The sequence below is a fragment of the Scandinavium sp. UTDF21-P1B genome, assembly GCF_040750395.1.
Classification (GTDB): Bacteria; Pseudomonadota; Gammaproteobacteria; order Enterobacterales; family Enterobacteriaceae; genus Scandinavium.
Map to the genome: position 1 here is coordinate 168,989 of NZ_JBFLVD010000013.1, position 57,671 is coordinate 226,659.

The window sequence follows — 57,671 nt, forward strand, 5'->3', positions numbered from 1 at the left end:
AGTGTGCGCAGTGCCCCAGGCCGCTCTGCTGCTCCAGCGCGCCATGACAAACCGGACAATTCAGCACCATTGTGACCTCCTGATAGTTTGCGATTATTTTACCACAACGGTTAATGCGTGCCGCGCAGTTGCTGCTGTAGCTGCAGAAGGGCAGTAACTTCAGCAATGCGCCGCTGAGTGAAGTGGCTAACCTGCTCGGGAGCACGCACAAACAGGCTGTTTTCACCCAGGATGCAGCGTGCCAGGCAACGCTCATAAACAGCGCCGTTAAGCGTCCAGCGATGAACGTTTTCACCTTGCAAGATTTCCAGCACTTCACCCGCACCGAGCCGATCCTGGCTCAAAACGGTGCCGTCACGCAGATACAGGCGAATACCTTTTTGCCCGCCGGCGGGCCCAGCATATTTGTTCAGCCATATTTCCAGAGGAATACCGCTAAGTTGCCCTCGCAGATGGGCGCTCCCTTCGGCAGTCGCAAAGTCTCCTTTCGCAATCGGATGACCCAGGCGGTCTTTGGCCTCAACTAAAGTAAGCGCTAACTGATTATCTGCACCGAGTACTGCCAGCGTCTCATGCATCATCGCCAGCACATGAGTGCCAATATCGACTATAACGCCGTCCGGGTGTTTGAGCGTGCGCGTGTCCGGCTCGCCGGTGGCGAAATTCAGCGCAACGGGTTCGCCTTTATCGTTAAATCCGCTGGGCTCCAGTAAGTAGCCCTCGATTTTAACAATATCGGCAAGCGAGGCGATTAATGGTGAAACCAATGCAGCACCCGCTTCTGGCTGCCAGTCATTTTCAATTTCGCCGCGCACAAGTTGTGCCACGCCGTCTCGCGCCATCCAGTGATCAAGTGCAAGAATACGCGTGGCATTTTCGGGCTCAGCCAGTAGCGCCTGAAGGTGAGCGAGCTGCTCCAGCGTCGCCGCGACGGGTTTCTCTACCACAATACGCGGCACCTCAGAGCGGAGCACCTGCTCCAGCACGGGCAAATGCCACAGAGAAGACGTTGTGATAAGCACCATTTCAGGCTTCATCGCCAGTAGAGCATCCAGCGATTCACAACGCTGAATCCCCGCCGGCGCGCGGAACGCATCCACATCGAAGCCGTAACAATGTTCGGGCGGTACATGAAGCCGCTTCAGTGCAGGAAGATAGGCGGTTTCGATCACCGCCCCAAGACCAATAAATCCAAATTTCATCATCAACCTCGAAAACAAAAAACCCGCCATAAGGCGGGTTAGTGCAGGTACCTCGCCAGTACAGAACCGGCGATTACTTGCTTTTCTTGATGTGCTTGATCAGGCGCTTACGCTTACGCATCTGGTTCGGCGTCAGGGTATTGCGCTTGTTCGCAAACGGGTTATCCCCTTCCTTGAACTGGATACGGATAGGCGTGCCCATCACGTCCAGCGATTTGCGGAAGTAGTTCATCAGGTAGCGCTTGTAGGAATCCGGCAGGTCTTTCACCTGGTTGCCGTGAATCACCACAATCGGCGGGTTATAGCCACCGGCGTGCGCATACTTCAGCTTCACGCGACGGCCGCGAACCAGCGGCGGCTGGTGATCGTCCTGCGCCATATTCATGATACGGGTTAACATCGCAGTGCTCTGACGCCTGGTTGAGCTGTCATACGCTTCACGTACAGATTCGAACAGGTTGCCAACGCCGCTGCCGTGCAGAGCGGAAATGAAGTGCACACGCGCAAAATCGATAAAGCCCAGACGGAAATCGAGGGTCTCTTTAACCTGCTCTCTGACGTCGTTGCTCAGACCATCCCACTTGTTGACCACGATAACCAGTGAGCGCCCACTATTGAGGATAAAGCCAAGCAGCGAGAGATCCTGATCGGAAATGCCTTCACGGGCATCAATAACCAGCATCACCACGTTGGCGTCTTCGATAGCCTGCAACGTTTTGATTACCGAGAATTTCTCAACGGTATCGGTGATTTTACCGCGTTTGCGCACACCGGCGGTGTCGATGAGCACGTATTCGCGCTCATCGCGCTCCATCGGGATATAGATGCTGTCGCGCGTGGTGCCAGGCATGTCGTAGACCACGACGCGGTCTTCGCCAAGGATACGGTTAGTTAGCGTTGACTTACCCACGTTCGGGCGGCCAACGATAGCCAGCTTAATCGGCAGATCCTGCGGATTGAAAGCCTCTTCAGGCTCCTCAGCTTCCTCGCCGTTTTCATTTGCTTCAAACTGCGCCCAGTACTCGGCGTCTTCGTCCACTTCTTCAGCGGGGGAGATTTCGTCCATGTACGGCAGCAGCGCGAGTTCCAGCAGGCTGGTCACACCGCGGCCATGAGAAGCGGCAATCGGATGAATATCACCGAGGCCTAAAGACCAGAAATCGGCCATCGCCTGATCCGGGTCGATGCCGTCCGTTTTGTTAGCAACGAGGAAGGTGGCTTTATCACGCGAGCGCAGATGCTTAGCAATAGCCACATCCGCAGGCATCAGCCCGGCGCGCGCATCAACCATAAACAGCACCACGTCAGCTTCTTCAATCGCCAGCAGCGACTGTTCCGCCATACGCGTTTCCACGCCCTCTTCCGTGCCGTCGATACCGCCGGTATCGATACAGATAAACTCGCGGCCTTCCACTTCAGCACGACCGTACTTACGGTCACGAGTCAGACCCGGGAAATCCGCGACCAGCGCATCTCGCGTGCGCGTCAGACGGTTAAACAGCGTGGATTTTCCAACGTTAGGGCGCCCGACAAGCGCGACCACAGGTACCATGATAAATGCCTCTTAAAATCTAAAAACAGTAAAACGGCCCCTGCTTAAACAGGAGCCGTTTGCAATGCAGACTGCGAACAGACTTAACGCGTAATGGAGTACAGCGTACCGTCTTTCGCCTGAATCAGCAGTTGGCCTTCGGCCACCACAGGATCGGTCAGGAATCCGGAACTGTCCACTTTTTGCTGGGCAACGAAGCGGCCATCCTGCGGGTTCATCCAGTGCATATACCCTTCGCTATCGCCAACGACCAGGCTGCCATTGTACAGCACGGGCGAAGTCAGCAGACGGTGCAGCAGATCGCTCTGCGTCCACAGCGTCACGCCGCCATCGGTGCTTAACGCCAGCACGCGATCGTTCTGATCAACCAGATAGATACGGTTGCCGTCGACCACAAAATCGTTCACCGAGCCAAGTTCACGCTTCCACATGATCTGGCCACTGCGCAGATCCAGCGCGGTCAGGTTGCCGTTGTACGCCAGGGCATACACGACGCCGTTAACAATCACCGGAGTGGTGTCAACGTCGCTCAGGCGATCGATTTCCGTCGGCCCGGTGGCCTGAGAAATACGCTGCTGCCAGATGAGCTGACCCTGCTGCATCAGCACGGCGTTCACGCGACCGTTGTCGCCGCCAACGATGGCTGCGCCAAACGCGGTTGCGGGTGCAGATTCACCGCGCAGGGAAAGTGCTGGCATATCGAGGTTAACGGTCCATTTGATGGCGCCATCGCTTTCGTTCAGCGCCTGCAGCTGACCGTTGCTGGTGTGAATCAATACCATGCCGTCGCTGACAACCGGGCGAGACAGAGCCTCACCGGCCACGCGGGTCTGCCATGCCACGGTACCATCGCTGGTATTCAGGGCATAAACCTGCGCTTTTTCAGAGCCAACATAAACGTGGCCGCCGCTCACCGTCAGACCGCCGGACAGCAGCGCCGGAGCACGGGAGAACCAGCCATCTTTCTCTGCCAGATTGACAGACCAGACTTCTTTCCCGCTTTCCGCATGCAGCGCCTTCACGGTGCCTTTACGGTCCGCTGCGTACACCACGCTGTCGGCCATCGCCGGGTGCAGGTTGGAATAGAAATCACCAATACCGTCACCTACGGAAGTGCTCCAGGAGGTAGACGGGGTAAACTGATTTTCAACCGTTGGCAGCGGGGACATTTTGACAACGTCTTCTTCGCTGTTAAACAGTGAACAACCGCTCAATAACGTAACAGACAGCAGTCCTGGCAAAAGTAATTTACGCAATTGCATCGGGTCCCTCTCAGATGGACAAATTATTCATTTTCATGCGCATCATTTCGCTGAGCGCTGGTGAAGCATCACTTTTTACGCCTGCTTCCCAGGCGGCGCGAGCCCCTTGCTTATCGCCTTTGCTCAACAGGATCTCACCGCGCAAGTCGGCAACGATCGCTGTCCAGCCTTCCCCTTTGATACCTTCGAGGGTTTTCAGTGCGGCATCAGGCTGTTTCATTTGCAGCTGAACGCGGGCCAGACGCATGTTGATAACCGATTTCAGGTTGTCATCAGAGGCTGCCGCCAGGCCCAGCTGCAGCTGTTTTTCGGCTTTGTCGAGTTCGTTGGCATCAACAAACTGCTGAGCCAGCTCAAGTGCCGCAAAAGCGCCGTAGGCGTTCTTTTCATTGGCCGCGATTTTTTCTGCCGCAGCATAGGTTTCAGGCTTGCCTGCTTTCAGGCTGGTCACCGCATTTTGATAAGCCTGTGAGCTTTCACGCGAGGTGTCTTCCTGATGGGACGTCCAGTAGCGCCAGCCTACCAGCGCACCAATCCCAAGGATGACGCCGACCGCCAGCGCTTTGCCGTTTTCAGCAAAGAAACTTTTGAGTGCGTCGACCTGATCGTTTTCGTTACTGTAGACTTCCACGCAGTTCTTCTCCTGAATAATAATCCTGGGCGATTAGCCCAGCAGTGTGCGCAAATGCGCGGCAACGCTGTCCTGCGTTACAGTCGTCTGCTCACCAGAGCGCAAATCTTTCACCACCACATTGCGGTCAGCCACTTCTGACTCACCCAGCACCAGCGCGACGCGAGCGCCCCACTTATCGGCACGGGCAAACTGTTTCTTGAAGTTACCGCCGCCGTGGTTGGTCATCAGTTTGATGGCCGGCAGTTGGTCACGCAGTGCTTCAGCCAGACGCAGCGCGGCGGACTGAGTACCGGCGCCTGAAGCGACCAGGTATATATCGACAACAGGATCGGCTTTAAATTCCGGATTAACGGCCTGAACCAGTAAAACTAAACGCTCAAGCCCCATCGCGAAGCCGACGGAAGGCGTTGGACGCCCACCAAGCTGTTCGACTAAGCCATCGTAACGGCCGCCCGCACAAACGGTGCCCTGAGAGCCGAGGCTGCTGGTCACCCATTCGAAAACGGTACGATTATAGTAGTCAAGGCCGCGCACCAGGCGCTGGTTGACCGTGTAGGCAATTCCGGCGTCGTCCAGCAGGGCGCACAGACCAGAGAAATGCTCGCGAGATTCCTCGTCAAGATAGTCACCGAGGGCGGGTGCGTTATCGAGCAGCGCCTGCACGTCCGGATTTTTAGAATCCAGCACGCGCAGCGGGTTGGTGTACATGCGGCGCTTACAGTCTTCGTCGAGCTTATCTTTGAACTGCTCAAGATATGCCACCAGCGCTTCACGATAGTTAGCGCGGGCTTCCAGCGAGCCGATGGAGTTCAGCTCAAGGCGAACGTGTTCGGAAATGCCCAGCGCACGCCACCAGCGCGCGGTCAGCAGAATGAGTTCGGCGTCGATGTCCGGCCCCTGCAGGCCAAAGACTTCACAACCGAGCTGATGGAACTGGCGATAGCGCCCTTTCTGCGGACGCTCGTGACGGAACATCGGGCCGATGTACCACAAACGCTGTTCCTGATTGTACAGCAGACCATGCTCAATGCCGGCGCGTACGCAGCCCGCAGTGCCTTCAGGACGCAGCGTCAGGCTGTCGCCGTTACGGTCCTCAAAGGTATACATCTCTTTTTCAACGACGTCGGTCACTTCGCCGATCGCGCGTTTAAATAACGGGGTCTGCTCTACAATCGGCAAACGGATTTCGCTGTAACCGTAGCTGCCGAGCACCTGCTTCAGCGTGCCTTCAATGCGCTGCCACAGAGCGGTTTCGCCCGGCAGGTAATCGTTCATGCCGCGGATGGCTTGAATGTTTTTTGCCACGTTTTTTCTCTTTATAGATACAAAAATGAACCCAGACGCTTAGGTAGCGCCGCGGGTTCAATCATACACGGGAAGCGGGCTGCTTCCCAAGTCGTTATTTTGCGTCCACTTCCTGAACGTCAATCCGACGCGCTTCATCCAGAATGCTGGCCTTGGCGCGAATGCGCGCTTCGAGCTGGCTAATCATGTCGTCGTTGTCGAGGCGGTCTTTACGCACGCCGTCTTCGTACAGGCCGCTTTTCTTGTTGCCACCGGTCACGCCGAGCGTGGACACCAGCGCTTCACCCGGACCGTTCACCACGCAGCCAATGATGGAAACATCCATTGGGGTGATGATATCTTCGAGACGCTGCTCCAGCGCATTCACCGTACCGATCACGTCAAATTCCTGACGCGAACAGGTCGGGCAGGCAATGAAGTTGATCCCACGGGAACGAATACGCAGCGACTTGAGAATATCGAAGCCCACTTTGATCTCTTCCACAGGATCCGCCGCCAGCGAAATACGCAGCGTATCGCCGATCCCTTCGGAAAGCAGCAGGCCGAGGCCGATCGCCGATTTAACCGATCCCGCACGAGCGCCGCCCGCTTCGGTGATCCCCAGATGCAGGGGTTGATCGATCTGCTTCGCCAGCAGGCGATAGGATTCAACGGCAAGGAACACGTCAGACGCTTTCACGCTGACTTTAAACTGATCGAAGTTCAGACGATCGAGATGATCGACATGACGCATGGCGGATTCGAGCAGCGCCTGTGGCGTTGGCTCACCGTACTTTTCCTGCAGATCTTTTTCCAGCGAGCCGGCGTTCACGCCGATGCGGATGGGGATGTTTTTGTCGCGGGCGCAATCGACAACAGTGCGAATACGCTCTTCGTTACCGATGTTGCCCGGATTGATGCGCAGACAGTCCACGCCATACTCGGCGACTTTCAACGCGATGCGGTAATCGAAGTGGATGTCAGCCACCAGCGGCACGCTGACCTGCTGCTTGATGAGCTTAAAGGCTTCGGCAGCGTCCATGGTGGGTACCGATACGCGGACGATATCCGCGCCGACGCGCTCAAGAGCTTTGATCTGATTGACCGTGGCTTCCACATCGGTGGTGCGCGTATTGGTCATCGACTGAACGGCGATAGGAGCCCCATCGCCGATTGGCACGTTCCCAACGTAAATACGCGTGGATTTTCTACGTTGAATCGGAGCCTGGTTATGCATGAAAAATCTCCCGCGTTACGCGTCTGTTACTGAGCCTGGGCCGGTGATTGTTCGGCATTCAGGGTCAGACGCGCAACCTGGTTTGTTCTGATAAAACGGCTGAGGTCGACAGGTTTACCCTGGAACTGAATCTGGACAGCAGACGGAGCACCAATTTTCAGCTTGTACGGCGCCTGGCCTTCTAAATTGAGGGAGCCATCTTTACGCTGCAGTCCGCTGAACAGCTTTTTGCCGGTTGAATCAGTGACTTCCAGCCAGCAATCTGCGTTGAAGTTCATCACCAGCGCGTTCGGATTGGCCGAAGGGGTGACGCCTGCCTGATCGGTTGGCAGCGGGGCCGCAGGCGTTGCTGCTGCAGTGGCGTTATTGTCGACGTTTGCCTGAGAAGGCGAAACAACGGCATTGTTTTGTGCGTCTGGTGCGGTAGCCGGAGCCGTTTGCGCTGGGGCTGTCTGGGCCGTTGCGGCTGGCACGTTCGCATCTGCCGCCGGAGCAGATGATGAATTATCCGCCGTTGCATCCGGAGACTGGCTCTGTGAGCTGCTTGTATCCAGCGGAACAGACTGACTGTTGCTGCTGTCGTTGGCATTCAGCTCGGCGCTGGACTGATCCGCCATCGTCGTGATCTCTTCCTGCTGCGCTTTGTGGTTCTGCCACCACCATGCGCCCGTCAGGCCAATCACCACAAACAGAACCAACCAGGTAAAACTCATCAGCCAGCCGTCACGCTTCTTACGACGTTTGCCCAAAGACATGTTCTGGCCCATTGTCACCTTCGCGGCGCGAACCGGCACTTCTTTGGCAAGAATAGGTAAAAGCTCTTCTTCAGGAATATGAACAAGGCGGGCGTAGGAACGGATATAGCCACGCAGGAACGTTGAAGCAAGATCGGCAGGCGCCTTATCGTCTTCAATATCACGAACCGTGGAAACCTTCAGGCATAAGCGTTCAGCGACGGCTTGCTGGCTGAGTCCGAGTTGTTCACGGGCATAACGCAGACGCGCTCCCGTGCTTTGTGCTGTTTGTGGATCTTGGGTGGCTTCAGTATTCATTCGCTACAGCTTGCTGGTACGTAAATTTAAGGTTCTGGTGGCGGTAGATACCGCACCGCGAAACATCCGATTGCCCATCAACAGACGAGCACTGTAAACACGCCCGGCTAACCTTTTTAGTCCCCAAGGCTAACCCGTTGTTGCCCCGCTACATACTGCCTCAATCCGGGCGGAAACGCACCGTAATTATTAACTGGATCAGTGCGTTTCGGTTATTCACTGTACATTTTAGACGCCACGCCGAAAAACGCGCGCGACGTCTGGTCTGTCAGACAGCTTTCACCGCGATCGGTTCACCCTGCATGCGTTTACGCATCGTACGTTTTGTACGATCGATAACGTCGCCCGCAAGCTGGCCGCAGGCGGCATCGATGTCGTCGCCACGGGTTTTACGCACGATAGTGGTAAAACCATAGCCCATCAGCACTTTGGAGAAACGGTCAATACGGCTATTGGAGCTGCGACCATACGGTGCCCCAGGGAACGGGTTCCACGGGATCAGGTTTATCTTACATGGCGTGTCTTTCAGCAGCTCAGCCAGCTGATGCGCATGCTCGGTACCGTCGTTAATGTGGTCGAGCATCACATACTCGATGGTCACACGGCCCTGATTGGCGTTAGATTTTTCCAGATAGCGACGCACGGCGGCGAGGAACGTTTCGATATTGTACTTTTTGTTGATCGGCACAATTTCGTCACGGATTTCATCGTTTGGCGCATGCAGGGAGATGGCCAGCGCAACGTCAATCACGTCGCCAAGCTTGTCCAGCGCAGGCACAACGCCAGACGTGGAAAGGGTCACGCGGCGTTTGGACAGGCCGAAACCGAAATCGTCGAGCATAATTTCCATCGCCGGAACAACGTTGGTCAGGTTAAGCAGCGGCTCACCCATACCCATCATCACCACGTTGGTGATCGGGCGCACGCCGGTCTTTTTCTGTGCGCCGATGATTTTCGCCGCACGCCAGACCTGGCCAATAATTTCTGAAACGCGCAGGTTACGGTTAAAGCCCTGCTGCGCCGTAGAGCAGAATTTACACTCCAGCGCACAACCAACCTGGGAAGATACGCACAGCGTGGCGCGATCGTCTTCCGGGATATACACGGTTTCGACGCGCTGATCGCCCACGGCAATAGCCCACTTGATGGTGCCGTCCGAAGAACGCTGCTCTTCCACCACTTCCGGTGCGCGGATTTCAGCCACTTGTTTGAGCTTCGTGCGCAGGACTTTATTGATGTCCGTCATCTCATCAAAGTCATCGCAGCAATAGTGATACAGCCATTTCATCACCTGGTCTGCGCGGAACGGCTTTTCGCCCATGTCTTTAAAGAATTCGCGCATTTGCTGACGGTTCAGATCCAGCAGGTTAATTTTGCCATTTTTATTCGGCACGACAGGCGTGATGACTTCAGTGGTGTTAACTAATTCAGACATAATATTTTCCGGCCTCGTTATTACACGTTATGGCCCCTGGAGGGTTGAAAAAAGAAACGCCCCGGCGAGCGGTCTGCTCTTCCGGGGGCGTTGCATTGTACAAATTCTGGCGCACGGATGCCACGTTTGCACGCGACATCAGCGAAATAAAGTGTAATGCCCGATTAACGGGTACGCGCGCAAACTTCGCCTTCTGCGAAGAAGTAAGCGATTTCACGCTTAGCGGACTCAACGGAGTCGGAGCCATGAGTGCCGTTTTCGGTGAAGCTGTCCGCGTAGTCAGCACGCAGAGTGCCAGCCAGTGCGTTCGCCGGGTTAGTTGCGCCCAGCAGATCGCGGTGACGCTGTACCGCATTTTCGCTTTCCAGCACGGAAACGACGATTGGGCCGGAGGTCATGAACTCAACCAGACCGTCGAAGAAAGGCTTGCCGTCGTGTTCCGCATAGAAACCGCGAGCCTGCTCAACGGTCAGGTGCAGCATTTTGGTACCGACAATTTTGAACCCTGCTGCTTCAAAGCGCGCAAAGATGCTGCCAATAACGTTTTTTGCCACCGCGTTTGGCTTGATGATGGAAAAAGTACGTTCAATAGCCATGATAACCTCTGTTTTGTTCTGTTGTTGTGCATACGACTGTATGACCTGGCGCGCATTATAATGAGCAATAATGCCCCTGCATATGGATGAAGGTAACATTTTGTTAAAATAAGACGACTTTTAGCAACACGCGTTGCTAAGCCACTGAAAATGCATTATTGCAGGGTAAAGCTTGCCGCTACGGCCTGTCCAGCCTCATCCATCACCACCAGCTGATATTCCCCTGCGTGCTCCAGCATAAGCGTGGCATTCGGCCCGCTATTGTTCGTTGGCTCGCCGTTCACAAACCACCAGCGCCGCCCTTCTCCGCCCTGGGTTTGCAGGGCCAGCGAGGCCTGCTTTTCACCCGGTAAGCGCTTGATGATTGTCCCTTCCCGCACGCCAGTTAACGTCAGCGGGATCAGATCCTGCTGATGCATTGGCGGACAGGTTTTTGATGCCACCGGCAAGCGGGCTGCGCGGCGTTCACCTGGCGGCAGCCAGGGTTCAAGCGGCAGCGGCCAGACATCCAGCGTTGTCTGGCTCGCCCCCGGACAATCTGCCGCCACGCGTTGCCCCTGCGCATCCAGCCACACAGGGAAGCGAATGCCGCGCAAACCATCCTGATCGGGCAACAGCAGCGTCGGCGGCTGGCTGTTGTCGAGTAGCCAGGTCGACAAGCGACGACGGCAGTTGCTGTCACCCGCAGCTAAAAATTGTCCGCCCGGCCAGCAAATCGAGCCCGCACTGACCGAAGCCGGGCGCGGATCGGCAGGCAATCCATTTTTAGCCTGGCTGACGCGAGAAAGCAGCATATTGCTGACCTGGTTCAGCAGCGGAACGGCGCTGATAAAGCCAAACTGCCCCACCACCGGTGTACCGTCCGGCCTCCCCGTCCAGATGCCAATGACGTAACGTGCATTAATGCCCACGGCCCAGGCATCACGATAGCCGTAGCTGGTGCCCGTTTTCCATGCCAGCGGCACCACCGCAGGCAATGAGCCATCTGGCAACGGCTGATCTTCTCCGGCCAGAATCCGACGAATAATCCACGCCGAACCCGGAGAAAGCAGTGGTCGCTCAATCAGCGGATCGCTCGCCAGCAAACGCAGGCGTCCGGCCTGCCCGTGGCGTGCAAACGCGCTGTACGCGGCGGCAATATCCGCCAGGCGAGCGCCTGCCCCGCCGAGGATCAGCGATAAATTAGGCTCTGCACCTCTCGGGAGAATAAGCGGTAGCCCGGCGTTGCGCAGGCGGGCGGCAAACTGCTTCGGCCCGTAGGCTTCCAGCACCTGTACGGCGGGTAAATTAAGGGAGCGCACCAGCGCATCGCTCATGCTGACCGGGCCGTGGAAACCGCTATCGAAGTTTCCCGGCCGATAATCGCTGAAGCGACGTGGAACATCCTGTAACAGCGAAGCAGGATGGATCAGACCATCATCCATCGCCAGGCCATAGATAAACGGTTTCAGCACCGAGCCAGGCGATCGCACTGCGCTGACCATATCGACATGACCAAAGCGGCTGTCGTCGCTGATATCGGCCGAACCAACCCAGCCGCGTACCTTCATATTGGTGTGATCGACGACGATCATCGCCAGAGAGCTTCGTGGCGGAAGACGAGATTTCCAGTTCAGGGCCAGCTCTTCCAGCTGCCGCTGCAGCGACGCATCAAGCGTGGTGACGACTTTTTCGCTGCGGCTGCTCGCCAGCACGCGGCGTGAGAACAGCGGAGCCAGCTGCGGCATCTGCCGTGGAAAAAGCCATACCGGCTCCTGACGGGCTTCCTTCACCACTTCTGCTGACCAGACCTTCTGCGTCAGCATTCGCGTAAGCACTTTGTCGCGCGCGGCCTGGGCTCGTTCGGGCCAGCGATCCGGGCGCAAACGGCTCGGAGCCTGAGGCAAAACGGCTAACAGAGCGGCTTCTGAATAACTGAGCTGCTGCGGCGGTTTGCCAAGATAGGCCCAACTGGCTGCACCAATGCCCTGTAACGTGCCACCAAACGGCGCGCGGTTGAGATAGAGCGTCAGAATCTGCCGCTTATCGAGATGCCATTCAAGCTGAATTGCCCGCCAGAGCTGGCGGATTTTACCGCCAAACGTACGGGGATGAGGATCCAGCAAACGTGCCACCTGCATAGTGAGCGTGCTGCCGCCGGAGATCACACGCCCGGCGCGAAGATCCTGCAAGGCGGCACGCATTACCGACAGCGGATTGACGCCGGGATGATCCCAGAACCAGCGATCTTCGTACTGAATCAGCGCCTGTAAATAGCGAGGGGAAACGTCTTCAATGGTGACGGGATAGCGCCAGATCCCTTCGGCATCAGCAAAACGCCACAGCGGGGTACCGTCTTCGGCAACCACGACGCAGGCAGGCGTGACTTCCTTAAGCGGCAGAGGCCAGAGGCGATCGGCGGCAAGTAGCGCCAGCCAGGCTAAAACAAGAAATCCCGCAAGCCAAAGCCCGCGGGATTTTTTCAGACGGGTCAATGTCATGTTATGGCGTGATAATCAGCGGTCCGTCGGTTGTGCCGGTGGCGCGCCATTGTGGAACGTACATAGATTCCACCTGCGACACCGGTACATCGTACGTACCCGGCGTCACCGCGCGCGCCAGATACACCAGCGTGACCGGCTGTCCTTCATTCACCGCCACCGCCGCGACAAAGCGATCGTCGCGGAATTCGATGTGCTGAATATCGGCCTGCTGCATCTGGTTGAGCAGGTTCTGCACCTCGCCACCGTTGTCCTGCAGGCTGGCGCTGCTGTTAGCCAGATTCTGGTTCTCCAGCTCCAGACCCGCAGGCAACAGATCGACCACCAGCGCATCCGGCACGTTTTGCGTTGCCTTGATTTGCAGATGCACAAGCACCAGATCGCCGCTGCGCAGGGAAGAGAGCGACTTCAGCTGCCCGTCCGTGCCCAGGAACTGACGCTCAATCTGCAACACGTTGCTGGAAGGCTGCGGCGCATATTCCGGGTATCCGCTGCTGACCAGACGCAGCCACAGCGGCTGGGTGCCGGTATTTTTCACGCTTAACGCGCTCAGTTGGTCAGTCGTCAGGTTGCGTGACAGCGCTTTATCGCTACTCAGCGGTTCTGCCTGCAGCGAAGTTTGCGCCTGCCAGCTGCCCGGCAGATCCTGCAAGCCTTTCGCCGCGAGGAACAGCGCATTCATCTCCTGCGTCGAGAGCCAGCGCTCGCCAAATGCCTGTTGGGAAAGTTCGTTCAGCAGCGTGTTCTGCACGTCCGGCAGCAGTTTGTTTTCTTCGAGCAGGCTCAGCATCAGGGCGTTATCGCGAAGCGCGCTGCCGTAATCGGCCATCCAGCTGTTTTTATCCTGACGTGGCGTATTTTGCGCCAGCGCGATAGCTTCATCCCCGCGTGCCGCATCGCCCATTGCTTTCAGCGCCAGGCCCAGCTGCATCAGCGGCAGACCCGCTTTCGCCTGAGCGTGACGCTCCCAGATTTCGCGCAATGCCCCCAGAGGCGCTTTTTGCTGGCGAGCCAGCACCAGTGCGGCATAGGACTGCACGGCGAAACGACTTGCCTGGCTGTCATCCGTGTAGCGAATAGTCATCAGGCCCGGCTCCTGCAGGTAGCGCAGCAGGCGATTGTTGCCCCGAGTTAACGCATCGGCAGGCACGCTATAGCCCTGCTCGCTGGCGCGGGTCAGGAAGTCCATCACGTAGGCCGTGAGCCAGTACTCTTCCGCGCCTTCTTTATCCCAAAGCGCAAAGCCGCCGTCGTCACGCTGCATTTGCAGCAGGCGGGCAATACCCAGATCGACCGCTGCGCGGCGCTTATCATCGCTGTCGCCCGCAATGCCCAGCGTCTTCAGCTGCACTGCATTTGTGTAGAGCTGCGGGAACAGGCCGCTGGTTGTCTGCTCGAGGCAGCCGTACGGATAGGCCTTCAGTTCGCGGATATAGCGCGCCAGGTTTAGCGGCGGCTTGCCGCTGAACAGCAGCTGGCTTTGCAGCGTTTGCGGGATAAAGCCCTGAAGATGAGAAGCGGGTGCACTCCAGCTCTCGCCGGGTTGCAGAGCAATGCCCGAGTTAACGGTCTGCGCCGGGAAGGCCGGACGCACGCCAATCTTCCATGCTTTTTGCAGAGGGGCGAAGGTTTCCCCCGGCAGCGTCAGGCCGCTGACGGTCGCCTGAACCGCCCCCTCGCCGAAGCCATCCTGCGCGCTGACAGGAATAAATAAGGTCATGCGCGCACCGGGTTCAAGATTGATCGGCTGCGGCTGCGCGCCCTGGAGCTGCAGCAGGCCGCTGGCAGCAAACTGCACGTTCAAAGTCTGTGGTTTGTCGGTCAGGTTCGTCACGTCGAATGTCAGGCGACTGCTGTCACCGCTCGCGAGGAAGCGTGGGGTGTTGAGTTCCGCAATCACCGGCGCGGCAACGACCACTTTGCTGTCGCTGCTGCCGAAGTCGTCCGCGGTCCAGGCCTGAGCCATAACGCGCAGTTCACCATTGAAATCACCGATCGGTAGCGAGACGGTGCCTTCGCCGTTATCGTCTAGCGCGACCGGCTGAGCCTGCTGCGCAACGATAGTCACGTGATTAACCGGCGGTTTTCCGCCGCGCTTCAGCTCGTCACCGTCGCCACCGAAGCGAAGGTTTGCCAGACGCCCCTGCCCTTCGATCACCTGACCATAGATATCGTAGATATCTGCACCATAGCGTTTCTGGCCGAAGAAGGCGTTCCACGGATCCGGCGTGGCGTAATCGGTAATGTTCAGCACGCCGCTGTCGACGGCCGACACCAGTACGTTTACCTGTTTTGGTACCACACCGTCTTTCGCCGTAGCTTTAATTTTCACCTGTAGAGGCTGATTCGGACGCATTTTCTGCGGCGTGTCCAGCGCCAGCGTCAGCCGACGATTTTCATCACCAAGCGGTAAATGCAGCAGACCGACAGCCCGTTTTGGCGTGGCAGATTTGGATTTATCACCGGGGCGAACTACTAGCGTGCTGAGATAGAGATCGTGACGATTCCATTTCTGTTCGACTGGAATCGAAAGATCCATGCCGTCGGCCGGAACGTCAATTTCCTGCCACCACAGCGGCCCTTCGCTGGATTCGACCATCGCATAGCCTTTGCCTGCGGCTGGTGCGGAGATGTGCAGTTTGATGGTGTCGCCGGGTTTGTAAGCCGGTTTGTCGAGCTTCATGGTCACACGATCCGGACGCGCTGCGCCCGTGCCGTCGCTATTGTCCTGCCAGCTGTAGCCCGCCCAGAAGCGCACGCTGCTGACGGTGTTATCCGGCGCTTTGACTTCCAGACGATAGGAGCCCCAGTCCACCGGGAAGCTCACTTTGCCGGTTTCATCCGCTTTCAGATCGAGCGATTGCTCGCCTTCTACCAGATCTTTTTGATCGAACTGCGACTGCCAGCCTTCGCTGTCTGACCAGTTCCAGTAATAGTCGCGGCGCTCGCGAATCAGGCGCACCTGCAAACCAGACACGGCTTTTTTCTCACCCTGGGCATTGGCATAAACGATATCAAACCCGGCATTACTGTTTTCATCCACCATCGGCTGATTGGTAGTGGTGTCCGTCCGGTAATCGTAAACGGCTTTGCTGGCAAATTCCGGGCGGATCCCCGGCAGCGTATCGGCAGGCCAGATGGCCTGCTCAGCCCGACGCGTCACCGGACGACCGCCCGACTCCAGCAGGCTTGCCTGCAAAATCACCTGTAGCGGCGAATGCGTTTCCTGCCACTGGGTGTCCGTGGAGACCTCTCCACGCCCCTGCGCATCGAGTTTAATCTGCACTTCATCCAGGGTGCGGGAAAGATTATCTTCGGCGATATCACCAAACTCAAAGCCAGGCAGGGCAGCCACCGCATCGCGGAGCGGGCGCAGGAACAGCTTGCCCTGTAGCGCATTGCCGTTCGCCGGTGCACCGTACAGATAGTATCCCGTTACGCCAAAGCTGACGTTTTCATCGGCGGCAATTGGCGCTTTTTGCGGCGTCAGGTTCAGCGCCATACGCTCTGGCATAAAGTCTTCAACGTGGAAATCCCACTCGCGCTTCTGGTTATCACCTGCGCTGGCGCGGATATGCCACATGCCGGTGGCGGCGCCAGCATCCAGCGCCCAGCTGAACTGATACAGGCCATTCACCGCTTTGCTCATCACCGTACGGACAACCTGGCCGTCCGGCTGAACCACTTCGAGCTTAACGGGCTGATCCGGCAGCGGCTTGCCGTCGCTGTCGCGCAGCAGGCCGTTCACTATCACCGTTTCACCCGGACGATAGAGATCGCGTGGGCCAAACATAAAGAACTGCTTGCTGTAGCCCGGCGCGCCAGCGATGTCGAATTCAGCTAAATCCAGCGCCGGAAGCTTAAGGTCCAGCAGCGTGGTTTGCCCGTCTTTACGCGCCAGCAGCAGAGCGGCCTCTTTATCCGTCTGCAATGTGACATGCCCCTGCGCATCGCTGTTCGCCTGGGCGAGCGTCTGGCCTTTATCATTCAGCAACTGCACATCAATGCCGCTTTGCGCAGCGCCATTTTCCAGGCTCTGGGTAAAGACATCGAGACGATTGTGGTAGCGGTGTGCCGACACCCCGATGTCGCTCAGGGTAAACAATGTGGCCGCATTGCTGTAGGTGTAATGCCCGGCCTGATTCATCACCGCCACGTACACGCCCGCCTGCTGTAGCGGTTTGATATCGCTTAACGGCAGGAGCAGTTTTTCACGCGTATTGCGCTCCGGATTGAGGTCAAAGCGCCCGGTGTAGACCAGATCCGCCATTTTCAGCAGCTCGTCGGATTCCCAGTTGCTCAGCGAACTGCGGTACTCCCACTGGCTGACAAACGAGGCCAACGACTCAGGCTTAATGCGGAAGAAGTTCACGTCGACGTTGCTCACGTTCAGCGCCATCACCGGCAGACCGGCGACCACTTTCCCCGGCAGCAGAGAACCGCGGCTGGCGAAGCCGACGCTTGGCGCGATGTCTCGGGTATCTATTTTCTGTTCGTAGGTTTTATCGAAGGTGGCTTTGTTGACCGCCATCAAATCCGGATCGACCGTCAAAATAAGATTGCGCTTCGGCTCCAGATGGCGCATCCGCAGCTCTTTCAGATTGGGTGCCAGCTCCCAGGCCCCGTCCACTTTGCCGCTTTTCTTGTCGACAAGATGCACGTGGCTGGAGAAGTCCTGGGCCGGGTTTAGCGGTACGGAGAAAGTCAACACCAGCGTGGCGGCACCGTCGAGCTGCACTTCCGAAGCGTCAATCAGGGTCAGAGGCTTGCCCTTGCTTTGCGCAGCCAGCTTATCAAGCGTGGCCTCATCAGGGGCAACAGGCGCGGGTTTGGCCTGCGTGCTGTCAGCGGAAGCGGCGGGCTTTACGGTTTGCGCTTTATCATTATTATCGCAGCCCGCCAGCGAAAGTGCGGTCATCAGCGCCAGCGTCAGCGCAGCAATTCGATACGGTTTCATCCATTAACCCCTGGCCCAAAAGCCTCAAATTTTCGTCAACACAGTATTATGCTTAAACTGACCTTTTACCAACAGCATATAAATTCTTATATTTTGCGTCTTTTCTGAGACGCGCTCGCTTGTCGGCCCCGGCGAAACAGCCGACAATTTCCCCTTCCCGGTAGAATGGAGAACGCCATGACCACCTCTTATTTTGTTGCCGCCGACTGGCTGGCAGAGCACATCAACGATCCGCAGATTCAGCTTATTGATGCCCGCATGGCCCCTCCGGGTCAGGAGCATCGCGATCTTGCCGCCGAGTATCGCGCAGGGCATTTACCCGGCGCGGTGTTTTTCGATATTGAAGCCCTGTCCGATCACAGCAGCCCCCTGCCCCACATGATGCCGCGTCCGGAAGCTTTCGCCGTTGCCATGCGTGAACTGGGCGTCGACAGCGACAAGCATCTGGTGGTGTATGACGAGGGCAATTTGTTCTCCGCCCCGCGGGCCTGGTGGATGCTGCGCACCTTCGGTGTGGAAAACGTGTCGATTCTGGCGGGCGGCCTGGCAGGCTGGCAGCGCGACGAACTGCTGCTGGAAACAGGCGACGTGAAGCTGCCGGAGGGCGATTTCGAAGTGAAGTTTGCACCTGAAAAAATCAAACGTCTGACCGACGTGCTGGTCGCAAGCCACGAAGGCTCCGTGCAGCTGGTTGACGCCCGCCCGGCACCGCGCTTTCAGGCCCAGGTCGATGAGCCCCGTCCGGGCCTGAAGCGGGGCCATATTCCCGGCGCGAAAAACGTGCCGTGGGGCGAGCTGGTGATTAACGGTGAGCTAAAAACCACGGACGAGCTGGAGGATATTTTCAAGCGCCAGGGCGTGGACATCAACAAGCCCATTATCGCCAGTTGCGGATCCGGCGTGACGGCCGCGGTCGTTATGCTTGCTTTGGCAACGCTGGATGCGCCGGATGTAACGCTGTACGACGGTTCCTGGAGCGAATGGGGTGCGCGGGATGATTTGCCGGTAGAACCAAGGTAAACAGCAAAACGGCATTGCCCGATGCGCTGCGCTTATCGTGCCTACAAAACCGTAGGCCGGGTAAGCGTCAGCGCCACCCGGCAATCACACCAAAGTCAGATAATCCGGTTCTGCTTAAAGTCGCGCAGGAAGCTGCCCCAGCGTTTCTCATAGAACGGCGTGATGTGCGCCAGCATAAAGTGGCTGATGCCCTTCTCGCCTTCCATCACCTGACAAATATCAATCGGCTCGTCGCCCGGTAGCGTATCGGTCGCCACGCTGCCTGCCGCCTGGATGATGCTCTCAATGTCCCCTTCCGCTTCAATACCGATCAGCAGATTAGGCTGCTCGTCTGCACCTTCCTTAATGGAGCACAGAAATGCGCGCTTGACGGTTTTGAGGGTTTTGAACAGCGTGGTCAGCGAATCCACCATCTGCGCCGGCGGCTCGGTCACTTCGGAAAGCAGCAGCGACGCGCCCCCCTCCAGCACCGTTTGCGCGCTGAGCGGGTTGCCTTCCTCGCCAATCAGATGGCTGATTTCACGCGGTGTGAACTCTTTTCCGGTTGGCAGTTTGGCGTTCAGAAAAAGCGTTTCACCGAGCGTCATTTCAAACAGCGTGCGCACCGGCATTGCGACGAACGCCTGTTCATCCTCAACGGCCTGCTGTAAAGCTTCCGGGGAGGTAAAGAACGGGATCACCGAAGTGCCATCATCTTTCTCCCAGTGTTGTAAATCCAGCGCGCTGTCTTCGACAACCTGCTCACCTTCCGCCGCCGTGCCCGGCACCCATACCGTCGCATCAAGCAGCGCACGGAAGAAAGCCGGACGGTGAGCGGGTTCGGTTGCCGCCTGTTCCAGTAAAGTTTCGAGTTCGTTTTTGGTTTCGGACATAGATATCACAAGATGAGAGTATTCGTGTAGGGCGGGCAAGCGAAGCGCCCCCGCCATTCATTTGCCGGATGGCGCTGCGCTTATCCGGCCTACGCCGTCAACAGATTAGCGATAGTGCGCACGCCCAGGCCGGTCGCGCCTGCTGCCCACTGCTCAACGGCGGATTTGCGGTAGGTTGCGGAGCAGTCAATGTGCAGCCATCCTTCGTGATAATTCTCCACAAAGTGAGACAGGAAACCTGCCGCAGTGCTGGCACCCGCCGGGTACGCGGCGCTGGCGGTGTTGTTCAGCTCAGCAAAGTTAGACGGCAGCTGATTGCGGTGGAATTCCGCCAGCGGCAGACGCCAGAACGGCTCGTTTTCTTCCGCCGCGCTCGCCATCAGGCGGGCCGCCAGTTTGTCGTCGAAGCTGAACAGCGCGTGGTAATCATTGCCCAGCGCCGTTTTCGCCGCTCCGGTCAGCGTCGCCGCATCGATAATCAGCTCAGGCTTCTGCGCGCAGGCGTCAATCAGGCCATCGGCCAGCACCAGACGGCCTTCAGCATCGGTGTTCATCACTTCTACGTTTTTGCCGTTGCGGTAGCGAATGATATCGCCCAGCTTGAAGGCATTGCCGCTGACCATATTATCCGCGCAGCACAGATAGAGCTTCACGCGCTTGTTCAGGCCGCGGGTAATGGCAAACGCCAGCGCACCGGTAACCAGCGCCGCACCGCCCATGTCGGACTTCATCGAGTCCATGAACGCGCTCTGCTTGATGCTGTAGCCGCCGGAATCAAAGGTGATGCCTTTACCCACGAGGCAAGCATACACCGGAGCGTTTTCATCGCCCGTTGGGTTGTAGTCCAGCGCCAGCAGTACCGGCGGACGTTCGGAGCCACGGCCTACGGTGTGAAGCCCCATGTAGTTTTGCTCGCGCAGATCTTCGCCTTTGGTGATGCGGTAATGCACGTTGTCGCAGCCAAAGCGGCACAGCAGATCGACCGCACGTGCGGCGAGCTGTTCCGGACCGAGCTCTTCGGCCGAGGCGTTGATGGTGTCACGCACCCAGTCGATAATCGCCAGGCGGTTTTTCAGCTCTTCATCTTCGCCAGCCCATTCAACCTGACGGCTGCCCTTCGGCCCTTTGTAGCCCGCCCAGAAAGACCAGCTGCGATCGGTGTTCCAGCCGTCACCCGCCAGCGCAACATGCTTAATGCCCATGCCGTCAATTTTACGCGCCGCGCGCTGGATCAGGCCCAGATCGTCCTTGCCGTTCAGATGCAGGGTAATGCCATCGTTGTTAATGCTGTAGGTGGCCTTCTCACCCCAGCGCGCATCGGCAGGCTGAGTGGAAAGCGTAATCTTCATCGCTTCAGTCATGGTCTTTATCCTTATTGAGCAAACGGGCCGCCAGAGGCAGCCCGTTAAGTTAACTATTCTGCTTCGTCCAGCCAGACTAACAGAATCGCCTCGAGAATTTTTTCATTGGATGCGTTGGGATCATCCTCAAAATCCTCCAGTTCGCAAATCCACTGATGCATATCTGTGAAGCGAACCGTCTTCGGATCGGTGTCCGGGAAGGCATCGTATAAAGCTTCGCCGATTTCACGGCTGTCGGTCCATTTCAGCGCCATATCAGTGCTCGCGTGCGTGGTTGATGGTGTAACGCGGCATTTCGACGACCAGATCTTCGTCGGCAACGCGCGCCTGGCAGCTCAGGCGACTTTCCGGCTCCAGACCCCAGGCTTTGTCGAGCATGTCGTCTTCGTCTTCGGTACTCTCCTGTAAGGAGTCGAACCCTTCGCGCACGACGCAGTGGCAGGTGGTGCAGGCGCAGGATTTCTCACAGGCGTGTTCAATCTCGATGCCGTTGCGCAGGGCAACGTCAAGAATGGTTTCACCGCTCTTCGCTTCCAGAACTGCGCCATCGGGACAGAGATCCTGATGTGGCAGAAAAACAATCTTTGGCATATTAAACCTCGTCCACGGACTGGCCTTTCAGCGCTTTACGGACCGACTGGTCCATGCGGCGTGCGGCAAATTCCTGGGTTTGTGTGTCGATATTTTTAATGGCTTCTTTAATGGCGTCGGCATCACTGCCCACGGCAGCGGCTTGCAAAGCAGCCACGCCGTCATCAATCGCTTTGCGTTCTTCGGTACTGAGAAGATGGGCATCGGCCGCCAGCGCGCTGTTCAGGCTTTCCATCACGCGTGCGGCTTCCACTTTCTGCTCCGCCAGCATGCGCGCCTGAACGTCGCTTTCGGCGAAGCTCATCGAATCTTTGATCATGGTGGCGATTTCGCTATCGCTCAGGCCGTAGGAGGGCTTCACCTGAATGGAGGCCTCCACGCCGGTGGATTTCTCCATCGCCGTAACGCTCAGCAGGCCGTCCGCGTCCACCTGGAAGGTCACGCGAATGTGCGCCCCGCCCGCAGGCAGCACCGGAAGACCGCGCAGCGCGAAACGTGCCAGCGAACGGCAGTCCTGGACCAGCTCTCGCTCGCCCTGCATCACGTGGATGGACATTGCGGTCTGGCCGTCTTTGAAGGTGGTGAACTCCTGAGCTCGCGCCACCGGAATGGTGGTGTTGCGCGGAATCACCTTCTCCACCAGGCCGCCCATGGTTTCGAGGCCGAGCGACAGCGGGATGACGTCCAGCAGCAGCATTTCGCTGTCCGGCTTGTTGCCAACCAGAATATCGGCCTGGATAGCCGCGCCAATAGCGACGACTTTATCCGGATCGATGGAGGTCAGCGGCGTGCGGCCAAAGAATTCACCCACACGTTCACGCACCAGCGGCACGCGGGTAGAACCGCCCACCATCACCACGTCTTTGACTTCTTCGGCTTCCACACCCGCATCTTTCAGCGCGCGACGGCACGCCAGCAGCGTGCGTTTCATCAGCGCGGCAATCAGCTCATTGAACTGTTCACGCGTGATTTCGCCCTGCCAGCCTGCAACGTTCACCCTGACGCTGTCGGCATCGCTGAGCGCAATTTTGGCAGCGATAGCGGCGTCAAGCAGTTCACGCTGAAGACGGTTGTCGGAGCGATCGGCCACACCAGCCTGTTCGCGAATATAGTCGGCCAGCAGGTGATCGAAGTCGTCGCCGCCGAGTGCGGAATCACCGCCGGTAGCCAGCACTTCAAACACGCCACGGCTCAGGCGCAGAATGGAGATATCAAAAGTGCCACCGCCGAGATCGTAGACGGCAATCACGCCTTCCTGCCCGGAGTCCAGACCATAGGCAATCGCCGCGGCGGTCGGTTCATTGAGCAGGCGCAGCACGTGCAGGCCAGCGAGACGCGCAGCGTCTTTGGTGCCCTGGCGCTGCGCATCGTCAAAGTATGCGGGAACCGTGATGACTACGCCATCAAGCTCACCGGCAAGCGCTTCGGTCGCGCGGGCGGCAAGCGCTTTGAGGATATCGGCAGAGATGCGAATCGGGTTAAGCAGACCACCGTTCGTTGCCAGCATCGGCAGGCCATTTTCACTGGCCTGGAGCTGGTACGGCAGATGCGGGTAGCGCGCCTGCACGTCGGCGAGGGAGCGGCCCATCAGGCGCTTAACGGAGCTGATGGTGTTGACCGGATCCTGTGCGGCATTGGCGCGGGCCTCAAAGCCTACTTCATGCCCTTCAGTCTGGTAATGCACCACGGAGGGTAACAGATGACGGCCCTGATGATCGGCCAGCGTTTCGGCCTGGCCGCTACGCACGGTCGCCACCAGAGAGTTAGTGGTGCCTAAGTCGATGCCCGCCGCCAGACGACGCTGGTGCGGCGCGGCGCTCAGGCCAGGCTCACTGATTTGTAATAAGGCCATGTTTCGCTTCCGGAATCAAAAATCGAGCAGCTTTTCTTCGAGTTGTTCTGCTGAGCTGCGCAGTTTATCGAGAAAACGCAGTTTACGCACGGTATCCGCCGCCGCGTCCCACGTTTCATTATCTAATTCTGTGACCATCTGCTGATGGCGCGTGTCGAACATTCCTTTTACACGCTGCATAAACTTGTCCAGACGATCGCTATCTTTGGCACGCTCAATCTCATCGAGCTCTTCGCGCAGCTCAAGCTGTTCCATCAAAAACGCCGTATCGCGCACGGTGTGCTGTTCGCTGGCAAGGTCGAAACCGTGCAGCGAGAGCAGGTATTCCGCGCGGGTCAGCGGGTGGCGCAGCGTCTGCCAGGCCTGGTTGATGGTGGCGGATTGCTGAACCGCAGCGAGCTGATCGGCTGAAGAGTGGCTGGCGAAGTTATCCGGATGATGTTTGCGCTGTAAGTCCTGAAAGCGCGTGGCGAGCTGCTGGCTATCAAGGTGATACGAAGCAGGCAGGCCGAAGAGCGTGAAGTAATCCATAGCTGTCTCTGAAAAAGCAAACCCCACAGGCAGACGGGCCACCGTGGGGTTATCTTACGCGTGATTAAACGTGGAAGCTTTCGCCGCAACCGCACTCGTCTTTAACGTTCGGGTTAGTAAATTTAAACCCTTCGTTGAGGCCTTCTTTGACGAAGTCCAGCTCGGTGCCGTTGAGGAACTGCAGGCTTTTGCCATCGACCACAACCTTCACGCCTTTGTCTTCAAACACGGTGTCTTCCGCGTCGGGTGCATCGACAAACTCCAGCACGTAGGCCATGCCAGAGCAACCGGAAGTCCGCACGCCCAGACGCAGCCCGAAGCCTTTGCCCCGGTTCGCCAGGAAGGTGCTGACTCGCGCGGCAGCGCTGTCGCTAAGGGTAATGGACATAAAAACCTACCTCTTATTTTGCTTCACGTTTGCTTTTGTAGTCCGCAATGGCGGCTTTGATCGCGTCTTCTGCCAGGATAGAGCAGTGAATTTTCACCGGTGGCAGTTCGAGTTCCTCGGCGATATCGGTGTTCTTGATAGCCTGCGCTTCGTCCAGGGATTTCCCCTTCACCCACTCGGTCACAAGCGAGCTGGACGCGATAGCGGAACCGCAGCCGTAGGTCTTGAAGCGCGCGTCTTCAATGATACCTTCATTGTTGACTTTAATCTGCAACTTCATCACGTCGCCGCAGGCCGGTGCGCCGACCATGCCGCTGCCGACGCTGTCGTCGCCGTTGTCAAACGAACCGACGTTGCGTGGATTCTCGTAATGATCGATAACTTTTTCGCTGTAAGCCATGATGAATTCTCCTTATTGGGTACCGATTAGTGATGTGACCATTCAATGCTGTTCAGATCCACGCCCTGTTTGAACATTTCCCACAGCGGAGAAAGGTCGCGCAGACGGCCGATGGAGTTACGAACCAGCTTGATGGTGTAGTCAATCTCTTCTTCGGTAGTAAAACGACCTAAAGAGAAACGGATAGAGCTGTGTGCCAGCTCGTCAGTCATACCCAGCGCGCGCAGCACGTAGGATGGCTCAAGGCTTGCAGACGTACAGGCAGAACCGGAAGAAACCGCCAGGTCTTTCAGCGCCATAATCAGCGACTCGCCTTCAACGTAGTTAAAGCTGACGTTGAGGATGTTTGGCGCGCCCTGCTCGAGATCGCCGTTCAGATACACTTCTTCCATATCTTTCACGCCGTCCCAGAGACGGTTACGCAGCGTGCGCAGGCGCGCCATCTCGGTTTCCATCTCTTCTTTTGCAATGCGGTAAGCTTCGCCCATACCCACGATCTGGTGCACAGGCAGCGTACCGGAACGCATGCCGCGCTCGTGACCGCCGCCGTGCATCTGCGCTTCGATACGAATACGCGGTTTACGACGCACGTACAGCGCACCAATCCCTTTCGGGCCGTAGATTTTATGGCCGGAGAAGGACATCAGGTCCACCTTCAGTTGGCTGAGATCGATAGGCAGTTTGCCGACGCTCTGGGTTGCATCCACGTGATAGATGATACCGCGCGCACGGCACATTTCGCCGATGGTCGCGATATCCTGCACCACGCCGATTTCGTTGTTCACGTGCATGATGGACACGAGGATAGTGTCGTCACGCATCGCCGCTTCAAGCGCTTTCAGGTCGATAATGCCGTTGGCCTGCGGCGCAAGGTAGGTCACTTCGAACCCTTCACGCTCCAGCTGACGGCAGGTATCCAGCACGGCTTTATGCTCGGTTTTGCTGGTGATGATGTGCTTGCCTTTTTTCTGATAGAAGTTGGCCGCACCCTTGATCGCCAGGTTATCGGATTCGGTTGCACCAGAGGTAAAGACGATTTCGCGTGGGTCAGCGCCCACCAGCTCAGCAATCTGATTACGGGCGATATCTACCGCCTCTTCAGCATGCCAGCCGAAACGGTGAGAACGGGAAGCCGGGTTACCAAAGTTTCCGTCCAGGGTCAGACACTGCATCATTTTCTCGGCAACACGCGGGTCCACCGGCGTGGTTGCGGAGTAGTCGAGATAAATCGGTAATTTCATTGCTCTATAAACTCCGTACATCGCTTCAATGCAATGAATCAGGCAACCGGCTGGATGTACGACCGTGTTGACGGGGTGCGCGAGCACACCCCGGCCTGATTCTGAAATCTTTTATATTAAGCGCGTAACTTAACGTCGATTGCGTCTTGCGCGCGGGTATTGCGATGGGATTCGTGCGTGTGCTGACGGTCAGAGACGTCCAGCACTTCCTGGTTGTTTACCAGCTCACCCAGGGTGATGTTATTCAGGAAACCGGTCAGACGATCGCTCAGGTCACGCCACAGCGCGTGGGTCAGGCATTTATCGCCGCCCTGGCAGCCGCCTTTCCCCTGACAGCGGGTTGCGTCAACGGATTCGTCTACGGCGCTGATCACTTCGCCAACGGCGATGCTACCGGCTTCTTTACCCAGCAGATAACCACCGCCAGGACCACGTACGCTGGACACCAGTCCATTCTTACGCAGGCGGGAGAACAGCTGTTCCAGATAGGAAAGTGAAATTCCCTGACGTTCAGAAATATCAGCCAACGGAACCGGGCCCGCTTCGGAGTTGAGCGCAACGTCAAGCATCGCGGTCACGGCATAACGCCCTTTAGATGTCAGTCTCATGTCTTACTTAACCTCAAACTCGCCCCTGCCCGGGGTTGTTATTAAAATGTAGGTATTGCATAGCAGGGCCAAGTCTGACATTCCCGACTAAAATGGTCAACTATTTACTTGACTGTTTTAGTCAGGTATTTAACGTTCTGTGCCGTTTTTATTTGCCCGGCGGCGCTTCGCTTGCGCGGGCCTACGGTTCAGCTCGTCGTAGGCCGGGTAAGGCACAGCCGCCACCCGGCAATGTCGAATCACTTCTCTTTCTTTAACTGCTCAATCGACGCCAGAATCCCGCGCAGGATGTTCAGCTCCTGGGTTTCAGGACGCGCGCGGGTAAACATGCGGCGCAGCTTATTCATCACCTGCCCCGGGTGCCCGGCGCGGATAAAGCCTGTCGACAGCAGCGTTTGCTCAAGGTGACCATAGAAGCGCTCTAAATCATCCACCAGCGGATAAGCGACTTCATCTTCTTTTTGATCGGTGGTTTCGCCCTTTTCCTGCGTGGCAAGCCAGGCCATCCGCACTTCGTAGGCGATAACCTGCACCGCCATTGCCAGGTTCAGGGAGCTGTATTCCGGGTTAGCGGCAATCGCGACGTGATAATGGCACTTCTGCAATTCATCGTTGGTCAGGCCCACGCGTTCGCGACCAAACACCAGCGCCACCGGCGCCTGCTGACCTTCTGCGACGCTTTTCAACCCGCATTCGCGCGGATCGAGCATCGGCCACGGCAGCGTGCGGGAACGCGCGCTGGTACCAACGACAAGGCTACAACCTGCGAGTGCTTCATCCAGCGTATCGACGATTTGCGCGTTGCCAATCACGTCGCTTGCGCCTGCGGCGAGCGCGATCGCCTGAGAGTCAGGCTTGACCAGCGGATTCACCAGCCAGAGATTGGTTAAGCCCATGGTTTTCATGGCGCGAGCCACGGAGCCCATATTGCCGGTGTGGGAGGTTTCGACCAGTACGATTCGGATATTTTGCAGCATTGTCATTCTTCGGCTAAAGATTATTCGCCGCATATTATCATAAAGCTGAGACAGATTCCGAATTCGCTGCTATGATATTCGCCGTTTTTCCCGTTCTTTAACATCCAGTGAGAGTGACCGATGCAACATCCAATGTTGACTATCGCCGTGCGTGCAGCGCGCAAGGCGGGTAATGTGATTGCCAAACACTACGAGATGCCTGATTCCGTAGAAACCAGCCAGAAAGGCAGCAATGATTTCGTGACCAACGTCGATAAAGCCGCCGAAGCGATGATTATCGAAGTTATCCGCAAATCTTACCCGCAGCACACCATTATCACCGAAGAGTCCGGTGAACATGCAGGCGAAGATCAGGATGTGCAATGGGTTATCGATCCACTGGATGGCACCACCAACTTCGTTAAGCGCCTCCCTCATTTCTCCGTTTCCATCGCCGTACGCATTAAAGGCCGTACTGAAGTGGCCGTGGTTTACGATCCAATGCGTAACGAACTGTTCACCGCGACTCGCGGCCAGGGCGCACAGCTGAACGGCTTCCGTCTGCGCGGCACCAACGCCCGCGATCTGGACGGCACCATTCTGGCGACCGGCTTCCCGTTCAAGGCCAAGCAGCACGCTCCTGCTTACATGAACATCCTTGGCAAACTGTTTACCGAATGCGCCGACTTCCGCCGCAGCGGTTCCGCCGCGCTGGACCTGGCCTATGTGGCCGCAGGCCGCGTTGACGGTTACTTCGAACTGGGCCTGAAGCCATGGGATTTCGCCGCAGGTGAACTGATTGCCCGTGAAGCAGGCGCTCTGGTGTGTGATTTCACCGGCGGCCACAACTACATGACCACCGGTAACATCGTGGCAGGTAACCCACGCGTCGTTAAAGCGATGCTGGCGAACATGCGCGACGAGCTGAGCGACGCGCTGAAGCGTTAATTCCGTTGTACCGCCCGGTGGCGCAAGCTTACCGGGCCTACAGCAGAATTTGTAGGCCGGATAAGCGTCCGCGCCATCCGGCAATTCAGAAAGGCCGCAATCCTCTCCCCACCGGCACTGCACTGATCCACATCACCACTGCAGCAACCACCAAAACGGCTCCGCCCACAAAGGCCAGCGTCGTCCAGCCAATCTGCCGCCAAAGTACCGGAGCCTGATTTTTACTTAGGCGCATCGCCAGTTGACGAAAACTGTGTACCAGCAACGCAAGCGAAGAAATCGTGATCGACGTTCCTGCCGCCATAGCGAGCGCAGATACCACTCCCCAACCGAACACGCCAATCACCTTACTGAACAGCAGCACCATGATGGCACCAGAACAGGGCCGCATCCCCATCGACAGCACAATCACCAGCCGTGCGCGCCAGTCGCTACCGCTCTCCATCTGTTGCGGATCAGGCAGGTGCTGATGCCCGCAGCCGCAGCTGGCGTGATGGTGATGATGCGGCGTGAAAGCGGTGAATTTGGGTTTACGTAAAATCTGGCGCATTTTTTTCAGCGCCCGCCAGCAGAGCAGCAGGCCCAGAACACCGACCAGCGCATAGCTGCCCTTTTCCAGCCAGAAGCTGCTGAGATGCAGCTGCCGGGCGGGCAGCGCCAGCAGCGAAAGCACGATCGTCACCAGACCAATCGCCACCAGCCCCTGTAGCAGTGAGGCCGCAAGCGTCAGGGCAATGCTCGATTTCAGCTTCGATGGATGCGTCGCCAGCCAGGTGGTAATCACCACTTTGCCGTGGCCCGGGCCCAGCGCATGCAGCACGCCGTAGACGAAGCTGAAAGCCAGCAGCGAACCGCCCGCTTTGCGGGGATTTTCCGCCACCGCCTGTAGCAAGCCACTCATCTGCTGATTCAGCTCCCGCTGCCAGATAACGCTTTTCAGTAATATCTGCGGCCAGGCATGCCACAGCCATACGCCACCCGCCAGCGCCAGCAGCAGAAACGCGGCAAGCGGCCAAAGCTGGAGCCAGCGGCGGCGTGAACGAGCAGAACCTGTGGAAATTACGGACATGAGATCGTCACCTGTTGTGCAAACTGTTTACCGAGATCCATATCCTCGGGCGGGGCATCGGCCTTATCGAGAGAGAGCGCATAGGCGGTCAAATCCTCGTTTGGCTTTGGCGTATGCACATTGAGCTTACAGCCTTTTGGCGCATCCGCCGGGAGCGAAACGTAAGCATCTTTGTCGTAATGCATGTCGACAAAATAGGTCGGGTCGAAAGTGGAAAACTGGTAGGTCTGTCCGGCAAGCGGCTGAGGCTCGGCCAGCGGCAGCGTAAAGGTCAGCACCGCTTTGTGCCCTTCGCGGGCAAGGCCGTACGCCGTCGGAAGGTTCTCAAACTTCACCTTTTGCTTGCCGTGCCAAAACTCGGTGAAGTAATGCTGCCCCAGCACGTTGGCCATCACTTCCGCCGCCAGTTTTTTCCAGACCTCGCTGCCCGGCTTTGCGTTACCTGCGTCGTACAGCAGATCGGCGGAGGTGATTTCGTCCATCGTCCAGCGCATGTTAATGGCGGTGAGCTTCCCCTCTTTCGTGACCAGCTGGCTTTGCATGCTGATAAAACTGTGCGGATGTGCCGCCACTTGCCACGATAAAAGCGCGCCAACGGCCAGAATCATGCTCTGTTTCACTCTTGTCATCGCAAACTCCGTGAAAAATTCTGTGACCGACTCCCGCAATCCTTGCGCAAAGGCGCGCCGTCTGGCTTTCATGCCCCGATCCTTTAGCTATTCTTATCAAAAAAACTTACTGGAACCTGACAGATGATGACCGTTCAAGAACCGCCATCTGTGCTTTCCAGTCCACAGCGCCGCTGCCAGATCCTGCTGATGCTGTATCTGCCAGGGCAGACCGTGACGCCAGAGGCCATAAGCCGGGTGAATAACGTGGATGATGAGGCGGCCCGCCAGGACGTCGCCGACATCCATCACGTCATCCAGCGCTATCACCGACTGAACATCGTGACGCTTGCAGACGGCAGCTATCGGATTGAGGGCACCACACTTGACCAGCGCTTATGCCTGATCCACTGGCTGCGCCGGGCGCTGCGGCTTTGCCCCGGTTTTATCCGCGAGCAGTTTACCCCATTGCTTAAAATGCAGCTTAAACAATCCGGCATCTCGCGCATTCTGTACGACGATACCAACCTGCGGGCGCTGGTCAACCGCTGCGGGCGAAGCCTGCAGCGCCCCCTCGACGCCCGCGATGCGGCCTTTTTAAGCCTCTACCTGCAATATTGCCTGCTGCAACAGCATCCGCAGCAGCCACCGGAGTTTAACGATGGGCAGCGCAGATGGGCGCAGTCGAGCGCAGAGTATCAGGTGGCGGCAGAGATTGCCCGCCACTGGCAGCGCCGCACTCACCAGGACGCCCACCCGGATGAACACCTGTTCCTCACGCTGCTGTTTATGTTGCTGAAGGTGCCGGATCCGAAGCGCGATCACCACACGCAAGAGGTGCGGCTCTATCGCAGCATTAATCAGCTAATCGACCATTTCCAGCAGCTGGCTGACCATCGTTTTAACGACAGGCGCGGCCTGCGCGATCAGCTTTATGTGCATCTCGCGCAGGCCATCAACCGCAGCCTGTACGGCATCGGCATTGATAATAGCCTGCCCGAAGAGGTACAACGCCTCTATCCGCGCCTGATGCGCACCACTCAGCAGGCGCTGGTGCCGTTTGAGAACAGCTACGGGCTACGCATTTCTGACGAAGAGATGGGGCTGATTGCGGTAATTTTTGGCGCCTGGCTGATGCAGGAAAGTGACTTACAGGAGAAACAGGTGGTCCTGCTCACCGGCGACAATCCGCAGCTGGAGCAGGAAATCGAGCAGCAGCTGCGGGAACTGACGCTGCTGCCGCTGAACATCAAATATCAGACGCTGAGCGCCTTCCAGAGCGACGGTGCACCGAAGGGCGTGGCGCTGGTGATCACGCCTTATTCCATTGCCCTGCCGCTGTTTTCCCCGCCGCTGATTCACGCCGGGGAACCGCTCAGCGAGCGGCAGCGGCAGCACATTTGTCAGATGCTGGAAGCGCCCGACTGAGGGCTGACCTTCGGACGCACAAACATCGCCGGAATCGCCAGCGCCGCCATCACCCAGAACACGCCCTGGTGTAAATGCTGATACAGGAACCCGGCGAAGACGGTCATGATGGCGATGCTGCCGCCCATCGCTACCGCGGAATAGACCGCCTGCAGGCGAATCACTTCGCTGCCCTGACGGGCTGAGATGTAGCGCATTGCCGCCAGATGGCAGACGGTGAAGGTGCCGCAATGCAGAATTTGCGCGACGATAAGCCACGGCAGTTCGGTGGTCCAGCCCATGATGCCCCAGCGCAGCAGCCCGCAGAAGGCGGAAAGCAGCAACAGGTCACGCGCGCCAAAGCGGCGGAACACTTTCTTGCTCACCGCAAAGATCACCACTTCCGCCACCACGCCCAGCGACCACAGATACCCCACCGCCGAAGCCGAGTAGCCCGCCTCCTGCCAGTAAATGGCGCTGAAGCCGTAGTATGCCGCATGCGCGCCCTGTAGCAGGCAAACGCAGGCCAGGAACCGCCAGCTCTGCATCACAAGCTGCTTCCAGGCGGGCCAGCCCGCGTGCTCATGTTGACGCGCTTCGCCCTGCGGCATCACCGACGGCTTGATCATCATGCCGATCAGCATGGAAGCAATACCGATGCTGAGCAGCGCCAGAATGGCGTGATAGTCAAACAGGCTGACCAGCTTGCCCGTGAGCGCCGAACCGATCACGAAGGCAATCGATCCCCACAGACGGACCCGCCCGTAATCCATGGTGATCTGCTTCTGCCAGGTGTTTGCCAGCGCATCCGTGAGCGGCACCAGCGGTGAGAAGAACAGGTTGAATCCCACCATCATCGCCATCAGCCACGCAACGTTTGTTCCCGCCCAGAAGGCGAGAATAAACAGCAGGGTGAGCAAGGCGAGAATGCGCAAGGCGCTGATTAAGCGCGACGGATCGCTGACGCGCGGGGCAATCAGCAGGCTACCGAGGAAACGCGCCACCAGGCCCGCGCCGAGCAGCACGCCGATGGTTTCCGGCGTCAGGCCCGTGCCGGCCAGCCATACGCTCCAGAAAGGTAAGAAGATACCGTAGCTAAAAAAGTAGGTGAAGTAACTGAGCGCCAGCCAGCGCGTGGAGTGCAAGACCATGATTCCCTCCCAAATGGTGGCGACAGTCTGGCGACAAACGGCGCGGCTGGCAAGTCACTTTAACAACCTGCTAACATTTAATGGGTGGATTTACGAGGATGCTCGTAGAAAATCGCCAACTTTCTTCTTTGTTCAGCATCACCAGCCCCGGCTGGCCGGGTAAATTATGGGCATTAACCGGGTGCGACTGCGGCCGCTACGGCTGTCTGGAAACAGTGGCCTCATTAAGCGCGCTGAAAAAGCAGGCGCGTATCTGGCTCAAATCACAGCCCACCAGAGACGGTCCCGATCCCGAAAAACTGACAACAGCGCACCTGATTGCGGGCTGGCAGCAGGGTGACCAGCGCATTCACACCTGGGTGGAAAACGCGGCCAGCGCCATAGGCCTGAGCCTCTACAATTTCCTGAATATCCTCAATATCAATCAGATCTGGTTGTATGGGCGCAGCTGCGCCTTTGGCGAAAGCTGGCTCAGCGCCATCGTCCAGCAAACCGGGTTTAACCCTTTCGACCACCGCGATAGCCCGCAGGCCATGGCAACGCAAATCAGCTTTGGGCAGCTGACCCGTTCGCAGCAGCTGTTAGGCATCGGCTATCTGTACGTTGAAGAAATGCTGGAACAATTATGAATGGCGGCAACGTGGCGGCAGTAAAGATTGTGTATTAGGGTTTAAGGACACCCACCTGCACAACGGAAAGGCTATGAACTCTCTACGTTATTTCGATTTTGGCTCCTCGCGTTCGTTTCTGCTGCTGGTCGCCCGCATCGCCATTGTCGCGCTGTTTATTATTTTCGGTTATCCGAAGCTGATGGGGTTTAACGGTACGGTGCAGTATATGGCGGCAAGCGGCGCGCCTGTGCCAACGCTCTCGGCCATCATTGCGGTGATTATGGAAGTGCCCGCCGCCATCCTTATCGTCATCGGCTTCTTTACCCGCCCGCTGGCGGTGCTTTTCATTTTCTACACGCTGGGAACGGCGATGATTGGTCACCATTACTGGGATATGAGCGGGGATGCGGTGGTGCCAAACATGATTAACTTCTACAAAAACGTCAGCATTGCCGGGGCGTTTTTGCTGCTGGCGATTACCGGGCCGGGAGCGATTTCAGTCGATCGGCGGTAAGCGTGCCGGGTGGCACAGCCGCCATCAGGCATTAAAAAAGGCCGCATAAGCGGCCTTTTTTTAAGGGTGCAGATAATTATGCGTAAACCGGGAAACGGGCACAGATATCCAGCACTTTACCTTTGATGCGCTCAATGTTGGCTTCATCATTGATGTTGTCCAGCACGTCGCACATCCAGCCCGCCAGCTCTTTCGCTTCGGCTTCTTTGAAACCGCGACGGGTAATCGCCGGAGAACCGATACGGATGCCGGAGGTCACGAACGGGCTCTTCGGATCGTTCGGTACGCTGTTTTTGTTAACGGTAATGTTGGCGCGGCCCAGCGCGGCGTCGGCTTCTTTACCGGTCAGGTTTTTGTCGACCAGATCCAGCAGGAACAGGTGGTTTTCAGTGCCGCCGGACACCACTTTGTAGCCGCGGTTCAGGAACACTTCCACCATCGCTTTCGCATTCTTAGCGACCTGCTGCTGGTAAACCTTAAATTCAGGCTCCATGGCTTCCTTCAGCGCCACGGCTTTCGCTGCGATAACGTGCATCAGCGGGCCGCCCTGCGCGCTTGGGAAGACAGCGGAGTTCAGCTTCTTATACAGCTCTTCGTCACCGCCTTTCGCCAGGATCAGGCCACCGCGTGGACCTGCCAGGGTTTTGTGAGTGGTGGTGGTCACAACGTGAGCGTGTGGAACCGGGTTCGGGTAAACGCCTGCGGCAATCAGACCCGCAACGTGCGCCATGTCGACAAACAGGTACGCGCCGATGCTGTCTGCGATTTCACGCATTTTGGCCCAATCAACCACGCCTGAGTAGGCAGAGAAGCCACCGATGATCATCTTCGGCTTATGCTCTTTGGCCTGCTTCGCCATGTCTTCGTAGTCAATTTTGCCAGACTCATCGATGCCGTAAGGGATGATGTTGTACAGCTTGCCGGAGAAGTTGACCGGGGAGCCGTGAGTCAGGTGACCGCCCTGCGCCAGGTTCATGCCCAGCACGGTGTCGCCCGGCTGCAGCAGTGCGGTGTAGACCGCGAAGTTCGCCTGGGAACCAGAGTGCGGCTGCACGTTAGCGTAATCGGCGCCAAACAGTTCTTTAGCACGATCGATAGCCAGCTGCTCAACCACGTCAACGTATTCGCAGCCGCCGTAATAGCGTTTGCCCGGGTAGCCTTCAGCGTACTTGTTGGTTAACTGAGAACCCTGAGCCTGCATCACGCGCGGGCTGGTGTAGTTTTCGGAGGCGATCAGTTCGATGTGCTCTTCCTGACGGACTTTTTCCTGCTCCATAGCCTGCCACAGTTCGGCATCATAATCGGCAATGTTCATTTCACGCTTTAACATTCGCATCTCCTGACTCAGCTAACAGTAGTTTTACCGCTAAAAAAGGGGGCCCTTTCGGACAACGGCGGACAGTATAACTGATAAGTTCTGCGATAACAGGTCTTGACAAACGTTTTTACGCAAACGATTACCTCGGCGTCACACAAGGGTTTGAGCAATAAAGATTCCGCCCGGGTAAAGCGATTTCTTTTCAGGTTTGTGATGCAAATTTTTCAGCTTGTACAGAATCCTTTACAAGTAAGGGGCTTTCTCATAACATGCATTTAAAATGCATCATATCTAATCATGACAAAGAAACCGAAAAAGGACAGTCCCATGCTAGACGCGCAAACCATCGCTACGGTGAAAGCCACCATTCCCCTGCTGGTTGAAACCGGCCCAAAACTCACCGCCCACTTTTACGACCGCATGTTTGCTCATAATCCTGAGTTAAAAGAGATCTTCAATATGAGCAACCAGCGCAACGGCGACCAGCGTGAAGCGCTGTTCAACGCCATTGCGGCCTATGCCAGTAATATCGAGAACCTTGCCGCCCTGCTGCCTGCGGTAGAGAAGATCGCCCAGAAGCACACCAGCTTCCAGATTAAGCCTGAGCAGTACGCCATCGTGGGCGGCCATTTGCTGGCAACGCTCGATGAAATGTTCAGCCCGGGCCAGGAAGTCCTCGACGCGTGGGGCAAAGCCTATGGCGTGCTGGCGGACGTGTTCATTAAGCGCGAAGGGGAAATCTATCAGCAGAACGCCGCTAAAACCGGCGGCTGGGAAGGCACCCGCGCGTTCCGCATCGTGAGCAAAGCGCCGCAAAGCAAGCTTATCACCGCCTTTGAATTCGTCCCGGCAGACGACGGCGAGGTGGCCGACTATCAGCCAGGTCAGTATCTCGGCGTGTGGCTAAAGCCGGAAGGCTTCCCTCATCAGGAAATTCGCCAGTATTCGCTGACCCGTCAGCCAAACGGCAAAAGCTATCGCATCGCCGTGAAGCGCGAAACCGGCGGTCAGGTCTCCGAATGGCTGCATGATGAGGCCAGCGTGGGCGACACCGTGCACCTCGCCGCCCCGGCGGGCGATTTCTTTATGTCCGTCGAAGCAAATACCCCGGTGACGCTGATCTCCGCAGGCGTCGGCCAGACGCCAATGCTAGCAATGCTCGACACGCTGGCAAACTGTGCGCACCCGGCGCAGGTGAACTGGTTCCACGCCGCGGAAAATGGCGCGGTGCACGCCTTTGCTGATGAAGTGAAGGCGCTGGGCGCAAAACTGCCACGCTTTGCTTCCCATGTCTGGTACAACGCGCCGCAGGAACAGGACGCTTACGACAGCGCGGGCCTGATGGATTTAAGCGCGTTGGAAGGCCAGTTCAGCGATCCGGCAATGCAGTTTTATCTCTGTGGTCCGGTCGGCTTTATGCAGTTCGCCGCAAAACAGCTCGTGGCGCTCGGCATCAACGCCGACAATATTCACTACGAATGCTTCGGCCCACATAAGGTGCTGTAAGGTTCCCGGGCCGGATAACTTTCCGGCCCGTATACACTTTCTGTAAGCACTTTTTCACGCCCTCTCCCGCCCAATCGCCCTCTCGCCGCAGGGCGTGCCAAAAAAGGCCGCGCCGTCTTGTGTTATGATAACGGCTTCCCGCTGCCATTTTTGGGCCCCCTTTTTATGCAACAACCTGTTGTACTCATTGGAGAGTGGCTGGTTACGCCTGCCGTTAACCAGATTAGCCGTCAGGGTCGTCAGCTTACGCTTGAACCACGCCTTATCGACCTTCTGATCTATTTTGCTCATCATCCCGATGAAGTACTTAGCCGGGATGAGCTTATCGATCACGTCTGGACGCGCAACGTCGTCACCAGCCATGTCGTCACCCAGAGCATCTCCGAACTGCGTAAATCGCTTAAGGACGGCAATGACAGCAGCCCCGAATACATCGTCACGGTGCCAAAACGCGGCTACAAGCTGACCGCGAGCGTAATATGGTGCGCTGAAGAGGGCGAAGAGCTGGCGCCCGTTCCCCCGGCAACGCGCCCGGCGTCAGGAGAAGTTCAGCTTTCTACGATCACCGAGCCGCAAGTGCCTGAATCCAGACCTGCCATGCCGCCGCCGCTGCCGGAAAAGCGCCGCAAGGTGACAACCTGGTGGGTGTGGGGCCTGTTTCTGCTGGCGCTGTTCAGCTGCGTGGCGCTTGTCGCGATGTCGACTATCAATTCGCACCCACCCGTCACCAAAACCCGTTTGCTGCTGAACCCACGCGATATCGACGTTCGCCTCGCTAATGGTAATTCCTGCAACAACCAGGCATCGCAGAGAACCTATGCCGTAGGGCTTGGCAGCCTGATCACCACCTCGCTGAACACGTTTTCCACCTATATGGTGCACGACAAAACCAACTACAACGTGAATGAGCCGAGCAGCTCAGGGAAAACGCTGACCATCGAGTTCGTCAACCAGCGTCACTACCGCGCGCAGCAGTGTTTTATGTCAGTCCAGTTGGTTGATAATGCCGACAGCTCGGTGATGCTCGATAAACGCTATTTCATTACCAGCGATAACCAGGTGACGATTCAGAACGACCTGATGAGCAGCCTGTCACAGGCGCTGACGCAGCCCTGGCCTGAACGCATGCAGGCCATGCTGCGCCAGTATCAGCCGTCACAAAGCCTGTCGCTGGCGCAGTTTTACCAGGCTCACCAGCTGCTGATGAACGGCGACGTGGACTCCCTAAGCAAGGCCAGCGGCCTGCTGGACGATATTCTGAAACAGTCGCCGGATTTCAGCTACGCGATGGCGGAGAAAGCGCTGGTCGATATCCTGCGCCATTCCCAGCAGCCGCTGGCTAAATCCCAGCTCTCCGCACTGTCGGCGGAAATTAATCGCGTCGGAGATATTCCTGTCCTGAAGAATATGGCGGTCTTTTATCAAATTAAAACCATCGAATATTTAAGCCAGGGACAAATTAGTGACGCATTTAGCGCTATTAATACCGGCATCGGGCTGGAGATGTCGTGGGTCAATTATGTGCTGCTCGGTAAAGTTTACGAAATGCAGGGTGAAAATCGCCTGGCCGCCGATGCCTATATTACCGCCTTTAATTTACGCCCGGGGGACAATACGCTTTACTGGATTGAGAACAGCGTATTCCAGACGTCCGTCACTCGCGTTGTTCCTTATCTCGACAATTTCCTCGCTGCAAAATAACCCATATTAAGTTAAACCTCATCACGCCAATAAAATACGGCATGATGAGGTTAATATCGTGTTTATCATGAAGCATCCAGATGTTGTTTATTGTTTGCATAATGACGCCCTGAATTAACACTTCAACAACTCACCAAACCCAACCCAACCAACTGTAAAAAGGCAATATTTACCTTTTCATGACCTCAATATGTCATCCTGATGTGTTAACGCGAAAAGGTCATCTTGTCATTTGTCTGATGTTTGCGATTAGTTCACTTTATCTTTAGGACTTCTCCGGTGGAGATCGTTAGCCTTGTGTTCATCCGGTCGGGTCATTGCGTCATCTGGAACATGATTCGGTCCTCCAAAATAAACATCAGGAGAATACAAACCATGAGTTCTGCCAAAAAGATCGGGCTATTTGCCTGTACCGGCGTCGTTGCCGGTAATATGATGGGGAGCGGGATTGCTTTATTACCTGCGAACCTCGCCGGCATCGGTGGCATTGCCATCTGGGGCTGGGTTATCTCTATTATCGGTGCAATGTCCCTGGCTTATGTATATGCCCGACTGGCAACCAAAAATCCTCAGCAGGGTGGCCCCATTGCTTATGCCGGGGAATTATCTCCGGCGTTCGGTTTCCAGACCGGCGTGCTTTATTACCACGCAAACTGGATTGGCAACCTTGCCATCGGCATTACCGCCGTCTCTTATCTCTCCACCTTCTTCCCGGTGTTAAATAACCCGGTGCCTGCGGGCCTCGCCTGTATCGCCATCGTGTGGATTTTCACCTTCGTGAATATGCTCGGCGGAACCTGGGTCAGCCGCCTGACCACTATCGGTCTGGTGCTGGTGCTGATTCCGGTTGTGGTGACCGCCGTAGTCGGCTGGCACTGGTTTGATATCAACACCTATCACGCCAACTGGAATACCTCTCAGACCACGGATTATCACGCGGTGATCAAAAGTATTCTGCTGTGCCTGTGGGCATTCGTGGGCGTCGAATCCGCCGCGGTCAGCACCGGGATGGTGAAAAACCCGAAACGTACCGTACCGCTGGCAACCATGCTGGGTACAGCGCTGGCAGGCGTCATCTATATCCTCGCCACACAGGTGATTTCCGGTATGTATCCGGCTTCTGAAATGGCCGCGTCCGGTGCGCCATTCGCTATCAGCGCCTCCACCATTATGGGCAGTTGGGCCGCGCCGATGGTTTCCGCCTTCACCGCGTTTGCCTGCCTGACGTCACTGGGCTCCTGGATGATGCTGGTTGGCCAGGCCGGGCAACGTGCCGCCAACGACGGCAACTTCCCGAAAATTTACGGGGAAGTCGATGCCAACGGTATTCCGAAAAAAGGCCTGCTGCTGGCAGCCGTGAAAATGACCGTGCTGATGATCCTCATCACCGTCATGAACTCCAGCGGCGGGAAAGCCTCTGACCTGTTCGGCGAACTGACCGGTATCGCCGTGCTGCTGACCATGCTGCCTTACTTCTACTCCTGCGTTGACCTGATTCGCTTCGAAGGCGTCAACGTTCGCAACCTGGTGAGCCTGGTCTGTTCCATCCTCGGCTGTGCGTTCTGCTTTATCGCGCTGATGGGCGCAAGCTCCTTCGAGCTGTCCGGCACCTTCATCGTGAGCCTGATCATCCTGATGTTCTACGGCCGCAAAATGAACCAGCGCGAACACAGCGACGACAACGCCGCCAGCGTGCACTAAGCAAGACCAACCCCTTTCTCAGGCCTCTCTCTTCACCTGTCACACCGTGACGGGAGGGGCCTTCTACACCTGGAGATACGACTATGAACGTTATCGCAATCATGAATCACATGGGTGTCTACTTCAAAGAAGAGCCTATTCGTGAGCTGCACCGCGCCCTGGAGCGCCTGGATTTCCGCATTGTTTACCCAAACGATCGCGAAGACCTGCTGAAGCTGATTGAGAACAATGCCCGCCTGTGCGGCGTGATTTTCGACTGGGACAAATACAACCTCGAACTGTGCGAAGAGATAAGCAAACTCAACGAATACATGCCGCTGTATGCATTTGCGAATACTTACTCCACTCTCGACGTGAGCCTGAACGACCTGCGTATGCAGGTTCGCTTCTTCGAATATGCGCTGGACGCCGCCGACGATATCGCGGCAAAAATTCAGCAGAACACCAACGAGTACATCGACACCATTCTGCCGCCGCTGACCAAGTCGCTGTTCAAATACGTGCGTGAAGGTAAATACACCTTCTGTACGCCGGGCCACATGGGCGGCACCGCGTTCCAGAAAAGCCCGGTTGGCAGCCTGTTCTATGATTTCTTCGGCCCGAACACCATGAAATCAGACATCTCCATTTCCGTGTCTGAACTGGGTTCTCTGCTCGACCATAGCGGCCCGCATAAAGAAGCGGAAGAGTATATTGCCCGCGTGTTCAACGCTGAACGCAGCTACATGGTGACAAACGGAACGTCAACCGCCAACAAGATTGTCGGGATGTACTCTGCGCCTGCGGGCAGCACCGTACTGATTGACCGTAACTGCCACAAATCGCTGACGCATCTGATGATGATGAGCGACATTACGCCAATCTACTTCCGCCCAACCCGTAACGCTTACGGTATTCTCGGCGGTATTCCACAAAGCGAATTCCAGCACGCGACCATTGCTAAACGCGTCAAAGAAACGCCTAACGCCACCTGGCCGGTGCACGCGGTTATCACCAACTCCACCTACGATGGCCTGCTGTATAACACCGACTACATCAAGAAAACCCTGGATGTTAAGTCCATCCACTTTGACTCCGCGTGGGTGCCTTACACCAACTTCTCCCCTATCTATGCAGGCAAATGCGGCATGAGCGGTGGCCGTGTGGAAGGCAAGGTGATTTATGAAACTCAGTCAACGCACAAGCTGCTGGCGGCGTTCTCTCAGGCTTCCATGATCCACGTGAAAGGTGACGTTAATGAAGAAACCTTTAACGAAGCCTACATGATGCACACTACCACGTCTCCGCACTACGGTATCGTGGCCTCCACGGAAACCGCCGCGGCGATGATGAAAGGCAATGCCGGTAAGCGTCTGATCAACGGTTCGATTGAGCGCTCCATCAAGTTCCGTAAAGAGATTAAACGCCTGAAAGGCGAATCTGAAGGCTGGTTCTTCGACGTCTGGCAGCCAGAGCACATCGATGCGCCAGAATGCTGGCCGCTGCGCTCTGACAGCGCATGGCACGGCTTCAAAAATATCGATAATGAGCACATGTATCTCGACCCGATTAAAGTCACCATTCTGACGCCGGGGATGAAAAAAGATGGCTCCATGGACGACTTCGGTATTCCGGCCAGCATCGTGGCGAAATATCTGGACGAGCACGGCATCGTGGTTGAGAAAACCGGCCCGTATAACCTGCTGTTCCTGTTCAGTATCGGTATCGACAAAACCAAAGCGTTGAGCCTGCTGCGTGCGCTGACCGACTTCAAACGTGCGTTCGATCTGAACCTGCGTGTGAAAAACATGCTGCCGTCGCTGTACCGTGAAGATCCTGAATTCTATGAAAACATGCGTATTCAGGAACTGGCACAGAACATTCACAAACTGGTTGAGAAACACAACCTGCCGGACCTGATGTTCCGTGCGTTCGAAGTGCTGCCAGCAATGGTAATGACCCCGTACGCCGCGTTCCAGAAAGAGCTGCACGGTGAAACCGAAGAGGTGTATATGGAAGAGACCGTTGGCCGCGTCAATGCCAATATGATCCTGCCGTACCCTCCTGGAGTCCCGCTGGTCATGCCTGGTGAGATGATCACCGAGGAGAGCCGTCCGGTGCTGGAGTTCCTGCAGATGCTGTGCGAAATCGGTGCTCACTATCCGGGCTTCGAAACCGACATCCACGGCGCCTATCGTCAGGCCGACGGGCGTTACACCGTTAAAGTGCTGAAAAACACTCAATAAGAGACAAAGGGAAGTGGCTTGCCACTTCCCTTTTTTGCCGGGTGGCGCTGCGCTAACCCGACTTACGAGCCCTCCATATCTGTAGGCCCGTGCAAGCGCAGCGCCACCGGGCAACGCCAACTTGTGCGCAAGGAGACGACATGCAAACACCCTCACAACCGCGCGCGATTTACTACATCGTAGCGATTCAAATCTGGGAATACTTCAGCTTCTACGGCATGCGTGCCCTGCTCATCCTCTACCTCACCCATCAACTCGCCTTTGACGACAGCCATGCGATTGGCCTTTTCAGCGCCTACGCTTCACTGGTGTATGTCACCCCTATTCTCGGCGGCTGGATTGCCGACCGCCTGCTCGGCAACCGCGTGGCGGTCATTGCCGGGGCTCTGCTGATGACGCTGGGCCACGTGGTGTTAGGGCTGGGTTCCGACTCCACGATGAGCCTCTACCTGGCGCTCGCCATCATTATCTGCGGCTACGGCCTGTTTAAATCCAACATCAGCTGCCTGCTGGGCGAACTCTATGACGCCAGCGACAGCCGTCGCGACGGCGGTTTCTCCCTGCTCTACGCGGCGGGCAATATCGGCTCCATCGCCGCCCCCATCGTCTGCGGGCTGGCGGCACAATGGTATGGCTGGCACGTCGGCTTTGCGCTGGCGGGCATCGGCATGTTTATCGGACTGATGGTATTCCTGAGCGGCCATCGCCATTTCCGCGAGACGCGCGGCGTCAACAAAACGGCGCTTCAGGCAAGACGTTTTGTGCTGCCCACCTGGGGCTGGCTGCTGGTAATGCTGTGCCTCTCTCCGGTGTTCTTTACCCTCCTGCTGGAAAGGAACTGGGCAGGTTATCTGCTGGCCGTCGTCTGTATCTTTGCCGCGCAAATGGTGGCACGCATTATGATCGCTTCGCCACAGCACCGTCGTTCGCTGTCACAGATTGTGCTGCTGATGCTCACCGGGACGCTGTTCTGGGTGCTGGCCCAGCAGGGCGGCAGCTCCATCAGCCTGTTCATTGATCGCTTCGTGAATCGTCGCTGGCTAAGCTTTGAGGTGCCTACGGCACTGTTCCAGTCGGTGAACGCGGTGGCGGTCATGGCGGCAGGCGTGGTACTGGCGTGGCTGGTACGTCCGGGGGCCAGTACGGCGCTGCGCGTGTGGCTGAAGTTTGCTCTGGGCCTGACGCTCATGGGTGCGGGCTTTATGCTGCTGGCGCTAAACGCACATCAGGGGCAGCTCCACGGTCAGGCTTCGATGAGCATGATGGTGGCAGGCCTGGCGCTGATGGGCTTCGCTGAGCTGTTTATCGACCCCGTGGCAATGGCGCAAATCACGCGCCTCAACATGCCGGGCGTGACCGGCGTGCTTACCGGCATTTATATGCTGGCAACGGGCGCCGTGGCGAACTGGCTGGCGGGCGTAGTGGCACAGCAAACCACCGAATCACAAATCAGCGAAACCGCCGTGGCGGCCTACGGGCACTTCTTCTCGCAGATGGGCGAATGGACGCTCGGCTGCGTGGGCGTGATGCTTGGGGTGATTATCTTCAGAAAGCTGCTGGGGAGTCGTGCGCCGGAGATGGCTGAGGAGTAGAAACAGCGCTGCCCGCATAACATGCGGGCAGCGCAAACAAATCAGATTGCCGCGTCGTCTTCTTCACCGGTACGAATACGAATAACGCGCGCCACGTCGAAGACAAAGATTTTGCCGTCGCCGATTTTGCCGGTCTGCGCCGTGCGGATAATGGTGTCCACGCAGGTGTCAACGATATCATCGGTGACCACGATTTCAATTTTCACCTTCGGCAGAAAATCGACCATGTACTCCGCACCGCGATACAGCTCGGTGTGACCTTTCTGACGACCAAAGCCTTTCACTTCCGTTACCGTCATCCCGGTGATACCGACTTCGGCCAGCGCTTCGCGCACATCATCGAGTTTGAAGGGTTTTATAATCGCATCAATCTTTTTCATGGTTTCCTGTCTTATCCGCGTAACCGGTTGCTTACCTTATCATAACGTCGCCGCGCACGCCGGGCTACTCTTTAAAATCATTGGCGTCGAGTTCGTGACGCGACAGCAATTTATAGAACTCAGTGCGGTTACGCCCCGCCATGCGTGCGGCATGGGTGACGTTACCTTTGGTGATTTGCAGCAGCTTGCGCAGGTAGTTCAGCTCGAACTGGTTCCGCGCCTCAACGAACGTCGGCAGGGCCGTGTTCTCACCCTCCAGCGCCTGCTCCACCAGCGCATCACCAATAACCGGCGACGAGGTCAGCGCTACGCACTGCTCAATCACGTTTACCAGCTGGCGCACGTTGCCCGGCCAGTTGGCGGCCATCAGCCGCTTCATCGCATCCGTCGAAAATGCCCGTACGAACGGCTTGTGTCGATCGGCAGACTGACGCAGAAGATGATTTGCCAGCAGCGGAATGTCTTCGGTACGCTCTGCCAGAGTGGGAATCTTCAGGCTGACAACGTTGAGACGATAGTAGAGATCTTCGCGAAACTCGCCGCGTGCCATCGCCTTGGGTAAATCACGGTGGGTGGCGGAGACAATGCGCACGTTGATGTCGATATCGCGATTGCTGCCGAGCGGGCGAATTTTGCGCTCCTGCAAGACGCGCAGTAGCTTAACCTGTAACGGAGAAGGCATGTCGCCAATCTCATCAAGAAAAAGCGTACCGCCCTCCGCGGCCTGGAACAGCCCTTCGCGATTGCTGACCGCGCCGGTGAACGCACCACGGGCGTGGCCAAAAAGTTCAGACTCCAGCAGCTGCTCCGGCAGCGCGCCGCAGTTGATGGCAATAAACGGGTATTTGCCGCGCGGGCTGGCGTTGTGAATCGCCTGGGCAAAAATCTCCTTCCCGGTACCGCTCTGGCCGTTAATCAGCACGCTGACGTCCGACTGCGCCACCATCCGCGCCTGTTCGAGCAGGCGCAGCATCACCGGGCTGCGAGTGACGATAGATTCACGCCAGCTGTCATCGGTGGCGGCTGCGGTATGCACCAGCGCATCGTCGATAGCCTTGTACAGCGCGTCTTTATCAACCGGTTTGGTCAGGAAGCTGAATACGCCCTGCTGCGTGGCCGCCACGGCATCGGGAATGGATCCGTGGGCGGTAAGAATGATCACCGGCATGCCAGGCTGCACTTTCTGGATTTCCGCAAACAGCTGCAGGCCGTCCATTTCATCCATGCGCAGATCGCTTATCACCAGATCGACTTTTTCCCGCGCCAGCACGCGCAGTCCTTCCTGTCCGCTCTCTGCGGTAACCACGGAAAACCCTTCGCTGGTGAGGCGCATGCCCAGCAGCTTCAGCAGGCCCGGATCGTCGTCGACCAGTAAAAGGTGAGCGGGTTTACGTCCTGTCATGGTTTCTCCTCTGTGGACGGAGCATCCTTCTGCACCGGAGCGGCATCACCTTCATGCCCGGCATCCGGCGTAAGGTTGCTGCCCGCCGGTTTGCGGCTGGAAAGCTGACGCTCGATGTCGGTCAGGTTTTCCAGCTTGCGGGTCGTCAGTTCCAGCTGGCTGCTGAGGTGCTGTTGCTGCTGGCGCAGAATATCCAGCTCGGCATCCGTCGTCTGCTGTAGTTTGCTGTAGCGGGAGCGCTCATCCGAAAGCTGAAGCTGTAGCGACTGCCCGTCGCGCCAGAACTGATACAGCGGGCGCACCTGAGTCGGGATCTGCGGGCTGAACGTATCGAGGCGGGTCACCATTTCACGGCGCTCCAGCGGGGTGATTTTGGCACTGCCGAGCAGAATGCCGCGACGCAGCGCGTCCTGCCAGGATTCATCGTTATGCAGGCGGGCTTCGCTGCGGGCCATTTCCGGCGACAGACGTTCGGCACAATCCATGCTTCTCAGCCAGTAAAGCGGGTTTTTCTCCGTTGCTGCGCCGTGCAGCGACCAGACGTCGGCGCAGTCCGTGGAGAGGAAATCGGCGACCTGCTGCTGCGGTAGCTTATCTTCATCGCCGGTGCTGGCGGTTTGCGGCGCACTGACGCACCCGGCCAGCCATAAACAGGACGCTCCGGCAAGGAGCGAGAGGAAACGAGGGGACATATTCACCAGACGTTGCTTCATTTAATGGGTTTATCCGTGTCTGAAAGAGAAAGCTCAATGCGGAAACAGACATGGCCCGTTGGCGCGTCGACCAGCTGCAGGGTGCCCCGCATCCGGCGGACGCAATCCCGGGCGATACTCAGTCCCAGACCGCTTCCCTTCACAGCCCCTTTACGTTGATGGCTGCCCTGATAAAAGGGCTCAAAAATCATGGTTTTTTCAGCCTCAGGGATAGGTGTTCCGCTGTTTTCAACCTCAAGAAACACCCGATTTCCCTGCTGGCGACTGCGCAGAAAAATAGTACCGGATTCACTGCCGTAGTGCACTGCGTTGGAGTAGAGGTTATCCAGCGCGCTCATCAACAGCACCGGTTCAGCCAGGCACTCACGCACGTCAAGCTCGACGCGGGTATGCATCATTTTAGCTCGTGCGGGCAAACTGTGGGCGGAGACAACGATATCCAGCAGCGGTACCAGTTCGACCTTCTCCATTTCAACCGGCGTGTCGGCAAGCTTTCGGTTGTAATCCAGCAGCTGCTCAATCAGCTTTTGCAGGTTACGGCTGCTGTCATCCAGAATGGCGACCACTTCTTCCTGCTCAGCCGTCAGCGGGCCAACGACCTTATCGGCCAGCAGCTCGGTCCCTTCGCGCATGCTGGCAAGCGGCGTTTTCAGCTCATGGGAAAGATGACGCAGAAACTGGTGACGCTGAGATTCAAGCCAGGAGAGCCGCTCGCTCAGCCAGACAATGCGCTGCCCGACGGATCGCAGCTCGCGCGGTCCGGTAAACATCACCGTGCTGCCTAGCGATTTCCCCTCACCCAGACGGTTAATCATCCGCTGAATAGCTTTAACGGGGCCGATAATCATGCGGGTGAACAGCAGCATCATGGTCAGGCTGAGCATGAACAGCACCAGCGCCTGCCAGCCGAAGAACTGCCCGCGCTCGGCAATCTCCTGCTGGAGCTGCTGCCCGCGTGAAAACACCACTGCGCGGGTGGCCTGGACCATATCGGTATTCGCCGAGGCAAAGGCTTCAAGCTTTGCGGCAGAGGCTTCATCCGGGCCGCTGTTTTTGCAGCGAAGTTCTGCCAGATCGTTCAGATCCTGACGCAGCGCCTGCCAGATTTTGTTATCCGGCAGCACGCCCGCATGGGCATCCAGCATTTCGCTGTAGCGCTTACGCTGGCCCTGATACACCTTCGCGAGAGTTGCATCATCCAGCACGCAGTACTGGCGGTAGCTGCGCTCCATCTCCAGCGCGGCGTTGGTCATCGCTTCGCTGCGGCGAGCGTCCACAAGCGTGGTGCGATTGGTCATGGCGGCCTGATCGCTCAGCGCATTCAGGCTCTGCCAGGCCTGCCAGGCAAGGACCAGCAGCGGCAACAGGATCAGCAGAAACGCCAACGTAACCAGCTGACGCAGCGAGCGGGGGAAAAGTGACCAGCGTTTCAATGAGTTTGCCCCTGAACATAATGATAATGGCAGGGTAACTGAGGCAGGAAGCGGAAACAACAACGCCGGCTCAAAGCCCGGCGTTGTCACTGAATAAGGCGGTGCCTAACTCCACGTTTCGCCCGGAGTTTGATATAGCAAGCTGATATCAACAGTTGGACGGCAGGCACCTTGTTGTGCGTCATTCGAAGTTTATGTAGCGCGTCCCTAAGGGGCTGACATAAGAGGGTGAATGAGCCACTGGTTAATTATATGCAGTAAGCGTGCCACAATACAAAGAAATTCATTAAATTATTGATAGAAAATCACTTTATGCCGTTCAGCACGCCATCTCGCCTTGCGTATTTTTTCACCACCCTGTCGCCAAAAAGAGACACCAAAATAGAAAAATAATAAAGACAATAAATATCAAACAGATAAATGTCTCCACCTGGAGACACTGCAGGATGCCAGCTGTCGCCTTTTTCCGACACATTTCCCGCTTTGCTCACATAAAAAAGCCCTCCAGTGTCCGGAGGGCTTAAGAGACGAACGAAGCATCTGAGTTAACGCCCGGTGGCGCAGGCTTACCGGGCCTACAACGACCTCATCAACCTCTGATTTTGTAGGCCTGATAAGCGAAGCGCCATCAGGCAAAACAGCACTACAAAGGTTTGACGCGATCTCAACCCAGCTGTTTGCGTGCGTTACGGAAAATACGCATCCACGGGCTGTCCTCGCCCCAGTTCTCCGGGTGCCAGGAGTTGGCGACGGTACGGAACACGCGCTCAGGATGCGGCATCATCAGCGTGACGCGCCCGCTTTCGCTGGTAACCGCGGTGATACCATTCGGAGAACCGTTCGGGTTCGCCGGATAGTTTTGCGTCACGTTGCCGAAGTGGTCGACGAAGCGCAGAGCCACCAGGCCTTTGCTTTCCAGCTGCGCCAAGTGCGCGCTGTCACGTACTTCAACCCGGCCTTCACCATGAGAAACGGCGATGGGCATCTGTGAACCGATCATCCCCTGCAGCAGCAGAGACGGGCTCTGGGTCACTTCTACCAGGCTAAAGCGCGCTTCGAAGCGGTCCGAGTGGTTGCGCACAAAGCGCGGCCACAGGCTGCTGCCAGGGATCAGGTCGCGCAGGTTAGACATCATCTGGCAGCCGTTACACACGCCCAGCGCCAGGGTCTGCGGGCGGTGGAAGAAGGTTTCAAACTCGTCGCGCACGCGCTCGTTGAACAGAATGGATTTCGCCCAGCCTTCGCCTGCGCCTAAAACGTCGCCGTAGGAGAAGCCGCCGCAGGCGACCAGGGCCTGGAAATCAGCCAGCCCGGTACGACCAGCCAGCAGGTCGCTCATGTGGACGTCGATGGCATCGAAACCCGCACGGTGGAACGCCGCAGCCATTTCGACGTGGGAGTTCACGCCCTGCTCACGCAGTACCGCAACCTTCGGACGCGCGCCTGTTGCAATGTACGGAGCCGCCACGTCTTCGTTGATATCAAAGCTGAGCTTCACGTTCAGGCCCGGGTCGCTGTCGTTGCGCTTCGCCTCGTGCTCCTGATCGGCACATTCCGGGTTATCGCGCAGGCGCTGCATCTGCCAGGTCGTTTCCGCCCACCACATACGTAGCGTGGTGCGGCTTTCACTGTAGACAACATGACCGCCCGCCGTGATAACAAAGCGGTCTCCTTCGGTGGCTTTCCCGAGGAAGTGGACGCAGTCAGCCAGGCCGTGGCTGGCGAAAATGCCTTCCACCCGCTCGCGGTCTTCCGCACGCACCTGAATCACGCCGCCCAGCTCTTCGTTAAACAGCGCAGCCAGACGATCTTCGCCAAGTGCTGCGATATCCACATCCACGCCGCAGTGGCCGGTGAAGGCCATTTCAGCCAGCGTCACCAGCAGGCCGCCGTCGGAGCGGTCGTGCCAGGCCAGTAGTTTGCGTTCTGCCACCAGCACCTGCATCGCGTCCCAGAAGCCTTGCAGCTGCTCCACGCTGCGGACATCGGCGGTTTTGTCACCGAGCTGGCGGTAAACCTGGGCCAGCGCCGTCGCGCCAAGCGCGTTGTGGCCCTTACCGAGGTCAATCAGCAGCAGGGCGTTGTCTTCGGTGGAGAGCTGTGGCGTCACGGTGCCACGCACATCTTCCACGCGGGCAAAGGCGGAAATCACCAGCGACAGCGGCGACGTCATTTCGCGCTGCTCGCTGCCTTCCTGCCAGCGGGTTTTCATCGACATGGAGTCTTTGCCGACCGGAATGGTCAGGCCCAGGGCCGGGCAGAGCTCTTCACCCACGGCTTTCACCGCGGCGTAGAGGCCCGCATCTTCGCCCGGATGCCCTGCTGCCGCCATCCAGTTTGCGGAAAGCTTGACGCGTTTAAGGTCACCGACCTGAGTGCCGACAATGTTAGTCAGCGCTTCGCCTACGGCCAGTCGTGCAGAGGCCGCAAAATCAAGCAGCGCCACCGGCGCACGTTCGCCCATCGCCATCGCTTCGCCGTAGTAGCTGTCGAGGCTCGCGGTGGTCACCGCGCAGTTCGCTACCGGAATCTGCCACGGGCCAACCATCTGATCGCGGGCAACCATACCGGTTACCGTACGGTCGCCGATGGTCACGAGGAAGGTTTTCTCTGCAACGGTCGGCAGATGCAGAACGCGGTTGACCGCTTCGGCAATCGTGATGCCCTGCCTGTCCAGCGCTTCACCGCCAGCGGCAAGCGTCTCAACGTCGCGGGTCATTTTCGGGGTTTTGCCGAGCAGCACGTCCAGCGGCAAATCGATAGGCGTATCGTCGAAATGGCTGTCGCTGAGGCTCAGATGCATCTCTTCGGTAGCTTCACCGATGACCGCGTAAGGCGCGCGCTCACGTTTGCACAGTTCGTCGAACAGCGGCAGCTGATCCGCCGCCACCGCCAGCACGTAGCGCTCCTGAGATTCGTTACACCAGATCTCCAGCGGGCTCATGCCTGGCTCATCGCTGAGGATATCGCGCAGATTAAATTTACCGCCGCGCCCGCCGTCGCTCACCAGCTCAGGCATGGCGTTAGAGAGGCCGCCTGCGCCGACGTCGTGGATAAACAGAATCGGGTTGGCTTCCCCGAGCTGCCAGCAGCGGTCGATCACTTCCTGGCAGCGACGCTCCATTTCCGGGTTGTCGCGCTGGACGGAAGCAAAATCAAGATCCGCATCGGACTGGCCGGACGCCATGGAGGATGCTGCCCCGCCGCCAAGACCGATATTCATCGCCGGGCCGCCGAGGACGATCAGCTTCGCGCCGACGTTGATCTCACCTTTCTGGACGTGATCGGCACGGATGTTGCCGATCCCGCCTGCCAGCATGATCGGCTTGTGGTAGCCGCGCAGCTCTTCGCCGTTGTGGCTGTTGACCTTTTCTTCGTAGGTGCGGAAGTAACCGTTCAGCGCCGGACGACCAAATTCGTTGTTGAACGCCGCGCCGCCCAGCGGGCCGTCGGTCATGATATCCAGCGCGGTCACGATGCGGTCAGGTTTACCGAAGTCTTCTTCCCACGGCTGTTCAAAGCCGGGGATACGCAGGTTGGAAACGGAGAAGCCCACCAGCCCGGCTTTCGGTTTTGCGCCGCGCCCGGTCGCGCCTTCATCACGAATTTCGCCGCCGGAGCCCGTTGCCGCACCCGGCCACGGGGAAATCGCCGTCGGGTGGTTATGGGTTTCTACCTTCATCAGGATGTGCGTCGGCTCCTGATGGAAATCGTAGCGCAGGCCGTCACGATCGGCATAGAAGCGCCCTACGTCCGAGCCTTCCATTACCGCAGCGTTGTCCTTATAAGCTGACAGCACGTAGTCCGGGGTGGTCTCGAAGGTGTTTTTAATCATTTTGAACAGCGACTTCGGCTGCTGCTCGCCGTCAATCACCCAGTCGGCGTTAAAAATCTTGTGACGACAGTGTTCGGAGTTCGCCTGGGCGAACATATAGAGTTCAATGTCGTTCGGGTTGCGGTTGAGCTTCGTGAAGGCATCAAACAGGTAATCAATTTCATCTTCCGCCAGCGCTAACCCCAGACGCAGGTTGGCGTCCACCAGCGCCTGACGGCCCTGCCCCTGCACGTCTACGCTCGCAACCGGCGCAGGCTGATGATGGGCAAACAGGTTTTCCGCGTCCTGCAGCGCACCGTAGACGGTTTCCATCATTCGGTCATGCAGCTCAGCTGCAACCTGGCTCCACTGCGCATCCGTCAGCGTGGAGGCTTCGACGTAGTATGCCACGCCGCGCTCCAGACGTTCGATCTGCGCCAGGCCACAGTTGTGGGCGATGTCGGTTGCTTTTGAAGACCAGGGGGAGATGGTGCCAGGGCGGGGAGTGACGAGCAGTAATTTTCCGGCGGGCGTGTGGCTGCTGAGGTTTGGACCGTACTGCAGCAGTTTTGCCAGCCGGGTGTGTTCCTCTTCTGACAGCGGCGCATTCAGCTCGGCGAAGTGCACGTACTCGGCATAAAGGTTGCTGACCGGAAGGTTGGCTGCCTGAAAGCGTGCCAGCAGTTTGGTAATACGGAAGGCTGACAGTGCAGGCGAACCACGCAGAATTTCCATCATAAGTCTCTCGTCTTCTGGGTTTCAGTGTGCGCAATGGCGGAAAACGGGCGCCATTATAGAGCATCCTGAACGGCTACGTAACCGTTTGCGTCAAAATAAAACCACCGCATCGTTTTACCACCAGGTGCGACATCGGTGACGAATGGGTTGCCATCTGGCGCTTGTTTAAGCAAAATGCCGCTCACTCTTTAGTGTCCCTAAACTTTAACATGGTAACTATTGCCTGAGATCGCTCGCGCTGCAGAGAATTAACTAATTGAAAAAATTAAAGATTAATTATCTGTTTATCGGCATTGTCACCCTGCTACTGGCAGCGGCGCTATGGCCCTCTATTCCCTGGTTCAGCAAACCAGAGAACCGCATCGCTGCGATTCAGGCGCGAGGAGAGCTGCGCGTCAGCACCATCATCTCTCCCCTGACCTACGCCAGCATTAACGAAAAAGATTACGGTCTGGATTACGAGCTGGCCCAGCAGTTCGCCGACTACCTCGGCGTGAAGCTCAACGTCACCGTCCGCCAGAACATCAGCCAGCTGTTTGACGATCTCGATAATGACAAAGCCGACATGCTGGCCGCCGGGCTGGTCTACAACAGCGAGCGCGTCAAAAGCTATCAGGCCGGCCCGGCTTATTACTCCGTTTCGCAGCAGCTGGTTTACCGAAAAGGCATCTACCGCCCCCGTTCACTTGAAAATATTACCGCTCAGCAGCTGACCATTGCGCCAGGGCATGTGGCAATCAATGACCTGCAGGCGCTGAAGGAGAAGAAGTACCCGGAACTCAGCTGGACCGTCGATGACAAACGCGGCAGCGTGGAGCTAATGGATGAGGTTCTTGACGGCAGGCTCGACTATACCATTGCCGATTCGGTAGCGATCAGCCTGTTCCAGCGCGTCCATCCGGAGCTGGCAGTCGCGCTCGACATTACCGATGAGCAGCCGGTCACCTGGTTTAGCCTGAAGGACAGCGACAACACCCTGCCCGCCGCGATGCTCGATTTCTTCAACAACATTAATGAAGACGGCACCCTGGCACGCCTGGAAGAGAAATACCTTGGCCACGGCGACGATTTCGATTATTTCGACACCCGCACCTTCCTTCGCGCGGTGGATAACCAGCTGCCCGATTTCCAGCCGCTCTTCCAGAAGCATGCGGCGGAAATCGACTGGCGCCTGCTGGCGGCGATTGCCTGGCAGGAATCCCACTGGGATCCGATGGCAACCTCACCGACGGGCGTGCGAGGCATGATGATGCTGACCAGGAACACTGCGCAAAGCCTGGGTCTGACGGACCGCACCGATGCCGAACAGAGCATCAGCGGCGGGATGCGCTATCTGCAGGATATGATGGATAAGGTGCCGGAGACCGTCCCGAAGGATGAACGGATCTGGTTTGCCCTGGCGGCTTACAATATGGGCTATGCGCACATGCTGGATGCCAGAGCGTTAACCGCGAAGCAAAAAGGCGATCCGGATAGCTGGGCTGACGTGAAACAGCGTCTGCCTTTACTGAGCCAGAAACCCTACTACACGCGCCTGACGTACGGCTACGCGCGCGGGCATGAAGCCTACGCATATGTAGAGAATATCCGTAAGTACCAGATAAGCCTGGTGGGCTATCTGCTGGAGAAAGAGAAGAAGGCCGCGCAGGAAAGGGAATATGCGAATGATTACCCGGCGGTCAGGCCGGACGAGCTGAATCACACCACTGGAAGCGTCGGCGTGCTGCCGTTTCTCTCGCTATCGGCGGACGTACACAGTGGCCAGATTGACGTGAAGCACCCCGGCACCCTCGTCGACATGTTACGTCACTGAGACGGCGCGGCGCGCCTGAGGGCTTTTTTCTGTTCACGGCGGTGGCGGAAGAAATCGCTCAGCATGGTGGAGCAGCTTTCGGCAAGCACGCCTTCCGTAATTTCAACCCTGTGATTCATGCCCGGATGATGCAGTACATCAATCAGCGATCCTGCCGCCCCCGTTTTTGCATCCCGCGCACCAAACACCAGTTGACCAATCCGGCTGTGCACCATTGCCCCGGCGCACATCACGCAGGGTTCGAGCGTTACGTACAGCGTCGTATCAATCAGGCGATAATTCTGTAATACCAGCCCACCCTGGCGCAGCGCCATGATTTCCGCATGCGCCGTCGGGTCGTGACGACCAATCGGCCGGTTCCAGCCCTCACCAATCACCTGATTCTGATACACCAGCACTGCCCCGACCGGCACCTCTCCTTCATCCCAGGCGCGTTGAGCCAGAGTCAGCGCATGACGCATCCAGCGTTCGTGGTTCAGTTCGTTGTCAGACAAGGCGGCTACTCCGGTAGAAAAACGGGGCGCATTATACACACCGGCAGGCCGTTGCACTATTCCAGCTGTTGCAGATCGCCGCGCGGCGTCACCCGGAAGCGATGCTGGCAAAAATAGAGCAGCGGGTTATCCTGGTTGCTGTCGCTGTAGCCGCTGTACAGGCGAAGCGGCGTGCCGATTTTGCGCTCCAGCTGAGCCACTTTCTCATGGCCTAAACAACGCAGCGTCAGCACCCAACCGCCGTAGCGGCGTTCGGTCATGCTGGCGATTAAATTAACGCGCGGCAGCCAGGGGGTGTCGAAATAGACCTTTTCCACAAGCCGTTTCGGGGAACCGGTAATCAACCAGACGTCAGCATCAGAGCTGGTCAGGTATTCGGTCAGGCGTTGATGCACCACCGGAAACGCAGTGACGTGCCCGCGGAACCAGAGGACAAAGTTCGCCTCAAGGCGCTGAAGCCGCGTTTCGCTGTGCCCGAAGGTGGCGGCCCACAGCAGCAGGCTCATCGGCCAGCGCGCCGCGCGTCCTTTTACCAGCAGCGTGACGCCAATCACCGGCAGCAGCGGGAGCACCAGCAGCGCATTCAGCGGGTTGTGCCGGAACAGGTAACGTAAAAAGCTGCCAAACATATCCTGCTGATGCAGCGTGCCATCCAGGTCAAAAAACACTACCCGACGCGAATTACTTGCCAAACCGTTTCCCTCTCAAAGTTGAACGCGTAAGCGTCATGCCTGTTAGTTAGCCTAACAGCCGGAACCTCACATTTCCAAAAACGATCGGCATTGTGCCTTTCCCTTCGTTTCCGGAGAGCGTATCCTTTTGATTAGCATAATGAATTGTTTAAGATTGCAGCACTTTTTTCCCGCCACGGGCTGTGCAGGCATCACAATCCCCTATAATCAAAGACAAATTTCTGGCAGGCGGCCGCCTCAAGGCCCTCTGGAGAGGCAATGAATTGTTTGATTCGCATCCGCCAGCGTTACCCTGGTTTTGCGCAAAGTGACAAAAAACTGGCAGACTTCATTCTGGCGCAGCCCGACGAAGCGCGCCATCTCAGTTCACAGCAGCTGGCCGCTGAGGCTGGTGTCAGCCAGTCGAGCGTGGTGAAGTTTGCCCAAAAGCTCGGCTTTAAAGGCTTCCCCGCGCTGAAGCTTGCCCTCAGCGAGGCGCTGGCGAGCAACCCTCATCCTCAGTCGGTGCCGGTGCATAACCAGATCCGCGGCGACGACCCGCTGCGGCTGGTGGGCGAAAAGCTGATTAAAGATAACGTCTCGGCGATGCATGCGTCGCTCGACATCAATACCGAAGAGAAGCTGCGGGAAAGCATCGGACTGCTGCGCAGCGCCCGCCGCATCGTCGTGACCGGCATTGGCGCTTCGGGCCTGGTGGCGCAAAACTTCAGCTGGAAGCTGATGAAAATTGGTCTGAATGCCGTTGCTGAGCAGGACATGCACGCCCTGCTCGCCACCGTGCAGGCGATGACGAATAACGACTTGCTGCTGGCTATCTCCTATTCCGGCGAGCGGCGGGAGATTAACCTGGCAGCAGACGAAACGCTGCGGGTGGGCGGTAAAATTTTAGCAATAACCGGCTTTTCCCCCAACGCCCTGCAGCAGCGGGCGAGCCATTGCCTCTATACCATTGCCGAGGAGCAAGCTACGCGCAGCGCGGCAATCTCCTCCACCAGTGCCCAGATGATGCTGACCGACCTGCTGTTTATGGGGCTGGTACAGCAGGATCTTGAGCACGCGCCGGAGAGGATCCGCCACAGCGAAGCGCTGGTGAAAAAACTGGTCTGAACAGAGAATGAGCGTATAATGCCCGCCCTGTTTGTGTTGTTTCTGAGAATTTCTGTATGGCGCTGTTAATTACCAAAAAATGCATCAACTGTGATATGTGCGAGGCGGAATGCCCGAACACGGCCATTTCGATGGGCGACAGCATTTATGAGATTAACAGCGATCGCTGTACCGAGTGCATCGGCCATTACGAGACGCCGACCTGCCAGAAAGTGTGCCCGATCCCCAACACCATCATCAAAGATCCGGCGCACCTGGAAAACGAAGAGCAGCTGTGGGATAAGTTCGTTCAGCTGCATCACGCCGATAAAATTTAGCTTTCCATAATCACCGTGGCGCAGGCGTAATGACGTTCGTCTGCCAGCGTCACATGCATGTGGGCAACGCCAAGCTTAGCAGCCAATTCTGCCGCCGCGCCCCATAACCGCAGCTTAGGTTTACCCAGTTCATCGTTGTAGACTTCGAACTGTTCAAACGCCAGCCCGTTGCGGATCCCGGTGCCCAGCGCTTTGGATGCCGCCTCTTTTACGGCAAACCGCTTCGCCAGAAAGCGCACCGGCTGCTGGTGCGTCTCCCAGATTTTCCACTCGTGCTCGCTGAGCAACCGGCGCGCAAGGCGATCGCCGCTGCGGGCGATCACTGCTTCGATACGGGCAATCTCGACGATATCCGTGCCGATGCCGACGATGGCCATTATTTGCGCGCTTCCAGCATCAGGCGCTTCATTTCCGCCACCGCTTCCTTCAGGCCGCTCATTACCGCACGGCCAATAATGGCATGGCCGATGTTCAGCTCGTGCATCTCCGGCAATGCGGCGATGGCTTTAACATTGTGATACGTCAGCCCGTGCCCGGCGTTCACCTTCAGGCCAAGGCTTGCGGCATACGTTGCTGCCTGAGCAATACGCTCCAGCTCTTTCGCCTGCTGCGCTTCGCTTTCGGCATCGGCGTAGCATCCGGTATGAATTTCGATGTACGGCGCGCCCACGTCCGCTGCGGCTTTGATTTGCTGGCGATCGGCGTCAATGAACAAGGAAACCAGGATTCCGGCATCCGCCAGGCGCTTGCAGGCATCGCGCATTTTGTCAATCTGACCTGCCACATCCAGGCCGCCTTCGGTGGTCACTTCCTGACGTTTCTCAGGCACCAGACAGCAAAAGTGCGGTTTCGTCTCGCAGGCAATCGTCAGCATCTCTTCGGTGACTGCCATTTCCAGATTCATGC

The 57,671-nt window shown here is 57.3% G+C and carries 49 protein-coding genes and 1 pseudogene (2 of these 50 running past the window's edge); 13 read left to right on the top strand and 37 right to left on the bottom strand.

The window, feature by feature from the left end; genetic code table 11:
• From AB1287_RS10415 to AB1287_RS10470, 12 genes are all read right to left on the bottom strand, one after another.
• On the bottom strand, nucleotides 1–70 hold the 5' end (the start) of the coding sequence (locus AB1287_RS10415) for a zinc ribbon domain-containing protein (RefSeq protein WP_435617732.1). It extends 146 nt beyond the left edge of the window; only the first 70 of its 216 coding nucleotides appear in the window; it begins with the start codon at nucleotides 68–70; its stop codon lies off the left edge, out of view.
• A 40-nt stretch (nucleotides 71–110) separates the two neighbouring features.
• On the bottom strand, nucleotides 111–1,202 hold the full coding sequence (locus tag AB1287_RS10420; protein WP_435617765.1) for a Gfo/Idh/MocA family oxidoreductase: 1,092 nt from the start codon (nucleotides 1,200–1,202) through the stop codon (nucleotides 111–113).
• A 73-nt stretch (nucleotides 1,203–1,275) separates the two neighbouring features.
• Entirely contained in the window at nucleotides 1,276–2,754 is a 1,479-nt protein-coding gene (gene der / locus AB1287_RS10425; protein ID WP_435617733.1) for a ribosome biogenesis GTPase Der, read from the bottom strand.
• Between the two features lie 83 nt (nucleotides 2,755–2,837).
• Nucleotides 2,838–4,016 carry an outer membrane protein assembly factor BamB gene (gene bamB / locus AB1287_RS10430; protein ID WP_312625035.1) on the bottom strand — a complete coding sequence of 393 codons (1,179 nt, stop codon included), beginning with the start codon at nucleotides 4,014–4,016 and terminating at the stop codon, nucleotides 2,838–2,840.
• A 10-nt stretch (nucleotides 4,017–4,026) separates the two neighbouring features.
• Nucleotides 4,027–4,647, bottom strand: a complete 621-nt coding sequence (locus AB1287_RS10435; protein ID WP_312625034.1) for a YfgM family protein — start codon at nucleotides 4,645–4,647, stop codon at nucleotides 4,027–4,029.
• Between the two features lie 33 nt (nucleotides 4,648–4,680).
• The gene (gene hisS / locus AB1287_RS10440) at nucleotides 4,681–5,955 is read right to left on the bottom strand and encodes a histidine--tRNA ligase (protein ID WP_435617734.1); all 1,275 of its coding nucleotides are present in this window, start codon (nucleotides 5,953–5,955) and stop codon (nucleotides 4,681–4,683) included.
• Nucleotides 5,956–6,049: 94 nt separating this feature from the next.
• Entirely contained in the window at nucleotides 6,050–7,171 is a 1,122-nt protein-coding gene (gene ispG / locus AB1287_RS10445) for a flavodoxin-dependent (E)-4-hydroxy-3-methylbut-2-enyl-diphosphate synthase (protein ID WP_435617735.1), read from the bottom strand.
• Between the two features lie 26 nt (nucleotides 7,172–7,197).
• Nucleotides 7,198–8,223 carry a cytoskeleton protein RodZ gene (rodZ, locus tag AB1287_RS10450; RefSeq protein WP_435617736.1) on the bottom strand — a complete coding sequence of 342 codons (1,026 nt, stop codon included), beginning with the start codon at nucleotides 8,221–8,223 and terminating at the stop codon, nucleotides 7,198–7,200.
• Between the two features lie 268 nt (nucleotides 8,224–8,491).
• The gene (locus AB1287_RS10455) at nucleotides 8,492–9,658 is read right to left on the bottom strand and encodes a bifunctional tRNA (adenosine(37)-C2)-methyltransferase TrmG/ribosomal RNA large subunit methyltransferase RlmN (RefSeq protein ID WP_435617737.1); all 1,167 of its coding nucleotides are present in this window, start codon (nucleotides 9,656–9,658) and stop codon (nucleotides 8,492–8,494) included.
• A gap of 164 nt (nucleotides 9,659–9,822) precedes the next feature.
• On the bottom strand, nucleotides 9,823–10,254 hold the full coding sequence (gene ndk / locus AB1287_RS10460; RefSeq protein ID WP_312625027.1) for a nucleoside-diphosphate kinase: 432 nt from the start codon (nucleotides 10,252–10,254) through the stop codon (nucleotides 9,823–9,825).
• A gap of 155 nt (nucleotides 10,255–10,409) precedes the next feature.
• Nucleotides 10,410–12,734, bottom strand: a complete 2,325-nt coding sequence (pbpC, locus tag AB1287_RS10465; protein ID WP_435617738.1) for a peptidoglycan glycosyltransferase PbpC — start codon at nucleotides 12,732–12,734, stop codon at nucleotides 10,410–10,412.
• A 1-nt stretch (nucleotide 12,735) separates the two neighbouring features.
• Nucleotides 12,736–17,691, bottom strand: coding sequence for an alpha-2-macroglobulin (locus tag AB1287_RS10470; RefSeq protein WP_435617739.1), 4,956 nt, complete (start codon nucleotides 17,689–17,691; stop codon nucleotides 12,736–12,738).
• 177 nt (nucleotides 17,692–17,868) lie between these two features.
• On the opposite strand from AB1287_RS10470, the gene sseA reads away from it, so the two are divergent.
• Nucleotides 17,869–18,711 carry a 3-mercaptopyruvate sulfurtransferase gene (gene sseA / locus AB1287_RS10475; protein WP_435617740.1) on the top strand — a complete coding sequence of 281 codons (843 nt, stop codon included), beginning with the start codon at nucleotides 17,869–17,871 and terminating at the stop codon, nucleotides 18,709–18,711.
• Nucleotides 18,712–18,806: 95 nt separating this feature from the next.
• On the opposite strand, the gene sseB is transcribed toward sseA, so the two are convergent.
• The 11 genes from sseB to trmJ all read right to left on the bottom strand — a co-directional run bounded on the left by sseB (nucleotide 18,807) and on the right by trmJ (nucleotide 27,532).
• On the bottom strand, nucleotides 18,807–19,583 hold the full coding sequence (sseB, locus tag AB1287_RS10480) for an enhanced serine sensitivity protein SseB (RefSeq protein WP_435617741.1): 777 nt from the start codon (nucleotides 19,581–19,583) through the stop codon (nucleotides 18,807–18,809).
• A gap of 89 nt (nucleotides 19,584–19,672) precedes the next feature.
• A complete protein-coding gene (gene pepB, locus AB1287_RS10485) occupies nucleotides 19,673–20,944 on the bottom strand; it encodes an aminopeptidase PepB (RefSeq protein WP_312625022.1) in 1,272 nt (423 codons plus the stop codon).
• A 53-nt stretch (nucleotides 20,945–20,997) separates the two neighbouring features.
• Nucleotides 20,998–21,198, bottom strand: coding sequence for a Fe-S cluster assembly protein IscX (gene iscX, locus AB1287_RS10490; RefSeq protein ID WP_312625021.1), 201 nt, complete (start codon nucleotides 21,196–21,198; stop codon nucleotides 20,998–21,000).
• A gap of 1 nt (nucleotide 21,199) precedes the next feature.
• A complete protein-coding gene (fdx, locus tag AB1287_RS10495) occupies nucleotides 21,200–21,535 on the bottom strand; it encodes an ISC system 2Fe-2S type ferredoxin (protein ID WP_097163279.1) in 336 nt (111 codons plus the stop codon).
• A 1-nt stretch (nucleotide 21,536) separates the two neighbouring features.
• Nucleotides 21,537–23,387: a Fe-S protein assembly chaperone HscA gene (gene hscA, locus AB1287_RS10500; RefSeq protein WP_435617742.1), complete on the bottom strand. Its 1,851-nt coding sequence runs from the start codon at nucleotides 23,385–23,387 to the stop codon at nucleotides 21,537–21,539.
• Nucleotides 23,388–23,402: 15 nt separating this feature from the next.
• Nucleotides 23,403–23,918 carry a co-chaperone HscB gene (gene hscB, locus AB1287_RS10505; RefSeq protein ID WP_312625018.1) on the bottom strand — a complete coding sequence of 172 codons (516 nt, stop codon included), beginning with the start codon at nucleotides 23,916–23,918 and terminating at the stop codon, nucleotides 23,403–23,405.
• Nucleotides 23,919–23,982: 64 nt separating this feature from the next.
• Nucleotides 23,983–24,306 (bottom strand): iron-sulfur cluster assembly protein IscA, encoded by a 324-nt coding sequence (iscA, locus tag AB1287_RS10510; RefSeq protein WP_312625016.1) that lies wholly within the window; start codon nucleotides 24,304–24,306, stop codon nucleotides 23,983–23,985.
• 13 nt (nucleotides 24,307–24,319) lie between these two features.
• Complete coding sequence (iscU, locus tag AB1287_RS10515) at nucleotides 24,320–24,706, bottom strand: Fe-S cluster assembly scaffold IscU (protein WP_312625014.1); 387 nt, start codon at nucleotides 24,704–24,706, stop codon at nucleotides 24,320–24,322.
• A gap of 26 nt (nucleotides 24,707–24,732) precedes the next feature.
• Nucleotides 24,733–25,947 (bottom strand): cysteine desulfurase, encoded by a 1,215-nt coding sequence (gene iscS, locus AB1287_RS10520; protein ID WP_312625013.1) that lies wholly within the window; start codon nucleotides 25,945–25,947, stop codon nucleotides 24,733–24,735.
• Between the two features lie 116 nt (nucleotides 25,948–26,063).
• A complete protein-coding gene (gene iscR / locus AB1287_RS10525; RefSeq protein WP_312625012.1) occupies nucleotides 26,064–26,555 on the bottom strand; it encodes a Fe-S cluster assembly transcriptional regulator IscR in 492 nt (163 codons plus the stop codon).
• A gap of 239 nt (nucleotides 26,556–26,794) precedes the next feature.
• Complete coding sequence (trmJ, locus tag AB1287_RS10530) at nucleotides 26,795–27,532, bottom strand: tRNA (cytosine(32)/uridine(32)-2'-O)-methyltransferase TrmJ (protein ID WP_312625011.1); 738 nt, start codon at nucleotides 27,530–27,532, stop codon at nucleotides 26,795–26,797.
• A gap of 120 nt (nucleotides 27,533–27,652) precedes the next feature.
• Between trmJ and suhB the strand changes: the two genes are divergently transcribed.
• A complete protein-coding gene (gene suhB / locus AB1287_RS10535; protein WP_312625009.1) occupies nucleotides 27,653–28,459 on the top strand; it encodes an inositol-1-monophosphatase in 807 nt (268 codons plus the stop codon).
• Nucleotides 28,460–28,544: 85 nt separating this feature from the next.
• Here the strand turns inward: suhB and AB1287_RS10540 are convergent, their stop codons facing one another.
• The gene (locus AB1287_RS10540; RefSeq protein ID WP_435617743.1) at nucleotides 28,545–29,528 is read right to left on the bottom strand and encodes a nickel/cobalt transporter; all 984 of its coding nucleotides are present in this window, start codon (nucleotides 29,526–29,528) and stop codon (nucleotides 28,545–28,547) included.
• The gene (locus AB1287_RS10545; RefSeq protein ID WP_312625007.1) at nucleotides 29,519–30,157 is read right to left on the bottom strand and encodes a DUF1007 family protein; all 639 of its coding nucleotides are present in this window, start codon (nucleotides 30,155–30,157) and stop codon (nucleotides 29,519–29,521) included. Before AB1287_RS10545 ends, AB1287_RS10540 begins: the two co-directional genes overlap by 10 nt.
• A gap of 123 nt (nucleotides 30,158–30,280) precedes the next feature.
• On the opposite strand from AB1287_RS10545, the gene csiE reads away from it, so the two are divergent.
• Nucleotides 30,281–31,564, top strand: coding sequence for a stationary phase inducible protein CsiE (gene csiE / locus AB1287_RS10550; protein ID WP_435617744.1), 1,284 nt, complete (start codon nucleotides 30,281–30,283; stop codon nucleotides 31,562–31,564).
• On the opposite strand, the gene AB1287_RS10555 is transcribed toward csiE, so the two are convergent.
• Nucleotides 31,540–32,694 (bottom strand): 3-phenylpropionate MFS transporter, encoded by a 1,155-nt coding sequence (locus tag AB1287_RS10555; RefSeq protein WP_435617745.1) that lies wholly within the window; start codon nucleotides 32,692–32,694, stop codon nucleotides 31,540–31,542. The genes csiE and AB1287_RS10555 overlap by 25 nt on opposite strands.
• A gap of 182 nt (nucleotides 32,695–32,876) precedes the next feature.
• Here AB1287_RS10555 and AB1287_RS10560 point away from each other — a divergent pair.
• Both AB1287_RS10560 and AB1287_RS10565 read left to right on the top strand, forming a co-directional pair.
• Nucleotides 32,877–33,323 (top strand): annotated as a pseudogene (locus AB1287_RS10560) (ROK family protein); the annotation flags it as partial.
• 73 nt (nucleotides 33,324–33,396) lie between these two features.
• Nucleotides 33,397–33,819 (top strand): DoxX family protein, encoded by a 423-nt coding sequence (locus AB1287_RS10565; protein WP_435617746.1) that lies wholly within the window; start codon nucleotides 33,397–33,399, stop codon nucleotides 33,817–33,819.
• 76 nt (nucleotides 33,820–33,895) lie between these two features.
• Here AB1287_RS10565 and glyA read toward each other — a convergent pair whose 3' ends face one another.
• The gene (glyA, locus tag AB1287_RS10570; RefSeq protein ID WP_312624997.1) at nucleotides 33,896–35,149 is read right to left on the bottom strand and encodes a serine hydroxymethyltransferase; all 1,254 of its coding nucleotides are present in this window, start codon (nucleotides 35,147–35,149) and stop codon (nucleotides 33,896–33,898) included.
• 315 nt (nucleotides 35,150–35,464) lie between these two features.
• Here glyA and hmpA point away from each other — a divergent pair, with 315 nt between their 5' ends.
• The 5 genes from hmpA (at nucleotide 35,465) to dtpD (ending at nucleotide 43,862) form a co-directional block, all read left to right on the top strand.
• Nucleotides 35,465–36,643: an NO-inducible flavohemoprotein gene (gene hmpA, locus AB1287_RS10575; protein WP_435617747.1), complete on the top strand. Its 1,179-nt coding sequence runs from the start codon at nucleotides 35,465–35,467 to the stop codon at nucleotides 36,641–36,643.
• 165 nt (nucleotides 36,644–36,808) lie between these two features.
• A complete protein-coding gene (gene cadC / locus AB1287_RS10580) occupies nucleotides 36,809–38,344 on the top strand; it encodes a lysine decarboxylation/transport transcriptional activator CadC (protein WP_435617748.1) in 1,536 nt (511 codons plus the stop codon).
• Between the two features lie 375 nt (nucleotides 38,345–38,719).
• On the top strand, nucleotides 38,720–40,045 hold the full coding sequence (gene cadB, locus AB1287_RS10585) for a cadaverine/lysine antiporter (protein ID WP_435617749.1): 1,326 nt from the start codon (nucleotides 38,720–38,722) through the stop codon (nucleotides 40,043–40,045).
• A gap of 83 nt (nucleotides 40,046–40,128) precedes the next feature.
• A complete protein-coding gene (gene cadA, locus AB1287_RS10590; RefSeq protein WP_435617750.1) occupies nucleotides 40,129–42,270 on the top strand; it encodes a lysine decarboxylase CadA in 2,142 nt (713 codons plus the stop codon).
• 140 nt (nucleotides 42,271–42,410) lie between these two features.
• A complete protein-coding gene (gene dtpD, locus AB1287_RS10595) occupies nucleotides 42,411–43,862 on the top strand; it encodes a dipeptide permease DtpD (RefSeq protein ID WP_435617751.1) in 1,452 nt (483 codons plus the stop codon).
• A 41-nt stretch (nucleotides 43,863–43,903) separates the two neighbouring features.
• Here the strand turns inward: dtpD and glnB are convergent, their stop codons facing one another.
• The 6 genes from glnB to purL all read right to left on the bottom strand — a co-directional run bounded on the left by glnB (nucleotide 43,904) and on the right by purL (nucleotide 52,342).
• Nucleotides 43,904–44,242 carry a nitrogen regulatory protein P-II gene (glnB, locus tag AB1287_RS10600; protein WP_002914032.1) on the bottom strand — a complete coding sequence of 113 codons (339 nt, stop codon included), beginning with the start codon at nucleotides 44,240–44,242 and terminating at the stop codon, nucleotides 43,904–43,906.
• Nucleotides 44,243–44,306: 64 nt separating this feature from the next.
• Nucleotides 44,307–45,644 (bottom strand): two-component system response regulator GlrR, encoded by a 1,338-nt coding sequence (gene glrR, locus AB1287_RS10605; protein WP_435617752.1) that lies wholly within the window; start codon nucleotides 45,642–45,644, stop codon nucleotides 44,307–44,309.
• Nucleotides 45,641–46,357, bottom strand: a complete 717-nt coding sequence (qseG, locus tag AB1287_RS10610) for a two-component system QseEF-associated lipoprotein QseG (RefSeq protein ID WP_435617753.1) — start codon at nucleotides 46,355–46,357, stop codon at nucleotides 45,641–45,643. The genes glrR and qseG overlap by 4 nt, the downstream gene beginning before the upstream one ends.
• Nucleotides 46,354–47,790, bottom strand: coding sequence for a two component system sensor histidine kinase QseE/GlrK (qseE, locus tag AB1287_RS10615; protein ID WP_435617754.1), 1,437 nt, complete (start codon nucleotides 47,788–47,790; stop codon nucleotides 46,354–46,356). The genes qseG and qseE overlap by 4 nt, the downstream gene beginning before the upstream one ends.
• Before the next feature lie 305 nt (nucleotides 47,791–48,095).
• Nucleotides 48,096–48,281: a hypothetical protein gene (locus tag AB1287_RS10620; protein ID WP_435617755.1), complete on the bottom strand. Its 186-nt coding sequence runs from the start codon at nucleotides 48,279–48,281 to the stop codon at nucleotides 48,096–48,098.
• Nucleotides 48,282–48,454: 173 nt separating this feature from the next.
• A complete protein-coding gene (gene purL / locus AB1287_RS10625) occupies nucleotides 48,455–52,342 on the bottom strand; it encodes a phosphoribosylformylglycinamidine synthase (RefSeq protein WP_435617756.1) in 3,888 nt (1,295 codons plus the stop codon).
• A 256-nt stretch (nucleotides 52,343–52,598) separates the two neighbouring features.
• On the opposite strand from purL, the gene mltF reads away from it, so the two are divergent.
• The gene (gene mltF, locus AB1287_RS10630; protein ID WP_435617757.1) at nucleotides 52,599–54,155 is read left to right on the top strand and encodes a membrane-bound lytic murein transglycosylase MltF; all 1,557 of its coding nucleotides are present in this window, start codon (nucleotides 52,599–52,601) and stop codon (nucleotides 54,153–54,155) included.
• Here the strand turns inward: mltF and tadA are convergent.
• Both tadA and yfhb read right to left on the bottom strand, forming a co-directional pair.
• Nucleotides 54,149–54,688: a tRNA adenosine(34) deaminase TadA gene (gene tadA / locus AB1287_RS10635; protein WP_435617758.1), complete on the bottom strand. Its 540-nt coding sequence runs from the start codon at nucleotides 54,686–54,688 to the stop codon at nucleotides 54,149–54,151. The genes mltF and tadA overlap by 7 nt on opposite strands.
• Before the next feature lie 17 nt (nucleotides 54,689–54,705).
• Nucleotides 54,706–55,341, bottom strand: a complete 636-nt coding sequence (gene yfhb / locus AB1287_RS10640) for a phosphatidylglycerophosphatase C (RefSeq protein ID WP_312624979.1) — start codon at nucleotides 55,339–55,341, stop codon at nucleotides 54,706–54,708.
• A 258-nt stretch (nucleotides 55,342–55,599) separates the two neighbouring features.
• Here yfhb and AB1287_RS10645 point away from each other — a divergent pair, with 258 nt between their 5' ends.
• Together AB1287_RS10645 and AB1287_RS10650 are read left to right on the top strand one after the other, a co-directional pair.
• Entirely contained in the window at nucleotides 55,600–56,448 is an 849-nt protein-coding gene (locus tag AB1287_RS10645) for a MurR/RpiR family transcriptional regulator (RefSeq protein ID WP_435617759.1), read from the top strand.
• 56 nt (nucleotides 56,449–56,504) lie between these two features.
• Nucleotides 56,505–56,765, top strand: coding sequence for a YfhL family 4Fe-4S dicluster ferredoxin (locus AB1287_RS10650; protein ID WP_097163300.1), 261 nt, complete (start codon nucleotides 56,505–56,507; stop codon nucleotides 56,763–56,765).
• Here AB1287_RS10650 and acpS read toward each other — a convergent pair.
• Complete coding sequence (gene acpS, locus AB1287_RS10655) at nucleotides 56,762–57,142, bottom strand: holo-ACP synthase (protein ID WP_435617760.1); 381 nt, start codon at nucleotides 57,140–57,142, stop codon at nucleotides 56,762–56,764. The two genes, AB1287_RS10650 and acpS, sit on opposite strands and share 4 nt — an antisense overlap.
• On the bottom strand, nucleotides 57,142–57,671 hold the 3' portion of the coding sequence (pdxJ, locus tag AB1287_RS10660; RefSeq protein WP_312624972.1) for a pyridoxine 5'-phosphate synthase. The gene runs 202 nt beyond the window's last position; the window shows 530 of its 732 coding nt (coding positions 203–732); its start codon lies off the right edge, out of view — the gene reads right to left on this strand; it ends in the stop codon at nucleotides 57,142–57,144. The genes acpS and pdxJ overlap by 1 nt, the downstream gene beginning before the upstream one ends.

What these genes read in the sequence shown, in the direction of transcription:
- AB1287_RS10650 (WP_097163300.1), top strand. Translation starts at nt 56,505, where the DNA reads ATGGCGCTGTTAATTACCAAAAAATGCATCAACTGTGATATGTGCGAG.
- ndk (WP_312625027.1), bottom strand. Translation starts at nt 10,254, where the DNA reads ATGGCTATTGAACGTACTTTTTCCATCATCAAGCCAAACGCGGTGGCA.
- rodZ (WP_435617736.1), bottom strand. Translation starts at nt 8,223, where the DNA reads ATGAATACTGAAGCCACCCAAGATCCACAAACAGCACAAAGCACGGGA.
- AB1287_RS10565 (WP_435617746.1), top strand. Translation starts at nt 33,397, where the DNA reads ATGAACTCTCTACGTTATTTCGATTTTGGCTCCTCGCGTTCGTTTCTG.
- iscS (WP_312625013.1), bottom strand. Translation starts at nt 25,947, where the DNA reads ATGAAATTACCGATTTATCTCGACTACTCCGCAACCACGCCGGTGGAC.
- hscB (WP_312625018.1), bottom strand. Translation starts at nt 23,918, where the DNA reads ATGGATTACTTCACGCTCTTCGGCCTGCCTGCTTCGTATCACCTTGAT.
- iscA (WP_312625016.1), bottom strand. Translation starts at nt 24,306, where the DNA reads ATGTCCATTACCCTTAGCGACAGCGCTGCCGCGCGAGTCAGCACCTTC.
- hscA (WP_435617742.1), bottom strand. Translation starts at nt 23,387, where the DNA reads ATGGCCTTATTACAAATCAGTGAGCCTGGCCTGAGCGCCGCGCCGCAC.
- bamB (WP_312625035.1), bottom strand. Translation starts at nt 4,016, where the DNA reads ATGCAATTGCGTAAATTACTTTTGCCAGGACTGCTGTCTGTTACGTTA.
- trmJ (WP_312625011.1), bottom strand. Translation starts at nt 27,532, where the DNA reads ATGCTGCAAAATATCCGAATCGTACTGGTCGAAACCTCCCACACCGGC.
- cadA (WP_435617750.1), top strand. Translation starts at nt 40,129, where the DNA reads ATGAACGTTATCGCAATCATGAATCACATGGGTGTCTACTTCAAAGAA.
- fdx (WP_097163279.1), bottom strand. Translation starts at nt 21,535, where the DNA reads ATGCCAAAGATTGTTTTTCTGCCACATCAGGATCTCTGTCCCGATGGC.
- iscU (WP_312625014.1), bottom strand. Translation starts at nt 24,706, where the DNA reads ATGGCTTACAGCGAAAAAGTTATCGATCATTACGAGAATCCACGCAAC.
- glrR (WP_435617752.1), bottom strand. Translation starts at nt 45,644, where the DNA reads ATGACAGGACGTAAACCCGCTCACCTTTTACTGGTCGACGACGATCCG.
- dtpD (WP_435617751.1), top strand. Translation starts at nt 42,411, where the DNA reads ATGCAAACACCCTCACAACCGCGCGCGATTTACTACATCGTAGCGATT.
- AB1287_RS10540 (WP_435617743.1), bottom strand. Translation starts at nt 29,528, where the DNA reads ATGTCCGTAATTTCCACAGGTTCTGCTCGTTCACGCCGCCGCTGGCTC.
- sseA (WP_435617740.1), top strand. Translation starts at nt 17,869, where the DNA reads ATGACCACCTCTTATTTTGTTGCCGCCGACTGGCTGGCAGAGCACATC.
- iscR (WP_312625012.1), bottom strand. Translation starts at nt 26,555, where the DNA reads ATGAGACTGACATCTAAAGGGCGTTATGCCGTGACCGCGATGCTTGAC.
- AB1287_RS10555 (WP_435617745.1), bottom strand. Translation starts at nt 32,694, where the DNA reads ATGGTCTTGCACTCCACGCGCTGGCTGGCGCTCAGTTACTTCACCTAC.
- AB1287_RS10470 (WP_435617739.1), bottom strand. Translation starts at nt 17,691, where the DNA reads ATGAAACCGTATCGAATTGCTGCGCTGACGCTGGCGCTGATGACCGCA.
- purL (WP_435617756.1), bottom strand. Translation starts at nt 52,342, where the DNA reads ATGATGGAAATTCTGCGTGGTTCGCCTGCACTGTCAGCCTTCCGTATT.
- hmpA (WP_435617747.1), top strand. Translation starts at nt 35,465, where the DNA reads ATGCTAGACGCGCAAACCATCGCTACGGTGAAAGCCACCATTCCCCTG.
- AB1287_RS10455 (WP_435617737.1), bottom strand. Translation starts at nt 9,658, where the DNA reads ATGTCTGAATTAGTTAACACCACTGAAGTCATCACGCCTGTCGTGCCG.
- pbpC (WP_435617738.1), bottom strand. Translation starts at nt 12,734, where the DNA reads ATGACATTGACCCGTCTGAAAAAATCCCGCGGGCTTTGGCTTGCGGGA.
- csiE (WP_435617744.1), top strand. Translation starts at nt 30,281, where the DNA reads ATGATGACCGTTCAAGAACCGCCATCTGTGCTTTCCAGTCCACAGCGC.
- ispG (WP_435617735.1), bottom strand. Translation starts at nt 7,171, where the DNA reads ATGCATAACCAGGCTCCGATTCAACGTAGAAAATCCACGCGTATTTAC.
- AB1287_RS10545 (WP_312625007.1), bottom strand. Translation starts at nt 30,157, where the DNA reads ATGACAAGAGTGAAACAGAGCATGATTCTGGCCGTTGGCGCGCTTTTA.
- glnB (WP_002914032.1), bottom strand. Translation starts at nt 44,242, where the DNA reads ATGAAAAAGATTGATGCGATTATAAAACCCTTCAAACTCGATGATGTG.
- cadB (WP_435617749.1), top strand. Translation starts at nt 38,720, where the DNA reads ATGAGTTCTGCCAAAAAGATCGGGCTATTTGCCTGTACCGGCGTCGTT.
- qseG (WP_435617753.1), bottom strand. Translation starts at nt 46,357, where the DNA reads ATGAAGCAACGTCTGGTGAATATGTCCCCTCGTTTCCTCTCGCTCCTT.
- AB1287_RS10420 (WP_435617765.1), bottom strand. Translation starts at nt 1,202, where the DNA reads ATGAAATTTGGATTTATTGGTCTTGGGGCGGTGATCGAAACCGCCTAT.
- cadC (WP_435617748.1), top strand. Translation starts at nt 36,809, where the DNA reads ATGCAACAACCTGTTGTACTCATTGGAGAGTGGCTGGTTACGCCTGCC.
- AB1287_RS10645 (WP_435617759.1), top strand. Translation starts at nt 55,600, where the DNA reads ATGAATTGTTTGATTCGCATCCGCCAGCGTTACCCTGGTTTTGCGCAA.
- der (WP_435617733.1), bottom strand. Translation starts at nt 2,754, where the DNA reads ATGGTACCTGTGGTCGCGCTTGTCGGGCGCCCTAACGTTGGAAAATCC.
- acpS (WP_435617760.1), bottom strand. Translation starts at nt 57,142, where the DNA reads ATGGCCATCGTCGGCATCGGCACGGATATCGTCGAGATTGCCCGTATC.
- iscX (WP_312625021.1), bottom strand. Translation starts at nt 21,198, where the DNA reads ATGGCGCTGAAATGGACCGACAGCCGTGAAATCGGCGAAGCTTTATAC.
- sseB (WP_435617741.1), bottom strand. Translation starts at nt 19,583, where the DNA reads ATGTCCGAAACCAAAAACGAACTCGAAACTTTACTGGAACAGGCGGCA.
- suhB (WP_312625009.1), top strand. Translation starts at nt 27,653, where the DNA reads ATGCAACATCCAATGTTGACTATCGCCGTGCGTGCAGCGCGCAAGGCG.
- glyA (WP_312624997.1), bottom strand. Translation starts at nt 35,149, where the DNA reads ATGTTAAAGCGTGAAATGAACATTGCCGATTATGATGCCGAACTGTGG.
- pepB (WP_312625022.1), bottom strand. Translation starts at nt 20,944, where the DNA reads ATGACTGAAGCGATGAAGATTACGCTTTCCACTCAGCCTGCCGATGCG.